This window comes from Candidatus Contubernalis alkalaceticus (assembly GCF_022558445.1).
Taxonomy (GTDB): domain Bacteria; phylum Bacillota; class Dethiobacteria; order SKNC01; family SKNC01; genus Contubernalis; species Contubernalis alkaliaceticus.
In genome coordinates this window covers 288,357-346,027 of the sequence record NZ_CP054699.1, presented here as the reverse complement: position 1 = coordinate 346,027, position 57,671 = coordinate 288,357, and the positions used below count along the sequence as shown (strand labels likewise).

55 protein-coding genes and 8 tRNA genes (2 of these 63 cut by a window edge) are annotated in these 57,671 nt (G+C 40.5%); 4 read left to right on the top strand and 59 right to left on the bottom strand.

Annotated features, from left to right (window positions below; all coding sequences use genetic code 11):
• The 24 genes from lonB to HUE98_RS01520 form a co-directional block, all read right to left on the bottom strand.
• Positions 1-301, bottom strand: the 5' portion of a protein-coding gene (gene lonB, locus HUE98_RS01635; RefSeq protein ID WP_241422153.1) for an ATP-dependent protease LonB. It extends 1,349 nt beyond the left edge of the window; 301 of the gene's 1,650 nt are visible here — the first part of the coding sequence; its start codon is at positions 299-301; its stop codon lies beyond the left edge, outside the window.
• A 231-nt stretch (positions 302-532) separates the two neighbouring features.
• Complete coding sequence (gene clpX, locus HUE98_RS01630) at positions 533-1,795, bottom strand: ATP-dependent Clp protease ATP-binding subunit ClpX (protein ID WP_241422152.1); 1,263 nt, start codon at positions 1,793-1,795, stop codon at positions 533-535.
• Positions 1,796-1,823: 28 nt separating this feature from the next.
• Positions 1,824-2,411, bottom strand: a complete 588-nt coding sequence (gene clpP / locus HUE98_RS01625) for an ATP-dependent Clp endopeptidase proteolytic subunit ClpP (RefSeq protein ID WP_241422151.1) — start codon at positions 2,409-2,411, stop codon at positions 1,824-1,826.
• Between the two features lie 50 nt (positions 2,412-2,461).
• A complete protein-coding gene (gene tig, locus HUE98_RS01620) occupies positions 2,462-3,817 on the bottom strand; it encodes a trigger factor (protein ID WP_241422150.1) in 1,356 nt (451 codons plus the stop codon).
• 173 nt (positions 3,818-3,990) lie between these two features.
• Positions 3,991-4,075 (bottom strand) — tRNA-Leu (locus HUE98_RS01615).
• Between the two features lie 9 nt (positions 4,076-4,084).
• A tRNA-Lys gene (locus HUE98_RS01610) sits at positions 4,085-4,160 on the bottom strand.
• Positions 4,161-4,171: 11 nt separating this feature from the next.
• Positions 4,172-4,246: transfer RNA gene (locus HUE98_RS01605), tRNA-Gln, on the bottom strand.
• Between the two features lie 19 nt (positions 4,247-4,265).
• A tRNA-Arg gene (locus HUE98_RS01600) sits at positions 4,266-4,342 on the bottom strand.
• A 21-nt stretch (positions 4,343-4,363) separates the two neighbouring features.
• Positions 4,364-4,440, bottom strand: a tRNA-His gene (locus HUE98_RS01595).
• Positions 4,441-4,469: 29 nt separating this feature from the next.
• A tRNA-Arg gene (locus HUE98_RS01590) sits at positions 4,470-4,545 on the bottom strand.
• Between the two features lie 176 nt (positions 4,546-4,721).
• Positions 4,722-4,795, bottom strand: a tRNA-Gly gene (locus HUE98_RS01585).
• 3 nt (positions 4,796-4,798) lie between these two features.
• Positions 4,799-4,875, bottom strand: a tRNA-Pro gene (locus HUE98_RS01580).
• A 110-nt stretch (positions 4,876-4,985) separates the two neighbouring features.
• On the bottom strand, positions 4,986-5,477 hold the full coding sequence (locus HUE98_RS01575) for a metallophosphoesterase family protein (RefSeq protein ID WP_241422149.1): 492 nt from the start codon (positions 5,475-5,477) through the stop codon (positions 4,986-4,988).
• Between the two features lie 43 nt (positions 5,478-5,520).
• The gene (locus HUE98_RS01570) at positions 5,521-6,117 is read right to left on the bottom strand and encodes an XTP/dITP diphosphatase (protein WP_241422148.1); all 597 of its coding nucleotides are present in this window, start codon (positions 6,115-6,117) and stop codon (positions 5,521-5,523) included.
• Positions 6,114-6,860, bottom strand: coding sequence for a ribonuclease PH (rph, locus tag HUE98_RS01565; RefSeq protein WP_241422147.1), 747 nt, complete (start codon positions 6,858-6,860; stop codon positions 6,114-6,116). The genes HUE98_RS01570 and rph overlap by 4 nt, the downstream gene beginning before the upstream one ends.
• Positions 6,861-7,048: 188 nt before the next feature.
• Positions 7,049-8,023, bottom strand: a complete 975-nt coding sequence (locus HUE98_RS01560; RefSeq protein WP_241422146.1) for a GerMN domain-containing protein — start codon at positions 8,021-8,023, stop codon at positions 7,049-7,051.
• A 127-nt stretch (positions 8,024-8,150) separates the two neighbouring features.
• Positions 8,151-8,957 carry a glutamate racemase gene (murI, locus tag HUE98_RS01555; RefSeq protein ID WP_241422145.1) on the bottom strand — a complete coding sequence of 269 codons (807 nt, stop codon included), beginning with the start codon at positions 8,955-8,957 and terminating at the stop codon, positions 8,151-8,153.
• A 61-nt stretch (positions 8,958-9,018) separates the two neighbouring features.
• Positions 9,019-9,552, bottom strand: coding sequence for a DUF2179 domain-containing protein (locus tag HUE98_RS01550; RefSeq protein ID WP_241422144.1), 534 nt, complete (start codon positions 9,550-9,552; stop codon positions 9,019-9,021).
• Between the two features lie 55 nt (positions 9,553-9,607).
• The gene (locus HUE98_RS01545; RefSeq protein WP_241422143.1) at positions 9,608-10,423 is read right to left on the bottom strand and encodes an IclR family transcriptional regulator; all 816 of its coding nucleotides are present in this window, start codon (positions 10,421-10,423) and stop codon (positions 9,608-9,610) included.
• A 295-nt stretch (positions 10,424-10,718) separates the two neighbouring features.
• Positions 10,719-11,378 (bottom strand): phosphate signaling complex protein PhoU, encoded by a 660-nt coding sequence (gene phoU, locus HUE98_RS01540; RefSeq protein ID WP_241422142.1) that lies wholly within the window; start codon positions 11,376-11,378, stop codon positions 10,719-10,721.
• Positions 11,379-11,457: 79 nt separating this feature from the next.
• Positions 11,458-12,237: a phosphate ABC transporter ATP-binding protein PstB gene (pstB, locus tag HUE98_RS01535; RefSeq protein ID WP_241422141.1), complete on the bottom strand. Its 780-nt coding sequence runs from the start codon at positions 12,235-12,237 to the stop codon at positions 11,458-11,460.
• A gap of 113 nt (positions 12,238-12,350) precedes the next feature.
• Positions 12,351-14,126, bottom strand: coding sequence for a two-component system histidine kinase PnpS (pnpS, locus tag HUE98_RS01530; protein ID WP_241422140.1), 1,776 nt, complete (start codon positions 14,124-14,126; stop codon positions 12,351-12,353).
• 167 nt (positions 14,127-14,293) lie between these two features.
• Positions 14,294-14,980 (bottom strand): response regulator transcription factor, encoded by a 687-nt coding sequence (locus tag HUE98_RS01525; protein ID WP_241422139.1) that lies wholly within the window; start codon positions 14,978-14,980, stop codon positions 14,294-14,296.
• Positions 14,981-15,023: 43 nt separating this feature from the next.
• Positions 15,024-15,746, bottom strand: coding sequence for a DUF5677 domain-containing protein (locus HUE98_RS01520; protein ID WP_241422138.1), 723 nt, complete (start codon positions 15,744-15,746; stop codon positions 15,024-15,026).
• A 428-nt stretch (positions 15,747-16,174) separates the two neighbouring features.
• Between HUE98_RS01520 and HUE98_RS01515 the strand changes: the two genes are divergently transcribed.
• The 3 genes from HUE98_RS01515 to HUE98_RS01505 all read left to right on the top strand — a co-directional run bounded on the left by HUE98_RS01515 (position 16,175) and on the right by HUE98_RS01505 (position 19,797).
• Positions 16,175-17,548, top strand: a complete 1,374-nt coding sequence (locus tag HUE98_RS01515; protein WP_241422137.1) for a bifunctional metallophosphatase/5'-nucleotidase — start codon at positions 16,175-16,177, stop codon at positions 17,546-17,548.
• Between the two features lie 195 nt (positions 17,549-17,743).
• Positions 17,744-18,538 carry a hypothetical protein gene (locus HUE98_RS01510; protein WP_241422136.1) on the top strand — a complete coding sequence of 265 codons (795 nt, stop codon included), beginning with the start codon at positions 17,744-17,746 and terminating at the stop codon, positions 18,536-18,538.
• Complete coding sequence (locus tag HUE98_RS01505) at positions 18,535-19,797, top strand: alkaline phosphatase family protein (RefSeq protein WP_241422135.1); 1,263 nt, start codon at positions 18,535-18,537, stop codon at positions 19,795-19,797. Before HUE98_RS01510 ends, HUE98_RS01505 begins: the two co-directional genes overlap by 4 nt.
• Before the next feature lie 683 nt (positions 19,798-20,480).
• Here HUE98_RS01505 and hepT read toward each other — a convergent pair.
• The 27 genes from hepT to HUE98_RS01370 all read right to left on the bottom strand — a co-directional run bounded on the left by hepT (position 20,481) and on the right by HUE98_RS01370 (position 47,040).
• The gene (gene hepT / locus HUE98_RS01500; protein ID WP_241422134.1) at positions 20,481-20,909 is read right to left on the bottom strand and encodes a type VII toxin-antitoxin system HepT family RNase toxin; all 429 of its coding nucleotides are present in this window, start codon (positions 20,907-20,909) and stop codon (positions 20,481-20,483) included.
• Positions 20,896-21,330, bottom strand: a complete 435-nt coding sequence (mntA, locus tag HUE98_RS01495) for a type VII toxin-antitoxin system MntA family adenylyltransferase antitoxin (RefSeq protein ID WP_241422133.1) — start codon at positions 21,328-21,330, stop codon at positions 20,896-20,898. Before mntA ends, hepT begins: the two co-directional genes overlap by 14 nt.
• Before the next feature lie 197 nt (positions 21,331-21,527).
• Entirely contained in the window at positions 21,528-22,259 is a 732-nt protein-coding gene (locus HUE98_RS01490) for a Fic family protein (RefSeq protein WP_455423874.1), read from the bottom strand.
• Positions 22,260-22,643: 384 nt separating this feature from the next.
• Entirely contained in the window at positions 22,644-23,771 is a 1,128-nt protein-coding gene (locus HUE98_RS01485; protein ID WP_241422131.1) for a double-cubane-cluster-containing anaerobic reductase, read from the bottom strand.
• Between the two features lie 61 nt (positions 23,772-23,832).
• Positions 23,833-24,897 (bottom strand): DUF362 domain-containing protein, encoded by a 1,065-nt coding sequence (locus tag HUE98_RS01480; RefSeq protein ID WP_241422130.1) that lies wholly within the window; start codon positions 24,895-24,897, stop codon positions 23,833-23,835.
• A 94-nt stretch (positions 24,898-24,991) separates the two neighbouring features.
• The gene (locus HUE98_RS01475) at positions 24,992-26,098 is read right to left on the bottom strand and encodes a sugar ABC transporter substrate-binding protein (RefSeq protein ID WP_241422129.1); all 1,107 of its coding nucleotides are present in this window, start codon (positions 26,096-26,098) and stop codon (positions 24,992-24,994) included.
• Between the two features lie 21 nt (positions 26,099-26,119).
• Positions 26,120-27,064 (bottom strand): carbohydrate kinase family protein, encoded by a 945-nt coding sequence (locus HUE98_RS01470; protein WP_241422128.1) that lies wholly within the window; start codon positions 27,062-27,064, stop codon positions 26,120-26,122.
• A 23-nt stretch (positions 27,065-27,087) separates the two neighbouring features.
• Positions 27,088-27,642, bottom strand: a complete 555-nt coding sequence (locus HUE98_RS01465) for a TIGR01440 family protein (RefSeq protein WP_241422127.1) — start codon at positions 27,640-27,642, stop codon at positions 27,088-27,090.
• Between the two features lie 20 nt (positions 27,643-27,662).
• Complete coding sequence (locus HUE98_RS01460; RefSeq protein WP_241422126.1) at positions 27,663-28,661, bottom strand: ABC transporter permease; 999 nt, start codon at positions 28,659-28,661, stop codon at positions 27,663-27,665.
• Entirely contained in the window at positions 28,603-29,421 is an 819-nt protein-coding gene (locus HUE98_RS01455) for an ATP-binding cassette domain-containing protein (protein ID WP_241422125.1), read from the bottom strand. Before HUE98_RS01455 ends, HUE98_RS01460 begins: the two co-directional genes overlap by 59 nt.
• 57 nt (positions 29,422-29,478) lie before the next feature.
• Positions 29,479-30,537 carry a uroporphyrinogen decarboxylase family protein gene (locus HUE98_RS01450; protein ID WP_241422124.1) on the bottom strand — a complete coding sequence of 353 codons (1,059 nt, stop codon included), beginning with the start codon at positions 30,535-30,537 and terminating at the stop codon, positions 29,479-29,481.
• 439 nt (positions 30,538-30,976) lie between these two features.
• Positions 30,977-31,954: an ABC transporter permease gene (locus HUE98_RS01445; protein WP_241422123.1), complete on the bottom strand. Its 978-nt coding sequence runs from the start codon at positions 31,952-31,954 to the stop codon at positions 30,977-30,979.
• Between the two features lie 70 nt (positions 31,955-32,024).
• Entirely contained in the window at positions 32,025-32,993 is a 969-nt protein-coding gene (locus HUE98_RS01440) for a sugar ABC transporter substrate-binding protein (protein WP_241422122.1), read from the bottom strand.
• A 74-nt stretch (positions 32,994-33,067) separates the two neighbouring features.
• Positions 33,068-34,063, bottom strand: a complete 996-nt coding sequence (locus HUE98_RS01435) for a uroporphyrinogen decarboxylase family protein (RefSeq protein ID WP_241422121.1) — start codon at positions 34,061-34,063, stop codon at positions 33,068-33,070.
• A gap of 27 nt (positions 34,064-34,090) precedes the next feature.
• Positions 34,091-34,882 (bottom strand): ATP-binding cassette domain-containing protein, encoded by a 792-nt coding sequence (locus tag HUE98_RS01430; protein ID WP_241422120.1) that lies wholly within the window; start codon positions 34,880-34,882, stop codon positions 34,091-34,093.
• An 82-nt stretch (positions 34,883-34,964) separates the two neighbouring features.
• A complete protein-coding gene (locus HUE98_RS01425; RefSeq protein WP_241422119.1) occupies positions 34,965-35,951 on the bottom strand; it encodes a uroporphyrinogen decarboxylase family protein in 987 nt (328 codons plus the stop codon).
• Positions 35,951-36,607: a corrinoid protein gene (locus tag HUE98_RS01420; protein ID WP_241422118.1), complete on the bottom strand. Its 657-nt coding sequence runs from the start codon at positions 36,605-36,607 to the stop codon at positions 35,951-35,953. Before HUE98_RS01420 ends, HUE98_RS01425 begins: the two co-directional genes overlap by 1 nt.
• A 27-nt stretch (positions 36,608-36,634) precedes the next feature.
• Positions 36,635-37,750 carry a double-cubane-cluster-containing anaerobic reductase gene (locus tag HUE98_RS01415; RefSeq protein ID WP_241422117.1) on the bottom strand — a complete coding sequence of 372 codons (1,116 nt, stop codon included), beginning with the start codon at positions 37,748-37,750 and terminating at the stop codon, positions 36,635-36,637.
• 270 nt (positions 37,751-38,020) lie between these two features.
• On the bottom strand, positions 38,021-39,160 hold the full coding sequence (locus HUE98_RS01410) for an ABC transporter permease subunit (RefSeq protein ID WP_241422116.1): 1,140 nt from the start codon (positions 39,158-39,160) through the stop codon (positions 38,021-38,023).
• Entirely contained in the window at positions 39,147-40,196 is a 1,050-nt protein-coding gene (locus HUE98_RS01405; protein ID WP_241422115.1) for an ABC transporter permease subunit, read from the bottom strand. The genes HUE98_RS01410 and HUE98_RS01405 overlap by 14 nt, the downstream gene beginning before the upstream one ends.
• Entirely contained in the window at positions 40,193-41,770 is a 1,578-nt protein-coding gene (locus HUE98_RS01400) for a sugar ABC transporter ATP-binding protein (protein WP_241422114.1), read from the bottom strand. Before HUE98_RS01400 ends, HUE98_RS01405 begins: the two co-directional genes overlap by 4 nt.
• A gap of 68 nt (positions 41,771-41,838) precedes the next feature.
• Positions 41,839-43,014 (bottom strand): DUF3798 domain-containing protein, encoded by a 1,176-nt coding sequence (locus HUE98_RS01395; RefSeq protein WP_241422113.1) that lies wholly within the window; start codon positions 43,012-43,014, stop codon positions 41,839-41,841.
• 438 nt (positions 43,015-43,452) lie between these two features.
• Positions 43,453-44,736, bottom strand: coding sequence for a uroporphyrinogen decarboxylase family protein (locus HUE98_RS01390; RefSeq protein ID WP_241422112.1), 1,284 nt, complete (start codon positions 44,734-44,736; stop codon positions 43,453-43,455).
• A gap of 2 nt (positions 44,737-44,738) precedes the next feature.
• Positions 44,739-45,437, bottom strand: coding sequence for a carbohydrate ABC transporter permease (locus tag HUE98_RS01385; protein ID WP_241422111.1), 699 nt, complete (start codon positions 45,435-45,437; stop codon positions 44,739-44,741).
• A complete protein-coding gene (locus HUE98_RS01380) occupies positions 45,419-45,568 on the bottom strand; it encodes a hypothetical protein (RefSeq protein WP_241422110.1) in 150 nt (49 codons plus the stop codon). Before HUE98_RS01380 ends, HUE98_RS01385 begins: the two co-directional genes overlap by 19 nt.
• A complete protein-coding gene (locus HUE98_RS01375) occupies positions 45,569-46,444 on the bottom strand; it encodes a carbohydrate ABC transporter permease (protein ID WP_241422109.1) in 876 nt (291 codons plus the stop codon). It abuts the gene before it with no gap.
• Positions 46,445-46,866: 422 nt separating this feature from the next.
• Complete coding sequence (locus HUE98_RS01370; RefSeq protein WP_241421311.1) at positions 46,867-47,040, bottom strand: hypothetical protein; 174 nt, start codon at positions 47,038-47,040, stop codon at positions 46,867-46,869.
• 32 nt (positions 47,041-47,072) lie between these two features.
• On the opposite strand from HUE98_RS01370, the gene HUE98_RS01365 reads away from it, so the two are divergent.
• Positions 47,073-48,323 (top strand): IS110 family RNA-guided transposase, encoded by a 1,251-nt coding sequence (locus HUE98_RS01365; RefSeq protein WP_241421312.1) that lies wholly within the window; start codon positions 47,073-47,075, stop codon positions 48,321-48,323.
• Between the two features lie 180 nt (positions 48,324-48,503).
• On the opposite strand, the gene HUE98_RS01360 is transcribed toward HUE98_RS01365, so the two are convergent.
• The 8 genes from HUE98_RS01360 to HUE98_RS01325 form a co-directional block, all read right to left on the bottom strand.
• A complete protein-coding gene (locus HUE98_RS01360) occupies positions 48,504-49,562 on the bottom strand; it encodes an extracellular solute-binding protein (RefSeq protein ID WP_241423478.1) in 1,059 nt (352 codons plus the stop codon).
• Positions 49,563-49,707: 145 nt separating this feature from the next.
• Complete coding sequence (locus HUE98_RS01355; protein ID WP_241422108.1) at positions 49,708-50,742, bottom strand: ABC transporter substrate-binding protein; 1,035 nt, start codon at positions 50,740-50,742, stop codon at positions 49,708-49,710.
• 98 nt (positions 50,743-50,840) lie between these two features.
• Positions 50,841-51,899, bottom strand: coding sequence for a uroporphyrinogen decarboxylase family protein (locus tag HUE98_RS01350; RefSeq protein WP_241422107.1), 1,059 nt, complete (start codon positions 51,897-51,899; stop codon positions 50,841-50,843).
• Between the two features lie 189 nt (positions 51,900-52,088).
• Positions 52,089-54,176: a molybdopterin-containing oxidoreductase family protein gene (locus tag HUE98_RS01345; protein ID WP_241422106.1), complete on the bottom strand. Its 2,088-nt coding sequence runs from the start codon at positions 54,174-54,176 to the stop codon at positions 52,089-52,091.
• Positions 54,177-54,255: 79 nt separating this feature from the next.
• Positions 54,256-55,293: an ABC transporter substrate-binding protein gene (locus tag HUE98_RS01340; RefSeq protein WP_241422105.1), complete on the bottom strand. Its 1,038-nt coding sequence runs from the start codon at positions 55,291-55,293 to the stop codon at positions 54,256-54,258.
• Between the two features lie 27 nt (positions 55,294-55,320).
• Entirely contained in the window at positions 55,321-56,100 is a 780-nt protein-coding gene (locus HUE98_RS01335; RefSeq protein WP_241422104.1) for an ABC transporter permease, read from the bottom strand.
• On the bottom strand, positions 56,081-56,926 hold the full coding sequence (locus tag HUE98_RS01330) for an ABC transporter ATP-binding protein (RefSeq protein WP_241422103.1): 846 nt from the start codon (positions 56,924-56,926) through the stop codon (positions 56,081-56,083). Before HUE98_RS01330 ends, HUE98_RS01335 begins: the two co-directional genes overlap by 20 nt.
• A gap of 540 nt (positions 56,927-57,466) precedes the next feature.
• Positions 57,467-57,671, bottom strand: the final stretch of a protein-coding gene (locus tag HUE98_RS01325) for a corrinoid protein (protein ID WP_241422102.1). 473 nt of this gene lie beyond the right edge of the window; only the last 205 of its 678 coding nucleotides appear in the window; the start codon falls outside the window, past its right edge; the stop codon is at positions 57,467-57,469.

Genomic DNA, 57,671 nt, shown 5'->3' with positions numbered 1-57,671 from the left:
CAGGGGGCCCGTATATAATTACATGCTGAGGATTTGGCCCACAAAGAGCAGCCTTTAGAGCTTTCATCCCATCCTCCTGACCAATAATCTCTGTAAAGCATGCTGGTCTGGTCTTTTCTGAAAGGGGTTCACTCAAGGAAATAGACTTCATGTGATTTAACTTATCCATTTCTTTTCTTGAAACTCTAACCACGGCTGTCTTACTGGTCTGCTGAGACCGAAGCAGATTCCAGAAATATATGCCAATTACAATAGCAAAAAATATTTGGATAATCCCGATAATACCTGCAAATTGCAACAAAGGTTATCCTCCTTCCCACTTTTTGAGAATGTTAAGAACAACCTTATTATTCCCCTGAGTAAGATGAAATATCCAGAGATAAACCATGTTAAGGCACAATATGGTAAATAATTTGCCAAATATTTTTAGTTGTCAGGATTGTCAAGGGGACAGTTCTTCTGACAACATTGAAAAACACGGCAGTTTAACTGCCGTGTTTTTTTGTTTTTTATTTTAAAGTTTGAAATTATGCTAAGCTGATTCTTCTTTTTTCTTTTTCCTCTGGTCAACCGTTACCAGGATAGGATCCTCATTGTTTTGGATTACCTCCCGGGTAATAATACACTTGCTAACATCTCCACGGGTAGGCATATCGTACATGATATTCAATAGTGCCTTTTCAATAATAGCCCTGAGACCCCGGGCTCCCGTATTCCTTTTAATGGCTTCTTCAGCGATATAGTCCAGTGTACCCTCTTTAAATTCCAGGTTTATCCCATCCAGATCAAACAGTTTCTGATACTGCTTCGCAAGAGCATTTTTAGGTTCCATTAAAATTCTGATTAGTGCTTCTCTATCCAGTGCCTCCAGAGTAGCAATTACCGGAATCCTACCTACGAATTCTGGAATTAACCCATACTTCAGAAGGTCTTGAGGCAGGACATTCTTCAGAATTTCACTGATATCGCTATCCGCCCGGCTCCGGATATTGGCTCCAAAACCTATTCCTTTACTTCCTACACGGCTTTGAATGATTTTTTCCAAACCGTCGAAAGCTCCTCCGCAGATAAACAGGATATTAGTGGTATCAATCTGCATAAACTCCTGATGGGGATGCTTGCGTCCTCCTTGAGGAGGAACACTGGCTATAGTACCCTCTAGAATTTTCAGCAGTGCCTGTTGAACACCTTCTCCGGAAACATCCCTGGTAATGGAAGGGTTATCTGTCTTTCGAGCAATTTTATCTATTTCATCAATATAGACGATACCTTTTTCTGCTTTTTCCAGATCATAATCCGCGGCCTGAATTAGCTTTAAAAGAATATTTTCAACATCTTCTCCCACATAGCCCGCTTCTGTCAAAGAAGTAGCATCGGCGATGGCAAAGGGAACATTTAAAATTCGGGCCAGAGTTTGAGCCAGCAGGGTCTTCCCCACACCAGTGGGCCCTATGAGCACAATATTACTCTTTTGAATCTCTACTTCTTCCAGTTTCTGCTCCGAATTGATCCTCTTGTAATGATTATAAACTGCTACGGATAAAGATTTTTTGGCTTCGTTCTGGCCGATCACATACTGATCTAGAATATCTTTTATTTCTCTGGGTTTCGGCAGTGAGACCAAATCAAGGTCCAGATCTTCATTCAATTCCTCTTCAATAATTTCATTGCAGAGTTCTATACATTCGTCGCATATATAGACCCCCGGACCGGCCACCAGTTTTCTAACCTGCTCCTGAGTCTTTCCACAAAATGAGCATTTCAACTGTCCTTTATCGTCGTTAAACTTAAACAATTTATCACCTCTTTTAGTCGGTTAAGTTTTAACCTTCTTTCTTCTCCAGCACACTATCAATTATACCATATTCCAAAGCCTGTTCAACTGACATAAAATAGTCCCTATCAGTATCACTTGATATTTTCTCCACCGGTTGGCCGGTATGACTTGAAAGAATTTGGTTCAAAGACTCTCTCAATCGCAGAATTTCCCTGGCATGAATTTCAATATCAACGGCTTGACCTTGGGTTCCCCCGGCAGGTTGGTGTACCATGATTCTGGAATGGGGGAGAGCAAATCTTTTACCCTTAGTACCGGCAGCCAGCAGTACTGCCGCCATACTGGCAGCCATACCAACACAGATAGTAGATACATCGGATTTAATATACTGCATAGTATCGTATATGCCTAAACCCGAATCAACACTGCCCCCCGGTGAATTGATATAAAGGTTAATATCTTTATCCGGGTCTTCGGACTCTAAGAAAAGCAGCTGAGCAATTACCAGATTGGCCACCATATCATCAATTGCGCTGCCAATAAAAATAATCCTGTCCTTTAATAAGCGGGAGTAAATATCATATGCCCGTTCTCCCCTATTGGTCTGTTCTACAACCATCGGCACCAAGTTCATAAATTATCTCCCTCCATATGGTAAATAATTGTATTCCATTTATCTCTAATTTATTCTGGTTGTTCAGAAATTTTCATTTCTTCTTCTGGTGTATCTACTTCTTCTAAAATTTTATCCACAATATTTACTTTGGCTTCATCTACTAAAAAGTCAACCGTTTTTCTAAAGGTTATCTCTTTTTTTAACACATCTATCTGTCCGCTTTTTTCAAAATACTCTTTGATATTCTCAGGCTCCTGCTGGTAGCTTTGAGCCATTTTATTAAATTTTTCCTCCAGGTCTTCCGGGGTAGCTATAAAATCCTCTTGTTTCATAATAGCTTCTAATACCAAATTAGCCCTTACTCTTTTATCAGCCTCAATACGGTTATCCTCTTTAATAGATTGCTCTGTATTTTCCGTCAGCTGACAGTACTGTTCTAGAGTTAATCCCTGTTGTTTTAACTGCTGAGAAAAATCACTGATTACCCGGTCCAACTCCCGTTCTACCAAAATCTCAGGAGTATCCACCTTTGAGTTCTCAGTAACTATACCTATAATTTTTTCCTCCAGGTCTACTCGATCTTTTTTCTCTGCATCTTTTTTTAGTTTATTCAGCACATCTTGTCTGAATTCTTCCAGTGTATCAAAATCGCTCACTTCTTTGGCAAAATCATCATCCAGGAGAGGTTTTTCTTTTTGCTTTAAACCTTTAATAGTTACTTTAAAGGTTACCTCTTTTCCCGCCAGTTCTTCTTTCTGGTAATCCTCAGGGAATGTTACCTGAATCTCTTTTTCTTCTTCCTGTTTGCACCCAATTAACTGTTCTTCAAAACCAGGAATAAAGGTGCCGGAACCAATTTCCAGGGAATAATTTTCTGCTTTTCCCCCTTCAAAGGGTTCTCCCTCCAGGTAACCTATGAAATCAATCATAACAATACTACCCTGTACTGCTTCCCCTTCTTCTACTACCACCACACGGGTATGTTTTTCCTGCATCTCTGTTAAGTACTCTTGAACTTCTTCCTCTGTTACTTTAGATTCTACATGGTCCACTTCTACACCTTTATATTGACCCAACTCAACCTCGGGTTTAACATCCACTGTTGCCTCAAAAATTAAAGGTTTGCCCGGCTCTATTTGTTTAATATTAACATCCGGCTTGTCTATGGGCTCAATTTCTAACTCCTCCAAAGCCTCTTCATAAGCTTCAGGGACCAACATTTCCAGTGCTTCTTCATATAGAATCTCGGGACCGAATTTGGCTTCCAATACCCTGCGGGGCACCTTCCCCTTCCGAAAACCGGGTACATTAATTTTCCCTACTACTTTACGGTATGCTTTGCCCATGGCTTCTTCAAGTCTTTCCACTTCTACTTCAACTTCTAACACCACTTTATTGTTGTCTAGCTTTTCCAACTTGGTCATCAAATATGCCTCCTCCTGTAATCAAGTATTCAGTAATTAGCGGTAGTTATCTGTATTTATCATAACATAACATTACTGAATAACCAAATATATATACTTTTAAAAAAAACGCCTAATACAAAAGCTTCAGGCGTTACTTCAAATACCATGAGGTCAATTTAGTTTAAAACTATTGGTGCGAGGAGGGGGACTTGAACCCCCACACCGAAAGGCACTAGATCCTAAGTCTAGCGCGTCTGCCAATTCCGCCATCCTCGCACTAATAATTGGTGAGCCATGAAGGGCTCGAACCTTCGACACCCTGATTAAAAGTCAGGTGCTCTGCCAGCTGAGCTAATGGCTCATAAAATATAATGGCTGGGGTGGGAGGATTCGAACCTCCGCGTGCAGGATCCAAAGTCCCGTGCCTTACCGCTTGGCTACACCCCAACTTAGTTATCTTTTTTAATGGTACGCCCGGCAGGATTCGAACCTGCGACTCCCAGATTCGAAGTCTGTCACTCTATCCACCTGAGCTACGGGCGCAGATATATCCTAATAATAAAATGGGGTGAGTGATGGGACTCGAACCCACGGCCCCCAGAGCCACAATCTGGTGCTCTAACCACCTGAGCTACACTCACCACAAATATAGAAATCAAATCAAGAAAAATGGCACGCCTGGGAGGAATCGAACCTCCGGCCCACGGATTAGAAGTCCGTTGCTCTATCCCCTGAGCTACAGGCGCATACCTTACTTAAACCAAAAATCATTTACTTCTATTATCCCTATTTTTCAGAATAAAATTTACGTAAAGAATTTTTTGCTTTTTCATTCTACAGTACCCACCCTGCAGAGTCAAGAGTTATATCAAAAACATAAATAAAAAATTAGAAGTCTTAACTCCTAATTTTAATTAAAAAATGGAGCGGGTAGGGGGAATCGAACCCCCGCGACTGGCTTGGAAGGCCAGGGCTCTACCATTGAGCTACACCCGCATCTGGTCGGGGCGAAGGGATTTGAACCCCCGACCCCTTGGTCCCAAACCAAGTGCGCTACCAAACTGCGCTACGCCCCGCAGAAAAAAAATCTGCATTAGCTTTCTAACAGTATACATTCTAACACATTCAAAATAATAATACAAGTTTTTAAAAAATGATTTTACTTAAGCAAAAGTAACCTTAAAGATTATCCTTTTAAACGGGGCACTTCTATGATTTCGACCTCTATAACTCCGTCATTAAGCTGGACCATGCCACAGGATGGACCGTTTCCCATACGGGGGCCGCTAATACTGCCCGGATTTAAAAAAATAATACCTTCCCGCTCAAACCTGGAAGCCAAATGAGTGTGGCCAAAAATCACCAATTGAGCCTTTACCCTTTTTCCTTCAGCAATCAGTGCATTATAAAAATCCCCTGGATCCAAACTATGACCATGGATTACATATATCCTAATTCCCTCCAGTTCCAGAATCAGTTCTTGGGGGGAAAGCCTGGGGTAATCACAATTACCCACCACTGCCTTAACGCTTAAGCTGGGAAGGCGTTGAGATAGTTTTACCGCATCCTGGTAAAAATCCCCGGCATGAATCAACAGGTCTACCGAATCCATAGTGGTAAGTATCTTTTCCATCATAATTACATTGCCGTGGGTATCGCTAAAAACGGCTATCCTCAAGTTGATACCCCCTACAGTTTACTCCCTTTCACAATGGAAGGGCTTATTCAACAAACCCCTTTAATACCTCTATCGCTTTTTTCATGGCATTACCCCTATGACTTATATTATTCTTTATTTCTGGTCCCAGTTCCGAAAATGTTTTTCCATATTCCTGGACTAAAAACAGGGGATCATAACCAAAACCCATATTTCCCCGGGGTTCCCGGGTAATTATCCCCCGGCAGCTGCCCTTAATTACTACCGTTTCCTTTTGGGGCCGGGATATCGCAATCACACAGGTAAACTGCGCCCCTCTCTGCTCCCAAGGGACATGGGACATGAGCTGCAGTAATTTTTTATTATTTTCTTCATCAGTTGCACCTTCACCGGCAAAGCGAGCTGAATAGACCCCGGGGCTCCCCTTTAAATAGTCTACCTCAAGCCCAGAATCATCGGCCAACACAATACACTCTGTAAAATCATTTAAGGCTTGGGCTTTAATAACAGCATTTTCCTGAAACGTATCACCATCTTCAATAATCTCAGGACATTGAGGAAAGTCCAACAGCGATAAAACCTCAAAAGGCAGACCTGTAAGTATCTCCTTAAATTCCTTCACCTTCCCCAGATTCCTGGTTGCAATAACTAGAGAAATCATTCCCTAATTCCCCCGATCAGAGAAACTGCCGGCCCTAAAACTTTCTTTTGATATTCAATTAATTCCGAGGTACCTTTTTGAGCTAAGATTAAAAGATTGAGCATTAAATCCTGGGAAAAAGGCTCTCCCTCAGCTGTTCCCTGTATTTCTACCAGGCTTCCGTCACCAGTCATAACCAGGTTCATATCCACCTGGGCTTTAGAATCTTCTTCAAAGTTTAAATCCAGAAGTTCTTTTTGTTCTACAATTCCTACACTCACCGCGGCCAAAAAATCTTTTACCGGAAAACGGGTTATGTGATTTTCCTTTAACAGCTTATATAGGGCATCCACCAAAGCAATATAGGCTCCGGTAATGGAAGCAGTCCTAGTTCCACCGTCCGCTTGAATTACATCACAATCAATCCAAATCGTCTTCTCTCCCAATGCTTTCAGGTCAATCACTGAGCGGAGAGACCTGCCGATGAGCCTCTGAATTTCGTGGGTCCTTCCCCCCAACCTCCCCCTGGCCGATTCCCTCACATTACGGGTTTGTGTAGCCCGGGGAAGCATAGAATATTCTGCAGTGATCCACCCTTTGCCTTCACCCTTCATAAAATAAGGTACTTTCTGCTCCACAGTGGCATTGCAGATTACCTTGGTGTCCCCTACTTCAATCAGTACCGAGCCTTCAGGATGTTTAGTAAATGATCGGGTAATTTTTACTTCTCTAATATCATCAGGCCCTCTGCCATCTTTTCGCATAAAATACCTCCATTTTTTTAAACAACTAACTTCCTATGCTTATATATTTTACCAGAATGTAAATAAAATTCCCATATATTTTATTAGAAAAGGAAGACTCTCCAGTCTTCCTTTTCCTTTAGAAACCAAATTTTTTAAAATCTGAGCCCTAATATTTTGTTATATAAAACTGCATAGCCAAATTATTACTATCGAATCTGGATAGGCATTTCCCTGGTCAGTTCCGGAACCTCTCCATCAACCAGGATAGAGACTCTATTAATTTCGGGAAATTGAGATAGAGTCAGCACAATCTGCCTTAAAATATTTTCCTCTGCAGTGGCTCCACCATGATATGCCAAAAATTCCTCTGAAAAATCTATGGTAGCCAGACCCTCTTGCACCTGCAAACCGTTGATCTCAACTCTGGAATCAATGTCGGAGAAAAGCTGACTACCAGGTTTAGGCCCCTTTAAAAGTTCCTCTAAAGCCGCTTCAATTTCATCAGCGGTTTCAGGAATTACTCGAGTAACCGGTACAATATAAGTTAGTGCTTCTTCTCCACTACCGCAGAAATAAACCAACACTTTTGAAGTATCTCTTAAGTTTTCCACATCTTCTGACACCTCCAGGTTAATCCCTCTTTCCCGGTCCAAAGGCTGCTCAATGGCTACCCCCTTTGGGAATTCCTCCAGAAGCTTTCCTTCCACCTGTATTTCTACCTGCTCAACAGTGCCAAATTCGGTTAAAGTGAATACCACTGCATCCAGCAAGGTTCTTTCTTGTCCCTCCTTAACCTCTAAAAATTCTTCGCTGAAATCAATGTGAGCCAATCCATCTCTAATGGTTAAACCCACTATTTCCGTGCCGGCAGGCAGTGGTGCATCTAGACCCGTGCCATTTAAAAATCCGTCAACCTGCTGACTGCTTACCAGCCGCGTAATAGTGGTTCTAGCAATACCATCCTCCCAGGGAATACTCCTTTCTACCGGAACAAGGTAAGCTCCCTGATACAGATAATAAAAAATAGTTTCCCTTAAGTTTTCTTCTTCAGGCAGCGCCTCCTGGTGATATTCCTCTGATTCTGTTTCTTCCTCCTGAAAAAGGCCTCCAGGCGAACAGCCGATTAACAAAAAAGCCACGACCAATAAAACAACCATTATCTTGAAATATTTTGCGACCATCTTGTAACACCTCCATATAAATATTTGTTTATTTAAATATATATACAGCACACATGAAAATAATTCCAAAATAGCCAAAAAAAAATTCCCTCTAGTGAGAGGGAACAGTCCACCAAAAACTATAGTTTTATATGCCCGGCAGAATTACCTGATAAGCTTTTACTTTTATATTAATTAAGTTTTCACCGATTCCCACAAAGTTTTCCGGAGAAGCACTCACAAAAAAACGGTGATGGCAGGAATTATCACTGGGGTTCAGCAGATTGTTCCCCTTCAATATTTCCTTTGCTTCCCGGGCAGTTTCTTCCGCAGAGCTGATTAATCTAACCTTTGGTCCCATTACCTCCTGAATGACTTCTGCCATTAATGGATAGTGAGTGCAGCCTAAAATTAAAACGTCTACACCCACCTCTTTGAGGGGCTTTAAATATTCTTCCGCTACTTTCTTTGTTTCCTTAGCTGTAATCAAATTATTTTCAACGATCAACACAAAAAGTGGACAGGCCATACTATATATTTCTACCTGGGGGTCCAGCCTTCGGATACACTCTTCATAAGCTCCGCTGTTTATAGTGCCATCGGTGCCTATGACTCCTACTTTTTTTATTGCAGTATAGGACAGAGCCGCCCTAACCCCTGGTTCAATCACACCTATTACCGGATATTTTACATTTTGCTGATAATAAGGAAGTCCGGCAGCACTGGCAGAATTACAAGCAACAATCACCAGCTTAATATCCTGGGTCTGTAAAAAATCAATAATCTGCATGGAAAATTTTCTTACTTCCTCCTGAGGCCTGGGTCCATACGGCATCCTTGCAGTATCCCCAAAATAAACAATCCTCTCATGGGGCAGTTGATCTAGAATTTCTTTTACTACTGTAAGTCCGCCAACCCCTGAATCCAAAAGAGCAATCGATTTCAAAGCTTCCATTTAATCCCTCTCCATAATGTTAATCATTTCTACATTTTCATCGTCTTATTTTTAAACTGAGTTATTTAACTTTAATTTTAGAAAAATAACCCCCCATAGTTTTTTTAGTATCAAGGACAGTCACAAAGGCATGCTCATCAATTTTTTCAATCAGGTCCATCAAAACTTTCATATCTTTTCTTTTAATCAACACATGGATAATTTTCCTGAGCTTACCCTCCCGGCCGTGTCCGTCAACCACGGTTACCCCAAAACCTTTTCCCCGCATTTCTTCAATTAAACAATCTGAATTTGTTTTAGAAATTACCTGTATATTAGCACAACCAATTGCCACTTTTTCTTCAATAAAAATACCTAAATAGTTCCCTGTAGCAAAGCCCAGAGCGTAAAAAAATAAACTGGGAAAATCGTTCAATTCATGGAGTACATAAGTTAAAACCGCAATAAATATAAGAGATTCAAAAAAACCTATGATGGCAGCATAAACTCTCTGTCCATGTAATATCATCAGTATTCGAATAGTTGCCAGCGAAATATCTAAACACCTGGCCAGAAAAACAATCAGGTATCCTATAAATAAATACAATGTAACCACCCCAATAAAAAATTAACCTTATAATAACATATTAAACAATATGTTAAATATGCCCCTAAGCTAAAGGCAGGTCCATTACCCGTTCCGAGGACATATTCTGATATCCTAAATTAATTGATATTTTCTGAGTTGTATCTGTTAAATTCTGAATAATCATATCTTTCAGGCGCTTTTCAGTCATGCGAGCTACCGGTCCGGATATGCTGACTGCAGCTATTACTCTTCCCTCGTGGTCCCTGATAGGAGCAGCAATGCACTTAACCCCTTCTTCCATCTCTTCAATATCCAAGGAATACCCCCGCTCCCGAATCAGACTCAGTTCCTCCCGTAACTGATTGGGTTCCGTAATAGTATGGGGAGTAAAACTAGCCATGCCTTTATTTTTCAAAATATTCGTCAATTCCGGTTCCTCTACATACGAAAGCAGAACTTTCCCTGCGCCGGTACAATGAGCCGGCCCTCGGCTGCCTACCCGGGCAAACATTTTTATCATATTGGTAGATTCAACCTGCTCGATATAGACTACTTCTCCCTGATCAAGGATAGCCATATTAACCGTTTCGTTACAGGTGTCCACCAGTTCTTGAAGGTCCGGCCTGGCAACCTGACGAATATCCAAACTGTATAAAGCTTTACTACCTATTTCAAATATTCTTAAACCCAAACGATATCTACCACTGTTCAAGTCCTGCTGCACAAATTGATGTGATATTAACGTGTGCAGCAGACGGTGGACCGTGCTGATATTCAGCCCTGCCTTTTCACTTATATCACTTAAGGTCATCGGGTTCCCAACCTGAGATAGTATTTCCAGGAGATACAGAGCCCTTTCCACAGATTGAACCCGCTGACCCTTTTTATCACTTTTCATTTTTAAGTACCCCTTCCTGATAATATACTTTAAACCGAACTGGGCAAATTAGTCCTACCTTTATATTCGTGTACCAGAATAAATATCCTCTTTAACCCGGAATTACATTTTATGGACGATGAAGTTCAAGCATAACTTGTAAAAAATATACTAAAAAAACAACAAACATATCGTTATGACATTTTAATCATACCACATATTAATTGAAAAATCATACAATTAGATCATGTAGTTCACTAATAACAAAACCCTGACTTATTTAGTCAGGGTTTTGTTATTCTATATTTTACTAATTTTAATCATTTAACTTTTCCTTCCTGACACCGGTCACCATGTAGATAATCCATTCTCCCAGATTTGTGGCATGATCAGCAATCCTCTCCAGATTCCGGGCAACTATAAGCAGATAAGTAGCCTGAGTGATGGTCCTGGGGTCCTCCATCATAAAAACCAAAAGTTCTCGAAAAATCTGACGATATAAATGGTCTACCTGGTGGTCCATCTCAATCATCTGCAGGGCCAGTTTTGTATCTCTACGGATAAAGGCCTGCAAACTGTCAGACACCATCTTCTGGGTCAATTGAGCCATATGAGGGATATCAATCAGCGGCTTAATGTATTCCTGCCCTTCCAACCTTTTTGTTACCTTGGCGGTATCTGTAGCATGGTCAGCCATTCTTTCAAGATCAGTAATAATTTTCAAAGCAGTACCGATGGTCCTTAAATCCCGGGCAATAGGCTGCTGCCGAGCAATCAAAGTCAGACATTTGTGCTCGATATCCAGTTCATACTGATCGATAATATCATCGTTGTCAATAACCTCTCTGGCCAGGGCAGCATTCTTTTCAACCAAAGATTTCACCGCATTAAATATCGCCTGTTCTACCAGCCCGCCCAACTTCAGTATATCCTTTTGTAGCTCATCTAACTCTGCATCAAAGGTTTTTCGTGCCACAGCAATCACCCCATTATATAAGATGGATTAAAATACTTTTTCGAAAAACCCAGCTCCCGGGTGTATATTCACCGGGATACTACCCAAATCTTCCGGTTATATAATCCTCAGTTTTTTCCTCTGCTGGATTAGTAAATATATCATCGGTTGGTCCATACTCTACGATTTTACCGTGCAGGAAAAAGGCAGTATAATCTGAAACCCTGGCGGCCTGCTGCAGGTTATGGGTTACAATCACAATGGTATACTCCTCTTTTAAGTCTTGAATCAATTCCTCAATTCTCAAAGTAGCTATAGGATCCAAAGCCGAAGTTGGCTCATCCATCAATATAATGTCCGGCTGAACTGCCAACACCCGGGCGATACACAACCTCTGCTGCTGCCCCCCTGAAAGCCCTAAAGCCGGTTTCCAGAGCCTGTCCTTTACTTCCTCCCATAATGCTGCCTGCTGAAGGCTCTGCTCAACAATTTGTCTTAACCGTTTCTTATCCTTTAGCCCATGAACTCTGGGGCCATAGGCAATATTATCAAAAATAGACTTCGGGAATGGATTGGGACTTTGAAAAACCATCCCTACCTTTTTCCTCAAATTCACCACATCTACTCCATTTGCATAAATATTTTCCTTATCAATATAAACCTTTCCCTCTACGGTTGTATCTTCTATCAGGTCGTTCATACGATTTAAGACCCGTAAAAAAGTAGACTTGCCGCAGCCGGAAGGGCCAATGAGAGCAGTAATCTTATTTTCATATAACTGAATATGCGGCACTTCTAAGGCCAAAACCTTTCCATAATTAAACCTTAAATTTTCTATATTAATTTTGACTTGTTTTTCTATGCTGACCCGGTGCTTCAACTAGAACACCCCCAATCCCCTTGTAGGTTCAATAATTCCCCTTTATGTCATTGTATCGAAAGCTTGTTAATCTATCGTCAATCCTGTGTAAAGGTTTTGTAAAGAAACATATTTCATGATGTCCTCTTGGGCAGAGTAAAATAGAATCTGCTTCCCTGGGTCAAGTTGCTTTCTACCCAGATTCGACCATGATGAGTTTCAATAATGTGTTTAACAATAGCCAACCCTAAACCGGTTCCCCCCATTTTCCTGCTGCGGGCTTTATCCACCCGGTAAAACCTTTCAAATATTCTTGAAATCTCTTCTCTGGGAATCCCAATGCCTGTATCCTCCACTACCACTAATATTTCCTTAACTTTTTCCAAAAGTGTAACTTTAATACTGCCTCCCTCTGGAGTATACTTCATGCTGTTATCCAGAAGATTTAACAGTACCTGATGTATTTTATCCTCATCCCCCAGAACATGTACAGGTGAATCCGGTAAATCCAGGCAGAGCTTTAAAGTTTTCTTTTTAATCTGCAGTTCCAACTTCTTTGAAGTTTCTTCAATTAAACCTTTAACGTCAACAGGGACAAATTTTACCAGGCCATCATACTCAATTTTTGTCAGCTCCAAAAGGTCATTAATTAACCGGTTCAGCCTCTCGGCTTCCCTTTCAATAATTTCTAAAAATTCTCTCACCAGCTGGGGATCCTCTAGGGTTTCCTGTTCCAGCAGCGTTTCTGCAAACCCTTTCACAGAAGTCACCGGGGTACGAAGTTCATGGGTGGCATTAGCGATAAACTCACTGCGAACCTTCTCAAGCCTTCTAATTTCTGTAATGTCATGAATGGCAATAACCAGGCCAATTACTTTTTCCTGCACATCCTTCACCGGAGCCAGATTTACTTCCAATATTTTTTCGTAGGGAAAGTTTAGAACAATCTCCAATCTCTGAGTTTTTCCTGTTTTCAGTACACTTTCTACTTTTTCTGACAGTTGGTAATCCCTCAACACACTGAGATGAGATTTACCCACTACTTCCTCCTGCGAAAATGAAATTATCGCTTCTGCCGCAGGGTTAGAGAGAATAATTTTCCCTTCCCGATCCAGCAGTATAATCCCAATCACCATACTGGACAAAAAACTTTCCAACTGACTTTTACTTCGCACAATTTCCTGGACTTTTTCCTTCAAGGTCTGGGCCATATGATTAAAAGCTGCCCCCAACTGACCAATTTCATCTTCCCCCTTGATATCAATGGTTTGATCAAAATTACCCCGGGCGATATTCTGAGCAGTAATGGCAATTTCCTCCAAAGGGACCGTAATATTTTTGGCATATTTAACACTGACCCAAACTGATATTATAAGTGCCAACAAGAGCGACAAAATAACTGCTGTCCATATTGTAATTCTAGCCTGGTTCAATTCAGTCATGGGAAGAGATAAACGAACAAAACCCAGGAGCTGACCATTGGAATAAACCGGTACTGCAGCATAAAAAAAATCCTGATTTGTAGTAATACTAAAACGGGAGGAAAAACCCACTCCCTCTTGAATAGCTCTTACCAATTCAGGACGGTTAATATGATTTTCCATTTCAACTGCCAATTCTTCTGAATCTCCTAAAACTACCCCCTGGTAATCTATAATAGTTACCCGGACTTTAATATCCTCAGCAATCTTCTCCGAAAGCTCCTCCATTTTTGCCACCGGGTCCGTAGAATCAAAAGAATCTTTACTTACGGCAGCAGCCAGTATACCCTGGTGATGAAGGTTATTCCTCAGGGTTTTATGGTAGTTCTGCTCAAACAAGCTTAATAGATATATACCCAACACAATAACTACTATGCTTATTAAAACCAGATAAGTTAGAATAAACTTTCCACGAAGACTTTTAAGCATTTTTTTTGCCTCCAGGCTAAATTCCGTCGTTTACTGACAACTCTTAGGCCCTATTGCGACATTTTATACACAGGTTATCCCTATTATCCACAATTAAAGAAAAAAAATGACATCCTCTTGGGTTCAGGTAGACCTCAAAGAATGTCTCTATTTTTTCTAAAAGGGTTTTACTCCCTAAATTTATATCCCACTCCCCGGACCGTTTTAATATACTCGGGCTTGCCGGAGTCAAGTTCAATCTTTTCCCGCAGATTGCTTATATGCACGTCCACAATACGAGTATCCCCGTAATAATCATATCCCCATAGTTTGTTCAACAGATATTTTCGATGCAAAACCTTACCCTTAGATCTAACCAGGACCTCTAAAAGCTCAAACTCCTTTGGAGTTAAAGTAATACTTTCACCCCTCACCATGACCTCATACCGATCTGGAAAAACCTCCAGGTCATTTACCCTGAGCCTCTCCTCACCTTTATCCCCGTATTGAAAAGAACGGCGCAGTAAAGCCTTTACCCTGGCAATCAGTTCTCTGACACTAAAAGGTTTGGTCATATAATCATCAGCCCCGATCTCCAGGCCTAAAATCTTGTCAATTTCGTCTTCTTTAGCCGTTAACATAAGAACAGGAAGATTTATGTCCTCTTTTCTCAGGCTCCGGCATACTTCAATTCCGTCAATCCCGGGCAGCATGATATCCAAAATAATTAAATCAGGCTCATTCTGTTTCACCAATTCTAAAGCCCTCAATCCATCTTCTGCAGTTACTACCTCAAACCCTGATTTCTCCAGGTTGAATTGAATCAGTTTTAAAATGGACTCCTCGTCATCCACAATTAAAACTTTCTTATTCAAAGTTCTTATACCCCCTAAAAAAATAAAATATTCTTAAAAATGGTCAATCTTCCAAGGTGCTGATATCTAACAGCCTGGCAAAAATAATTTTAAGCATATCATTTAGCTTTCTTGTAATTGAAGTCAAGTCTTTTAGTTCTTCCCGGTATTCATAGTTGATTATAAAAAGAGTAGTGGTAAGATAGATAATCAGTTCACTGAAAAGCTGTTCCAGGTAAAGCGGATTATAATAGCCTCCAAACACAATGCAGTCGGCATCCTCGTCCTCACCGCTGAAATACCTGGCGGATTCAATGTTATTATGAGTCATCTTACAATATTCGTCATAAATCAAGGAGCGCTCCTGGTCCAGTTTTAAATTTCTCCTTACCTCGCTGGGTTTTATAATCTTCCCCTGCATCCATTTGTCCACTTTATGGGGATATTTATAAAAATACTCCAACAGCCATTGGGTCTCCAGCACCTGCCTGATCACCGCAGCAGCATCAATTAACATTCCCCTTTGCAGCAGCAGATAAGCGCTGAGAGAATGGTTGAAAATCCTGGCTAACAATAAAAAGGTAACTTCATCCTTCTCACCGGTACTGGTCGGTGCTCCAAGCCTTCCCCTCAACCTCTTTACCGTAGTCAAATAAATATCCGAAAGACTCTCAAAAAGGCTATTCAGGCCTTTAAAATCTTTATCAAATCTCTCAGAAATCCCTTCTTGAAAATCCAAAATAGACTTTAGACCATCCATTTCTGTAAATATTTCTTTATAATCCACAAACTTCAGCTCCAGACTACATTTTTAGTGTAAGTTCAACACAAGCAGGAAAAAACCCTTTTAATACCAAACTATATAATCACAAATCAGTGACGATCATACCTTGTTCTGCCCGAATTTCCATAAAAATTAGTTCATTATCATTTTCCCCAAACATTAATCTTTCTTCCCTTTGGAATAATAATTTACAGCATCTTCCCCACCTGCTTACCACTCTATAGCAATTTAACAGTATAGAATGTGTATGCTGCACAATTTCTCAAAAAATATCTCCAGGGCAGATTCTTGACGGGACTGCTCTTTACAATTATGCTATTCATTGAAAGAACTAAGCCTTTTTACGGGGAAGAACCAGAGGATTATCCCAATAGAATAACGGAGATATTTAAAGATATTCTTCAAAAAAATTGAAATAGGAGACTTCTTGAATGAAGGTAAATAACTTACAAAAGATAGACATCTACTCCATAAATGATTTTCATGGAATTATTGAACCCCGAAGGCATTATAGTGCAGCCTCAGTGTTTTCTAAACTTCTATCTTTAAAAAGCAGTAATCCTGAAAATACTATCATTGTTTCCTCCGGTGATATGTTTGAAAGCCCGGCCTTGATGAACAAATCTCCCGGTTACCTTACCATCCAGCTGATGAACCTTGTGGGTACAGCCGCCATGACGGTTGGCAATCATGACTTTGACTGGTTTCCCAAAAGAAAAACATATCTTCAGGAAATCCAAAAACATCTGGACTGTCCTCTCATATCCTGTAATTTATATAACAAACAAACAGGTAAAAGGCCAAGTTTTATTAAACCTTCTATCTTGATACATGTATCTGGAGTAAATATTGCTTTCATTGGACTGACTACGGAAGAATGCTTTAAGATTTGCCTGCGAGAAGAACTAGGGGATATTCAGGTGAGCAATTCTGTCAGTTCTCTGAAAAAAGAAATAGACCGGGTTAAGAACCAGGGAGCAGATATAATTATAGGTATTGGACATATCGGAGCATTTCAGGATAACCCTGGAGATGTTATCCGAGGGGAAACGGCAGAATTGTTGAAACATTTTAATAAACAAGATCTTCATGGGTTTATTGCAGCTCATACCCATCAACACATTTCGGGAGAAATAAATGGAATCAAAGTAGTCCAGGCAGGTGCATATGGGGAAGGTATTGGACATATTGAAATAATAATAAATCCGGGCCTTAAAGAAAAATTTATTATTAATTCCAGAGAAATTAAAATAGAAAAGTCCAGGACTAAAAAAGAAATACATCCTCAAATATTACAAATAATACAGAAACAACAACAGGGAGATTCAACAAAAACTGAAAAAATTGGCTTCACAAACAAAGATCTAATTATTGATTATGAAAGAGAAACCTTTTGGGGCAGATTTGTCGCTGAGGCTATGCAAAGGAAAGTCAGCGCCGATATAGGATTTATTAATTCAGGGGCTTTCAGGGCAGCCGTAAAAGCCGGAGACCTTTTTGTATCAGATATTATTCAAAACTTACCCTTTGATAATACAGTCTTAAAAATTTTGCTCAAAGGAAAAGTAATAAAAAACATCCTCGAAAAACCAATAAATCGAAGTATGGGAAAGCTGCAGACAACAGGTATTACGAAGATTCACGACGATAAAGATTATACTACAGCGGTAAGCAGCTTTCTGGCTGTGGGCGGTGATGGTTATTCTGAGTTTGCCACGGGAGCCATTCTTGAGGACACCGGCGTCTTAGTCAGGGATGTGGTAATTGACAGGATTAAAGCAGTGGGGGATATTATGCCGGATTGATTCTTTTTATATAGTATGGATTATATTAAAAAGATGCAGTTCCTTAAGCAGCCTGTAGGCAAATATAACTATTTTGCTGCAAATGAAAGCCAAACTATAACAATTCATAATATTAAAACAAGAGGAATCTCTCTGTTTCTCGGGAATTATAGGATTATAAATTAAGTAAACTACTTTTTTAAAAAGGAGACCTTAATGCTTTTTGACAATACAGCATCCGAAATAATTCAACAAATGTTGGGTGAGCTGCCCAAAGAAACTGTTATTGGGGAATTTTCCGGCAGGGACAGCGTAGCCGCCATCATTAAAGCTTTTGAGGACAGCGGTATTGGACATATACTCCCAGTGGCTTCCTTTGCCGGAACGGAATACGGAGAAGTTGACACTTTGAAAGAAAACCATCTATACCTGAAAGAACGCATTATAGAGATTTACGGGAAAGGTAAAATACTCTATCCTCTCGTCTTTTACAGCAGCCCTGACCTTTGGAGCGTTATCAACGGCAGGTTTGCATCACTAATTATTGAGAAATTCGGATTTTATACCCCCTGTATCGGCTGTCACGCCTACTTCCATATACTTCGAGTTCCCATGGCTCTAAAATTGGGGGCAAAAATTATTTCCGGGGAAAGGGAAAGCCATGACCAGAAAATTAAAATAAATCAGCTTCCTCTCTGTTTATCCTTTTATAAAAAAATCCTGGCGGAATTTGAAGTGGAACTCCTGTTGCCTTTAAGAAATATACAAAGGGGTAAGGAAATAGAAAAACTTATCGGCTGGGAATGGAAAGAAGGTAAAAACCATCCGGAATGCTCATACAGCGGTAATTATCGAGATTTATACGGACATGCTATATATGAAGAAAGAAAAATCAAACAGTTCTTAGAAAATTTCCTGGGGCCTGTTTTGAGAAAAGTAACCCAATTATATATAGAAAACCAAGAAATCAGTCGATCAGAACTGATTAAAGAGGTGGAAAAAATAATATGAAAACCATCCTTTTGTTATTTGACGGCCTGGGCGACCGGGTCTACCCGGAGTTAGGGGATAAAACTCCCCTGGAGGCAGCCCACACTCCTCACCTGGATTCCCTTTGTAAAAGAGCAGAATCCGGCATAATGATTCCTTACCAACAGGGAGTGCCCCTGGGCACGGAAACCGCCCATTTTATTCTGTATGGATATGACTTAAAAGACTTTCCAGGAAGGGGAGCTATTGAAGCCCTGGGAGAGGGAATCCCTCTCCAGGAGGACGAAGTTTACATGCGGTGCTGCTTTTCGACGGTGGAGAAGAACGATGGATTCCGTCTGATTGACCGGTACGCCCGGGAACTGAACCTGGAAGAAATGAATATTTTGTCGGAGAGCATACCCAAAGAAATACAGGGAGTAAAAATTAGCTGGAAACACTCCTTCGACATGCACGGAATTATCACCCTGAAAGGTGACGGCATCAGCGCCGACATCTCGGACTCCGACCCTTTCTATGAGTGGAAACACATAATTCGAGTTGAACCCTTTGAAACGAAAGACACTAGAGCCGCTTTTACCGCCCAGGTAGTAAACCGTTTCCTGGTAGAAACTTATCAGAACCTAAAAATTCACCCTGTCAATAAAAAGAGAATGAAACAGGGAAAAACTCCCGCTAATTTCATCATCACCAAGTGGGCAGGGAAAAAGAAAACCCTTCCTCCTTTCTACGAAAAGCACGGCATGTCCTCCCTGGTCATGGGAGCCAACAATCTGTTAAAAGGAGTTGCCATGTTTCTAGGGATGGACTACCAAAAATGTTTGAATTTTGGCGAAGGAATCCAAAAGGCCTTAAAGGCCGATTATGACTTTATACAGGTGCACACCAAAGAAACTGATGACGCAGCCCATACTAAAAACCCATGCTTCAAAAAGGAAGTCATAGAAAAACTGGACTGTACTCTGGGCCCCCTTATAAAACTAGATTATAATAAGAAAGATATTCTCCTGGTGGTCACCGCCGACCACTCAACCCCCAGCTGTGGTAAGCTGATTCATTCCGGGGAACCGGTGCCCATCATGTTTCTGGGAAAGGGAGTCCGGGTAGACAATGTTCAGTCTTTCGGGGAGAGAAGCTGTGCCAAAGGCAGCATTCGCATGAAGGGGCGGGACCTGATGCCCATGGTTTTGAACTTTACGGACCGGGCACTGCTGTATGGAGTAAGGACTGGGGGCAGAAGGACCAGTTATGTGCCCAGGGAAATTCGGAAACTAGAGTAATATAACTAGAGGCCTAAAAAATTAAATCAATGTTATTTAAAATAAAAGAAGCTACACAGGCGAGCTTCATAGCTCGCCTTGAGCAGCATCCCCTTCTGTGTTTAGTGTTTAACCATTACTACGTTGATTGCTTTTACCAAAGCATCAATCTGATCCCCTGTTTTAAAACCAGCATCTTGTAAACTGTCTCGCGTCATCACGGACGTGAGCCTGGGGGTATTATCCCCTCATCCACCAACTCACATAGTGATTTGAGCCATTAATCCATCATATTTAATATCTTCTATTTGGCCGTGCAATTTGTTCCTTACTCCTGCTTCCAAAAGGTAACCTCCCTTGAACATTTTATATAAATATTTTTAACTTAATAAAATCATATATTCAAGGAAAATTAACCCTAGTGTCTTGGGTTATCTTCCCCTCAGCCGCCAACTCAAAGAATAACTTGGGCCATTAATCCATCAAATTTAATATCCTTAATTTCACCGTGTATTTTGCTGCTTACTTCTTTATGCATATTGTTCGTTACCTCCCTTAAATTAGGTTATTATTATTCTAATCAAACTTAAGCAATATATTCAAGGAAGGTTTACCTGGACCCTGCGCTCCAAGGCGTCGAAACCGTTTCCGGAGCAATCGCTTTAGTACTAATTTTCGATGTAGTAATAATTACTTTTTTTCAATTATGACCGGTTGATATAATCATTGATCTGCTTCATGTAAAGCAAATAGTACTTTAAAGTTTCCTGTATGGAATCATAAACTAAACTGTCATCTATTCGTTGATATTCATGAACAATAATATTCCTTAAGCCGGTGGAAGGAGCAATTTCCAGGGCAAAATCAATAGTTATAACACCTGCTTCTGCCAGCTTTATAAAGGAAGAAAAATAGTCAGGGGACATGCCTTTATCCAGGGTTTTTAACAGTACATTATTAATATCTGTTGCTGCCTCTACAATCAGTTGTATAAGCCGTTCTGCGGTTCTCTTATAAAGGTTATTACTGCAGTATTCTTTAAATGTAATACTCCCCAACTCTTTGAGTTCCTGGTAATACTGTTGTAAAGCGGCCAGCTTTTCCTGTACAACTTCCAATTCAAATTTCCCCATCCAGCAGCACCCCCAACTTCTCCTGAAAATATTCTTTTTTTAACACCCTGAATTTTTTCGTGTCATAATAATAGCGAAGGCAGTAAAGACTGTATCTTAAAAAAAACCCGTTTTTGCTTTCGTACAGCAGCCTACCCTTGTCAGCTATTTCATACTTCAAAAGTCCCGAAGTTTTCTTTAAATCAATCAAATCAATTTTACCATATTTAAAAAGAATGCTCAGATCGGTTAAAAACTGCATGCACCGGTTACCCTGTAAAGCATCACCCGCCAAAAAAGCAATATCTATATCACTTTCCCCTGATTTAAAGTTTTCGGTTCCATAGCTTCCCAGTAGAACCAGCAGGTCCAGGTTGTATTTTTGGGCCAGGCATCTTAATTCCTCTATGTTAATGTTGTTATATAATTTACTATTTTCCACAGCAGGAACCCCTTCTCCTTCAATTACTGCAGCCTCGTTAATTCAGCCGCTTCAAGTACTGCAACAAAAGATTGCTGGTTTGATATAAACCCTTTGGAAGGTTCAATCGGCTTTGGAACACCGCACAGTGCCTCAGGGAAGCCGATAATCAGCATAGGTAATCAATATAATGAAGAGTCCCACCGCTCTTCTAATTGTTAACTGCTGACACTCAACCATAGATGCAGGCTCTGCTCCACACACTGGGACAGCAGCTTAATAAACCTGCTGTATTTTCCTGTGGTATGGGCCAGATCCAATGCTTCATAATACTCCAGTTTTTTTTCGGCCTTGATAACAGCAGGAGGAAAACCGGATTTAATCAATTCAAAGTTCATCAGCAGTCTTGCTGTTCTGCCGTTTCCATCGATAAAGGGATGTATTTTTACAAATTCACCATGAAGCAGAACAGCCCTTTCTACGGGATGCAGTTTATGCCATACATTATTATAATGTTCTATCAGCTGTTCCATCTGCTGCTTAATTAAAACAGGCACCGGCGGTCTATGTTCAGCCCCGCTGATAACCACATACTCAAGACGATACATCCCTGCATTTTTATCATCAATTTTTTTCAAGACCAGCCGGTGCAGGCTTTTTATATTCCACTCGGTTAGGGATTCGCCTGACTGCACCAGTTCCTCAATATATAATATGGCCGCCTTGTGATTAATTACCTCCAAATGCTCCCTGATTGTTTTTCCGCCAACGGTTATACCCTCAAGAACTACCTTTGTTTCCGATAAAGTCAGCGTGCTGCCCTCAATGGCATTGGAATTATACGTCCACTCCAGCAGCATGTGTTTTTGCAGAGCTTTCAACGTATTTTTGGGCAGCGGCCTTATTCTGTCCAGCTGCCGCCTTTTTTTGTCTATGGCATCAAAACTAATATTCCCTGGCCGTATTTCTTTCGGTTTTAATAACTTATGGCGGGTAGTTCTGGCATCAACCGGTTTTTGGGCGTTCTCCGGTATAAACCAGACCCATCCCATTCGTGTAACACCATGGATACGACCATTCCGACACAACGTTCTCACCCGCCGCTCAGATATCTTCCACTTATCTGCCGCTTCCTGCACGGTAATATACTTCATAAGGCCTCACTCCAACAAATGTTATATAGGGATATTATACTCCGAGCTCGGAATAATATCCAGGGTGCAGGTGTGAAAAAGAGAAGTTAAATTTGATTAACTTTGATTAACTTCTTCATTTAAACCTTTCGTATTCACAGGCTGTATAGTTTTTTCTGCCTGCTTGTCAAAAAATCAAGTTTAAACAATCTCTAGTAGTGCCTGTATCCTTAATCTCAGGTACTCTTCATCAGAGGTAGAGTAATCCGTCTCAATATGCAGATAAGGGATACCTTTTCTCTTTACCAGATTTTTCACTTCATAAGCTTCTATATTATAAGCATGGCAGGCCTGCCAAGTGAGGTCAATAACAGCCTCAACTGTAAAATCCTCCATCATTTGTTCAAGCAGTTCCATACGATATAAGTTGGGAGTCATACATGAGCAGGGAATCCGGAAATATTTTTTTGCCAGTGCAGCAATGGGGTCATCCGAACTTGTATCAGAATATAAGCTTAAGTTTTTATACCCTCCGCAGCTCTCCATGGCAACAATACTCCCTCCTTCTTCTTCTGCAAGGCGGATAATTTTTTCCGAACCCCGCCCCACTGGGCAGCCGGTTAGTAATATTCGGGGACGTTTTGATTCAATGGAGGGCTGCTTGCAAAAAAGCGCAGCATTTTTTATTTGATCCAGGAGCTGTAAAACATCTCCCCGATAAAAACCGCTGGACCAGGAAACGGTCATGAGTTCCAGCCCGGTTAATAAAGGGGGATCTGCCTGGTTCAAATCACATACTTCTTTTACTCGCAGCTTTACCTTATTTACTAATTTCATATAATGTTTTATTTTATGGTCACTTATTTCCACTTCAAGCTTCTGTTCTAAGAAATTTTTTAAATCCCGTATTTCTTCCACCCACATTTTTAAAGAACTCTCATTTTGAAGATGTGGAAGCTGCATGATATATACCGGTTTTAATTCCTGCATGATTTCAAACATTTTTTTCTTGCCGTCACAAGTGGTCTCCCCTATAACCAGGTCGGCAAAACTGAAGAAGGGGCAGGTATCTGTAACCGCATAACCATAAGAAGATTTTATCAGAGGGCACAGGTTTCTAGGAAGTGCCTCCTCCGCAGCGGGAATGGGATCTGGACGGGTACCGCAAAGCCCAACAGGTACAGCTCCTGCTGCCAATATCAATTCCTGAGGGCAGTAGGTACAGTATATTCCAATTACTTTCCTGTTCTTATCTCTCGATTCTATGATCCCGGCCAGGGTTTTTTCCCGAAGGTTTTTGAACTCCTCAATAATTTCTCCCCGCTGCACCGTAACACACCTCCCGTAATTAAGGTAAGCTTCAAATAATCTACTTCTCCAGGTGGGCAAATTATAGATGAATCAGTTCATATTCACTGCTGCCCAGCCCCAATTTTTCAGCATATTCTATTTGGTATAGCCCATTTTTTCCGGTAAAATCTTTAAGACATTTATCATTATAAATTTTTCGTACCGCCGACTCTACCAGATCCAGGCTGGCTTTTTCCACAGCTACCGGATCATTCCCTGCCAGTATCCCTAGATCCCCAACCAGGGGGGTGGGGCTCCAAGAACGGCAATCACAAATAGCCGTTATGTCTACTAAAAAACTTACAAAAAATGCCCCGTTCTGCTTGTTAGACAGTACTGCCCCAAATGCATTTACCATTTTTTTTATCATTTCCAGGTCATCCCTTTCCCATTGTATGGGTATGACCCGGTTTGGACAGTTTACCAGGCATAACCCACAATTATTACATTGTTCTTGAATAATAACCGGCTTTTTTCCATCACAATTAATTGCTTTTTCAGGACAGTTTTCCCGGCAAGTCCCACAGCTTCTGCACTGCTCCTGCTCTATAGATGGCTTCACATGGGAATGAATGGTCTGCTTATAAGGCCGGGCAACAGCACCTACCCCTAAATTTTTTATGATACCGCCAAAACCGGTATCTTCGTGCCCTTTAAAATGAGTAACAGTTATTATTTTATCGGCTTCATAAATTGCTGACCCAACTTTTACTTTCTCCCCGTTAAAAGATACTATTCTGTAATCAAGGCCTCTCAACCCATCTGCGATAATCACCGGAGCCCCCACCACCGACTGGTGAAAACCATTGTATCCTGCTGTTTCCAGGTGGCAGACTCCATTATATCTATTTCTATAAAACAGCGTATTGCAGTCCGTTAAAAACGGGGCTCCTTTATAACTTTTAATTAACTCCACCAGCGAGGTGATAAATTGGGGCCTGAGCATCCTGGTATTTCCCAGTTCCCCGAAATGCATCTTAAGCGCTACCAGATCATTCTCCTTGATAATTTCTCCTAAACCTGCCCTGCCGCATAATTTTTTCAATTTATTCATGACACTGTTTCCTGGTGAACCTTCAAAATCAGTAAAATAGACTTTGCTCATTTTATTTCCTCCAATATACCAGCACCATACATTAGTAAGATTTTAAAACTGCCGGAGAAGTTGTTCTCCGGCAGCCAAGAAAAGAAAATTGCATTTATTTCCAACCCTCAAAAGTATGAACATTTTCAGCGCTAACCAAACCCAGAGGAGTCCAGTATATTTCTTCATTCAATTCATGACCTTCCAAAACTTTTAAGGCTAATATTAATCCTCCCTTACCGAATAGATAGGGTGACATGGCTACTGTAGCATCCAATTCCCCTTCAACGATAGAATCCTTGGCTTCCTCAATAAAGTCTACTCCTACCACTACCACATCATCTTTTTTCCCTGCAGCCTTTAATGCTTCAACAACTCCCAGAGCCATTACGTCATTGGCGCAGAAAATACCTTTCAATTCAGGATGAGCCTGGATGAGATTAGAGGCAATATCATATGCCGTTTTTCTATCCCAGTTTCCTGGCTGGACAGAAACCAGTTCGATATCTGAATTCGCTTCAAAGGTTTTTTTTGCTCCATTTTTTCTGGCTTCACCCTGAGCTGCTCCCGGAAGGCCTTCGATAATGGCAACCTCTCCAGAACCAATCTTTTCGATTATGAATTCCGCACCCATTGTGCCCTGTTCTTCAAAATCAGAGGTGATAAAAGCCTCCACCCGTGCATCTGCCTCTTTTGCCGCTTCTTCATCCACACTGGTGCCTACGGCCACCACAGGAATCCCCATTTTGGTTGCTTGCGCAACTCCGGGAATTAAATTGAAAGGGGTAATAGCAGATATAGCCACGGCATCATAATTTTTAGTTAAAATGTTCATCAGTGTATCCAGCTGAGAATTGACATCATCCTCCTTGGGGGCAGCCATGACATCCACCTCTACACCAAATTCCTCTGCAGCTGCTTCATAACCCTCTTGCATAACCACCCAAAAGGGATTAGCCAGGGTAATTTCTAACGCTGCAATTTTGTAATTGCTGCTAACTTCCGGAATGGGAGATAAGAATTCCAATAGCTTGGCTTCTGCACCCAGATAGGCCTCGTTACCGGACTCAGCCGGGGTTTCATCTACTGTTTCTTCATCATTTACCGGTTCAGCCTGTACATCTTCGCTGCCGCCGTTATTGTCTGTGCTGCTTTGGCACCCAACAAAGGTAAACAACAATACCGTAACTAATACCATACAGATTATTTTTTTTATATTCATTGAAATTATAACCCTCCTCTTTTAGTTAAAGCTCTTTTCTTTAATAAAGGTTTTTACTTCTTTTTCACTGGTATCCAACCTGGCACCAGGTTGGATACATTTAATGGCGGCACAAGCACTGGCAAATTTCAATGCGTCTTCAGGTTGATTATTTTTAAAATAGTATGCTGAAATTAAGCCCCCTGTAAAAGCATCCCCCGCACCAGTAGTATCTACGGCTTTCACCGGAAATGCCCTGCACTGAACTACTTGATCTTTTCTCCACCAAACTGAGCCCTCTTCGCCATGGGTTGTAATCAAACCTGAATCCGGGGAATAGCGGCTGTAAAGGACAGCCCCTGCATCCTTAGGAACATCGGTACCTGCCAACTCTTTCATTCCCTCTTTACAAACTACCAGGAGGTGACAAAGGGCAATCATTTCCTCTAGCTGTTCAGAACTGACCCCGCAGAAATTCATAAAAGAGGGTGAACACTGCAGGTTAAAAACCACCTGGATATTTCTGCGTCGGCATTCTCTGGCTAACTTTAATGCAGGTGCCGCTCCAAACATATCTGTATAAAAGACCTTTGCTCCTCTCAAAATATCTACACTCACTTCGTCTTCGGTCAATTCCAACAGGCTGTCCCCCAGGTTAGCGTAAATGGCTTTTTTCCCATTCCTGGCCACAGTGATAAAGGTATGAAGGGTTGTGCCTCCCTTCTTTGTAACCAGAAAACTGGTTTCGACTCCTGTATTAAACAGCTGCTCCTGAAACAATCTGCCGTAGTGGTCATCCCCAATTTTGGCTGTCAGGGCAGCCTTAATCCCCAGTTTTTTTAAAGCTACCATGACATTGGCACAACTTCCTCCGGGCATTATTTTTTCGCTGTGGATAAAGGCAAATCCATCTTCCCTGGGGAGCTCTTCGCATGTAAGGACGATATCCATCGCTGATGCTCCCAGACCTATTACATCGGCTGTCATTCATTCCCTCCTTTCCAAAAGAATTATTTCTTCTTATACTGAGCCCGCTCACCTCCAATCAGTTTTGGCCGGGTACGGGCAGCTATCACTCTGGCTCCTCCAATATATTCTGTATCTAAAAGTAACGGCATGACTACCGGCTTCAGGTGCATTCCAATCATGGTCAATCCAATATCAATTCCTGAATCCCCCTGGATTGTTTCTACCACTACCGGATCATTAAAAAATTCCATAGAAACAGCAGCAAATGTTCCTCCGGCTTCAGAAACAGGAACCACATTCACTTCAGACAGGTTTTTTTGAACCAGAGTTTCCCTTTCTACAATCAATGCCCGGTTGAGATGTTCACAGCACTGAACTGCTGCAGACATATCTACGGGCTTGTTATCCCATAATGCACTGCATATAGCCCGTGCCAGTTCCGGGTCTCCAGTAGTGTCTTCTCGACGGCCTTCCACCCGACTGATGCTGCAAGAAACGACCAATAATCTACCGGACACCTGGTTTTCCCCGGCCTCCAAAAGCCCTTCTAAAACAGATACAAACTGTTGATATACCACGTTTTTGTTAATTTCCATGGTAAAGCCTCCGAGAACTGTTATTTTTGAGAACGTATTTCTGAAATCACTACTGATGTCAGGATAATTATGCCAATCAGCAGCTGGTGATAGTAAGACGGAATACTAAGAATGGTCAGGCCGTTGCGCAAAACCCCCAGCAGAAAACAAGCGATCACAGTACCGGCAACGGTGCCCTTCCCGCCGTTCATACTGGTTCCTCCTAAAACAACTGCGGCAATAGCATCCAGTTCAAACATCCAACCGGCCAGGGGTTCGGCAGTATTTAAACGAGCTGTAGAAATCAGCCCGGCCAGAGCCGCTGTCAACCCACAAAGAGCATAGACCATTGTTTTATAGAAAACGGTTGAAGCCCCGGTTCTTCGAAGCGCCTCTTCATTTCCTCCCAAAGCCAGAGTATAATAACCCAGCCTGGTCATGTTTAAAACAAATGCACCGGCTGCTACCAATAAGCCTGCCATTATAATTGGTGAATTGACTGGACCAATATGGCCGCTGCCCCACCAGGTAAAGCTCCGGTCAAATCCATAAATAGGGATGCCTCCGGTTATAATCAAGGCCAGACCTCTGCTGACAGACATGGAACCCAGGGTTATAATAAATGGGTTTATCCGTAACCGGGAAATCAGAAGACCGTTCCCAGCACCAATCAAGACTCCTGTAAATAAACCCAGTAAAACAGCCGGGTAAACGGAAACCCCACTTTTCATGGCATAAGCAATAGACACCCCGCTTAATGCCGCGACGGCTCCCACTGACAAATCGATTCCCCCGGTACAAATTACAAAAGTCATTCCCAGGGCTAAAATAATATGCAGGGAAGTTTGATCCAAAATATTTCTAAAATTTGCCCAGGTCATAAAAAAGGGAGAAGATAAACTCAACCCTGTTACCAAAACCAAAAGAGCAGCCAACAGAAGCACCTGTGAAAAAGACTGTTCTATATTATTTTTTATTTGTTTATGAGCCAGTGTGACATAATCTTGAACAATCAGTGCTTTGTTCAAATTCTTTCTCATTTTTTAAATTTGCCCCCGTTATATACTGTACTATTTCGCCGGGTTCAGTTTCCTCCGTTTGGAAATCCCCCACCAGCTTTCCCTGCCTGATAACACATATGCGATCTGAAATTGCAAACACCTGGTGAAGATTATGGCTGATTACCATTACTGCAAAGCCCTGATTCCCTAACATTTGTATAAGTTCCAAGACTTTTGCCGACTCGCGAACTCCCATAGCTGCTGTTGGTTCATCAAAAATAATAACTTTCCCCCCCTGCTGGATGGCCCTGGCTACAGCAACAGCCTGCCTTTGTCCACCGGACAGGCAGCCTACCGGATTTTCCAACCGGGGAACGCTGATTTGCAAACTATCCAGCAGAATACGGGTCTGTTCAACCATTTTTCCCTTGTCAACAATAAAGCCTCCCTTTAAGGGTTCCCTGCCTAAAAACACATTACAGGCCACATCCCTGCTGTCTACCAGGGCTAAATCCTGGTAGACCGTTGATATTCCCTTTTGTATGGCCACTGAAGGAGTCATTTTGCTGAACTCTTCAGAGTTAAAAATAATCCTACCCTTATCTGGTGTTAGTGCTCCGGATAATATTTTAATCAGAGTAGTTTTCCCTGCGCCATTATCCCCTACAATAGCCAACACCTGTCCACAATTAACTTCTAAAGATATCCCGGATAAAACCTGGATATGCCCGAAAGATTTAAATATTTCTTGAACTTTTAATATAGGTTTTTCGGTAATATTTTTTTTAGCCTGATCCATTTTTACCCCCGGCTTTCACCCTTATAAATTATTAATTCTTCCTGTTTATTACGTTTACTATGCCTGTCCTGTCAAATCCCCGGCAGCTTTCACCATGGCATATACGTTTGCCGGGGGAGTCAGAGGAGAAATTGTACAGGCCGGCATCAACACAAACCCACCCGGTAAATATCCAACTTTTTTGATTATATCTTTACATTTTTCATATACCTGGTCAGGAGTGCCGGTTTGCAAAAGTGTACAGGATATATTCCCCCCAAATGCATGCTGCTCTCCCAGAGCTTTTGCTGCATGTTCCAAATTCATGTCATCTCCCATAGTAAACAAAACTTTGGGGGGCAGGGGAATAGAATTTTTCCAAATAATCAAGTTTTTCCTGTGGTCTCCACAAAGATGAATGGACCACTTTTTCATACCTAGTTTTAAAAAATGTTCATGCAGTTCTATTACATAGGGAAGGCTAAACTTTTCAAAAAAATGAGGAGAACACAAGGTGTTGGACTCCCAGGGAAATGAGCTTGCCAGCGTGCAGGACTCCAGACCCACTTCAGAAATAAATACCTCTGATATTTTATAAAGATAATCTGTAGAAATCCTCAAAAGCTGATGTATCAGTTCCGGCTTTTTAACCATCCAGCGTAACATTAGCTCTCCACCCAACAAAGAACCCACTATACCCAGGGGAGAACCACCGGGTATCGATGTAGTATAACCCATTTTTTTTGAGATTCTGGCAAAAGCAAGCTTCCTCCCTGTGGCAGGAGTATTTAAAATATCCGGTACCTGAAGGTTGTAAACATCCTCCTCCATGTTTACAGGCCGTTTTACCAGGTGTGGGAGGGAGCAGGGTGGGGTTTCCGGAAAAAACAATTCTCCCCCAAAGTCCCATCCTGCATAGTCAGGAATACTAAAGGAGGGAACTGCATCATGTTTTATTAATTCTGCCGCCCAAACCTGTGCTTTGAAAGCCTTTTCCGGGTTTAAATAATACTCCCTGGTGCTTAACCCTGAAATGGCGGCAGAAAACACCCCTCCCAAGGGTACAACCTTAACTCTGCCAAAACCGGTGTTTTTTACACCGGGCAATTTTTTTTCAGACTTATTTGTATGATTCATGGTTTTAATCCCTTTGTACTAGACCAGATGGTAATATCAATTGCCATATAAATTTGTTAAAAAATCTTGTTCCGTAATCTTAAAATAACTGACGGTTTTACTTTTTTATGCGGGTAATCACTTATATTTTTCGACATATTTTTGAATTATCCTTTATAGTTACTATTACTGTTTGTTATGCCAGGAACTCATCACTATTTCTACAGGTTATAGTTATCAATGCCAGGACAGTAGTTTTCCCTAACCTATATTAATTAAAATCCCACAAAAATACCGGCAATTTCTTCTCTCCCTTTACAGCTTCCTATATTTTGGACATAAACTCTTTTTTGGAAAACCGGAATCCAGAACTTACGATTTCCACCCAGCAGGTATAAATGTAATTAAAAAAACATGTAATTTAGGGTAATCGCTTGCATCCATAATAGAGGGGAAAAGGCTAATTCTGACCCTTTACCACTGATTCATCCTTTATTTCCATATTGCTTATATAAACGTCCGTTCCCACTGCAGCCAGCAGTACCGCTCCTTTTACGACCAGCTGGTAATATTCATTTACATTCATAAGAATCATTCCATTTGTTAAAATTCCCATGATTAAAATACCTGACAACACGCCACTTAGTCTACCTTCTCCTCCGTAAATACTTACGCCTCCCAAAACAACTGCTGTTACAATATCCAGTTCGTATCCCTGACCGGCATTGGGCTGTCCACTATTTATCCTGGATAGAAGAACAAGGCCGGCAAGAGAAGCCAGAAAACCCGAAATGGCATAAACAAAATATTTTATTTTTTTTACAGGAATGCCAGACAATTCAGAGGCTGTTTCGTTACCCCCTATGGCATGTACATACCGTCCAAATCTGGTAGTATACAATACTATAAAACCTGAAAGAAATACTGCTGCCATAACTAAAACTGGAACTGGAATAATATTTATATATCCTTGACCTAAGAAGGAAAAAGATACTGCAGAAAATCCATATACCGGTAAGCCACCTGTGATAATGTAGGCTGCACCCCTGAATATAGTCATACTCCCCAACGTGGTAATTAAGGGAGGAATCTTAACATTATTAATCATTAATCCGTTAAATAACCCTATCAATACTCCAGCAATAAGAGTTGCCAAAAAAGCAGTAGGAATATTAACCCCATTGACCATTAACGTAGCAGCTAAAACAGACGATACTCCAATAATCGAACCGACGGACAGGTCTATGCCGCCTGATATAAGAACAAAGGCCATTCCCACAGAAACAATCCCCATAATAGAAACTTGCCTCAAAATATTAATGAAATTTGGCAGAGTTAAAAAAACTTCGGTTCTATTGGAAAAAAACATAACCAGCAAAACCAAAACCACTAGAAGGCCATATTTAGTTATAATTTCCCTCATATAATAGCGATCCATCTAAAACTCCTTAAGGTTAAGAATTAAAAAGGAGAAGCCTGTTAAAACAAGGCCTCCCCAATTAACAATTTTAATAATCGCCAATGTTGTCTTTTGTAACAGGTGACATAGGAAATTTAATCATTTCTTCTATTCTATTGCCATTCTTAATAATTTCTAAAGTAGTTTCAATAATTAACCGCCCCGTTTCATACGGCTCAATGTCCACAGTGCCTTTATAAATACCATTTTCTTTAATCTTATCAATGGCTTCAGGAGTAGCGTCTAAACCTACTAAACAAAAATCTTCGGTATCTTTACCCGCTGCCTTAACTGCTTCGTACGCTCCTAAAATACCTACATCACTGATGCCTGCAATAACTTTAACATTTGGGTGAGCCTGTAGAATAGATTCAGTCACATTCATTCCCATTTCGGTAGTATATGCTTCTTGTTCAGAAACAATTTTTGCATTTGGTGCGATAGAATGAATTCCGTCTTTAATCCCTTCAGATCTTTCAATAACCAATGGAATAGATGGGTAGCCCAACACTGCCACCTCTGCTTCTCCTCCCAAATTATCTTTAATCCATTGACCTGCAATTTGACCTCCCATAAAACCATAATCATATTGAACTAAATCAAAATGTGCATAAGTGTCTTCCAAGGGCACATTGGCACTGATAACTGGGATACCTGCCTCTTCTCCCTTATACACCATGGGCTGCAGGGCAGACTGATCATTAGCGCTAATTATAATAGCGTCTACCTTTTGTACTATAAAATTCTCCACAGCATCCACCTGTATTATAGGATCATTTTTCCCATCGTGAACTGTCAACTTAATACCAAGTTCATCAGCTTTGTCTTCCATACCTTTAACAACTTGTATAAAATACGGATTCCCCAGGTCCATGGTAGTATACGCAATGTGTATTTCTTCCTCACCATTACCGGGTGAAGCATCATCATTACCTGGCAGCGCCTGATCATTACCACATCCCATCAATGTTACAAACATGAAAACTAAAACTGTTAGAAAAACGATTATTTTTTTCAATTTGTTTTATCCCCCTTTTAATAAATTATAAAACTAATATTTATTGCGACCTTTTTATACACCCCCTTCAAAACTTACAAATCAACATTGTTCGTACGCCCAGCCTCCATAAAAGCACAGATATTATCTATGGGCGTATCAGGTGCACAGGTACACCCAAAGGATAGTATATAGTTAGAAAAACTTTTCATTTTTCTCAATAAATTTAAGGTAGTTTCTCTTACTTCCTCAGGTTTCATTAACATCAAAACTTCAATGGGGTCAACATTACCAATTAAAACTATGTTTTCAGGTACCTTAGCAGCAATAGTTGGTAAATCCATTAACTGGTCCAGGCTTATACCCTCAACCTCCGTAGTTAGCATTTTATCTAGTAAATGATTGGTATTCCCGCATACATGGAGCACCTTCCACGCATTAAGGGAATGATATAGCTTTTTTAAGTTAAAACAAACTAATTGCTCATATACATGGGGAGAAAGAATAACGCCCGAAGGTTCACTAAAACTTACCAGCTGCACTCCGGCATCTACACAAGCCTGGGCATACCTGTTTACTGTTTGATAAGTAAACTTAAGCACTTCTTCTATAAAACTCGGCTGCTTAATTATACTCCTACATATATCCATTGCCCCGACCATTTCCACAGCTAAAGTAAATGGCCCCTGCAATATGACCCCTAATGGTTTAGTAAAATGACTTGCTAACAGCTTAAGTGATTTTAAATTTGTAACCATTCTCTTATTATGGTAAGGATCAGGGACCACCATTCTTAATAGTTGTTCTCTGGACTTAACAGGATTATCTATAACACTGGGAAAGTCATAATTGTGTTTAAGTAAAGGTAATTTCATAGCTTCGCAAAACAAAAGCCCATCATCCATAGGATAAATGAAGTCTGCCTGAAATTTTTCATCCATGGCTATTGCTACTTCCAACTGCTTTTTAGGAGAATTGTAGACATCATATAACCTATACCCTGTTAACCTTAACCCGATAGTGCCCATCCAAGGAAAAATTAATCTTCTATTTTGTTTTTTGACATATTGTATAAGACTTATTCTACTCATTTTCATCTCCTGAAAAATAATCGTTTTTCAAAAATTGCTTGGCACTTCTCCGTTTCTTTTTAAATAGTACTGGTCTGACCCAGTAATCACATGGATTATTTCATCAGGATGAGTATTCCTGGTTATAAAATCCTCCACAACTTGTCCCTGTCTCAGCACACATATCCTATCAGATATTTCAAATACCTGGTGAAGGTTATGGCTTATTACGATTACAGCAAATCCCTTTTCTCCCAGTTTTTTTATAAGCTTTAGAATCCTGGCAGATTCCCTTATGCCCATTGCAGCAGTAGGTTCATCAAATATTATTATTTTGCCCCCCTGGTTGATAGCCCGGGATACTGCAATAGCCTGCCTTTGTCCCCCGGAAAGATATGATACCGGCAATTTTAAAAGAGGAATATCAATTTGCAAGCTATCTAATAATTTGCTGGCTTCCTTTTTCATTTTCTTCTTATTTAAAAAAAATTTACCTGAAATTTCTTCCCTCCCTAAAAATATGTTGCTGACAATGTCCAGACTGTTTACAAGAGCCAAGTCTTGATACACTGTGGAAATCCCCAATTGAATTGCCTTGGAAGGAGACAACCTTTTAAATACTTCTGACCTTACTATTATTTCTCCCCCATCAGGAACCATGGCTCCCGACAACAGCTTTATTAGAGTGGTCTTTCCAGCTCCGTTATCCCCTACAATAGCTAATACCTGGCCTTCAAATATCTTTAAGTCTACACCATTTAAGGCTTTCACATGTCCGAATGACTTGTATAAACCCCTGGTTTCTAGTAAAGGAGGATTGTCTTCTTTTCCTTTATTCATATAACAAAACAACCTCTTCCTAAATTTATATTGGTGTTCATACCACTATTATGGCCGCCTAAAGATTAGCCAGCGAAGGAGACTATAACTTTGAAAATGGAGTATGCCCTGCCTCCATAACCGCCTTCAAATTTTCCACTGGTGTACCAGGAACACAGTCACAGCCGAAAGATAGCATGAAATTTGAATGGTTTTTCATCTTTTTTAAGAGCTTCAATGTTTCAACCTTAACTTCCTGAGGAGCCATGTCGAAAAGGACGTGTATAGGGTCAATATTTCCCATAACTACCATTTCCTTCGGTACCCTTGAAGCAGCCGTGGGCATGTCCATTACCTGGTCCAGGCTCAAAGCCTCTGCTCCACAGTTTATTAGGCTGTCTATTAAATGTGAAGTGTCTCCGCATACATGGACCACCTTCCAAACATCCATGTCCGCAAAGAAATTTCTTAATCTTGAAGCTACCAGTTCCTCAAAACGTGATGGAGATAAAATTACTCCGGTAGGTTCACTGATACACATAAATTTAACTCCTGCTTTAATAGTCTCCCGGGCATAACCCTTAACTACTTCATTAGTAAATTCCAATATCTCATTAATAAAATCAGGATTTAGTATAACCGCCCTAACGAAATCTGAAGCGCCTACCAGTTCTACAGCCAGGGTAAAGGGGCCCATCAAAGAAATAGCCAGGGGTTTATCAAAATGATCCCCAATCTTTTTTAATGCCTCCAGGTTTGTGGACATCCTGAGGTTTTTGTATGGTTGGGGAACTTTTAGCTTTCGCAAATCCTCAATATTTTTAATGGGGTTTTCTAAGACACTGGGGAAATCATAGTCAGGTTTCAAAAGAGGGAGCCCCAAAGTCTCACAGAATATGATCCCGTCATCTTGAGGATAAACAAAATCTGCACTGAACTCTTTATCCATTAACCGGGCCAATTCCAGCTGTTTTTCCGGTGATTTGTATACATCGTAAAGGGTATAGGAGGTCAGCTGTAATCCAGCACACCCCATCCATGGGAAAATTATGGGCCTGTCATGTTTCTTCATATAATCTATGAGGCGCATCAATCAACACCTCCTGCACCAAGATTTAAAAGCTCTCTCACCGTATGCACTGCTTCATAAGCATTGGGAGCATAACCGTCCGCATTGATTAACTTTGCATAATCTGCAGATACCGGGGCTCCACCTATTAATACATATCTTTTCCGTTCAGGACTCCGTTTTTTTACCTCCTCAATTACCCTTTTCATTCCCCTCATGGTCGTGGTCAGCAGTGAAGACAAGGCAATAACATCTGCATCCACTTCCAGGGTTTTATCCACAAAATAGGTAAGAGGCACATTTCTACCCAAATCATATATGTCAAAACCCGCGGCTTCCAGCATCATAGCCACGATGTTTTTCCCAATATCATGAGTGTCTCCCTCCACCGTACCTATGACCACTTTCCCCACTTTTTTTGCCCCGGTTTTACAATGTGGCTTCAGCACTTCCAGCCCTACATACATGGTATCTGCGCACACTACCACCTCTGGAACAAAATACTCTCCCTCAGCATAAAGCCTATTCACTTCTTCCATTCCCTTAAAAAGACCGTTTATTATTGCATCTTCACCGCTTATACCTTTTTCCAGTGTCTCGTGACAAAGCGGAACAATAATATCCAGCTCCATATTTACTACTGCTTCAACCAGTTTATTTAAATAATCGTCCACCATGGATATTTATCCTTCCCTTCTCAACGATTAAAGCATTTCCAAAAAAGCTTCAACCCTAACTTTGATCCACCCCGCATCGGATTCGGAGTAATCAGTTTCAATCTGTAAGAAAGGTACGCCCAGCCTGTCACGGATAAATTCCCCTACGGAAAAGGACTCTACGTTATAGGTGTGACAGGCCTGCCAGGTAAGGTCAATAACCCCATCAATGTGGTAATCTTTTACAATCTCCTCCAGCAGCCCATATCTTCCCAGGTTGGGGGACATGCAGGAACAAGATATATTTAAATACTTACGGGCCAGGGCTTCTAGACGGTCTCCCTCCTCTTCCACCAGCTGCCCCACTGTCTTTAATCCCCCACAGTTTTCCATAGCTGTCACATACGCTGTCTCCTCAATAATATTTAAAACCTTTTTACAGGTTGTAGGGGACCCGGTTAAAAGAATTCTGGAGCGAGGTTCCAGCCCACCCCGTTTTTTAGCCCATTGAATCACTTTTTCCATCCTGGTAATATGGCTGGAAAGGTCCACCTGAAAGCCTCCGTCATCGGTAGCAGTACTGATTTCCTTTCCGGTGAGAAAAGTCTGTCCTCCTTTGTTCAACTCAAATATCTTACTGGTTACCTGGCGGCAGCGGTTATATAATTTCACAGCTTCCAGAAGCTTTTCATCAGTTATTTCTATTGCCAGCCAGTTTTCTAAAACCGTTTTTAACTGCCGTATTTCACTCAACCAGTATTGGAAAGCACTTTCAGTATCAGCCCTTTGGGGGAGCTGCAAAAGATGCAGGGGTTTCATCCGGCCCAAGAGTTCGTACATTTTTTTCTTGCCATCACAGGTAGCATCCGCCACCAGGAAATCGGAAAAATGAAAGTTGGGGCAGGTATCCGTAAGAGCAAATCCATAGCTGGACTTAACCAGGGGACAAATATTTCGAGGAAGATGCTGTTCAGCGGCGGGAATGGGTTCATCGGAAGAGCCGCAGAGGGACACCGGAATTCCTCCGGCAGCAGCAATCAGCTCCTTGGGAGTAAAGGCACAATAGACTCCAACTACCTTGTCCCCTTTGGCTTTTCTAGCGCGGGTCAAATCCAAATTATGTTCTTCTACGTCAGTCAGGTAATCTTCACTAAGATTTATCATTTATTCCTTCCTTTTCTCAATAATCTTATTTAATAGTCTTAAATACTTTTCTTTTTCGGGGTCTCTTATAGAAAACTAAAAGAGCAAATAATATAATTGCTAATTTCGACAATTTTTTTAAATTATCCTTTATAAATGATATTACGTTTTGTTATGTTTTATTTTAGCAGATGCCTCTATTTGTTATGCAACTTTAAGAAAAACTTACTTAACATAAATACTATTACACAACGCTATGGCCTAATGATACAAATATTTCTTTTGTAAGTTCTATATCGGTGTTTTCCCATAAATACGGTGGACTACTTTTGTATAAGTTAATTTCAAACCTTCGCAAATAGAATTGCTATTTACAAAGTTACCCGTTGCTGAATTTTTCTTTTCTTTCCAAAGGTCTCTTTTGATATTTATAATCAAAGCTGCGGCAATAGTGCCGTAAGCCAAAAAACTGCGGAAATATTCTCCCAGGGCAGGATTTCCCAATATTTTTTGTCCAGCATGGGGAGAAACCACAATTAGGGAATGAAACAGGAATATTCCAAAAATAACATTCCAGACACTGGCTTTCTTGATAGTGGCTCCACCGGCCAGTAATGCAGCACAGGAAAAAATTTCTGAATTTTTATGGGCCGAGTAAACACCAAGCATACCTATATTTTGGACGTAAAATATCTGTCCCAGACAGGCAATTACTGTGGATATTATCATAGCCTTAATTCGAAGAGCATTTACATTTAAGCCCAGCATCTCCGCCCTGTCACTATCTTCTCCCACCGCTTTAAACTGCTGCCCCAGCCGGGTGTTCATAAGATAAGATATTAACATACAGAATAATAATATAAAAAGAATCATAAATACAGATATTTTAATCATCCCAATTTCTAACAGCCATATATCCTCCATAATATTTCGGAAAGGGGCAAGATCCACCATATCCCTGACCCCTATACCTCTAGTCAAGATAATATCTGGATTCCCGGGTGTTATGAAAGTTCCAAAACCTACCATGAATATCAATTGATACAAACTGACCCCTAAAAAACCTATTATAATGGTAGTTATCATTTCCCTGCCCCGAACCCGGTTTAATCCCAACCCGATAAAATAACCCATAACAAGGGACAGCAACGTTGATACCATTACCGCTAATAACAGTCCGGGCATACCATAAACCTGCCAGTTGATAACCAATATAAATCCCACCTGGGCGCAGAGAGCCCCTATAACCACAGCAAAATTTAACCCCATCCCTGCAGCAATGGGAAGAAGCAGCGCCAGCACAATTAGTCCATTTCTAATAAAACGGGTTAGAATTTCATTCATCAAAAAATTCAAGCTCAAACCGGAATAACACCAGCCTATAACAGCTAAAACCAAAAATATAAGGGATACAGTATTAATTTTTTTCAATTTTTGCTCTCCCCCCTTCATACAGCAGGGCGTATAGGATTACCATGTTAGTAATCATTACCCTCATTATTTCTGAAGCCTCCGGCACCATCAGCCTGTTGGCCAGGGGCGTGGAGAACACATATATAGACTGAAATAGAAAAGCGCCTGCCACCACCTGCAAGACAGTAGTTCTCCCTCTCCGGGCTCCTCCGATGAGGACAGCGGAGGCGGCAGGAAAAGCCATCATAAGCGGAGCATTGTACAGTTCCAGGAAACCGTAACTTTGAGCATATACACAAATTCCCGCTGCTCCCAGTACTGTAGAAATAATTACCGCCAGAGTCCTCATTTTTCGAATATCAATTCCGGACAAACGGGCAAAGGTTTCATTTTCCCCTACGGCTGTAATGGCCATCCCTACTTTGGTCTTAAAAAATAAATAAACCAATAGACAAAGAAGAACAAAAAAAATCAACATTCCCAAGGGAAGAGTTAAACTTCTAATATTGAGAAGCCACAGCTCATTCAATGATTTTCCAAAAAAGTTACTCAGGCCAATGGTAGGTCGCATACCCTGACCACCTATGGGATACAGCATCTGAGGGTTCGTAAAGGGCGCTACAGCCCAAAAGAAACTCATCAAATAAATCAACGAAAAGCCAATAAAAATGCCGGCTATTTCTTCCCTTCCCTTAACTGCTTCTAAAATTTTTGCATATAACATACCAAATAATACAGCAATAGGCAGTGATATAATAATGGACCCCAAAAACCCGAAAATACCAAAAAAATTAAAATTAACTGCGATGCTCATTCCTAAGAGACCGGCAACAATACCCACCGGCAAACCATAGTTAATGCCCAGTCCGGCATTAAGCATGGGTACCATAGACAGCACCAGCACTCCGTTCATTACCAGCCGAACTAACGAATCACTGATTAAACCACCAACGGGGATATCTATAAATCCCGCAACAATCACCATCACCACCAGAAAAGTACTTATAAATAGTTGGGGAATATTATTTAACAAATTTGTTCTCATATTATTCATCCGGGAACCACCTTCTCTCCGGAAAAAGCCAATGCAAATTGGACCTCGTCCTGATCAGGGGAAAAGATATTAGACACCCGACCCTCATACATGACTACAATTCTGTCACAAATACGCTTAAGTTCCCCCAGTTCACTAGAGGCGATTACAATGGTAGCACCCGTTTCTTTATTTATATTTAAAATGGTTTCCAAAATAATTTCTTTCGCCCCTACATCAACCCCCCGAGTAGGTTCTGATATAAATAATATTTGAGGTTCCATGGATAACGCCCTGGCCAGGCATACCTTCTGTTGATTACCTCCACTTAATAATTTTACTTTCTGATCAACACTTCTACAGCGAATATCCAAATAGTTTACCATTTCTACAGCAAATTTAGAGCTTTCTTTTTTGTCCAAAAGACTTAAAGAATTGAAGATAAAGGACTTAAGAAAACGTTCTTTCAAATGAACGCTGGTAAAAATAATATTTTCCAGAACGGAATGTTCCAGAAGCAGCCCGGCATGCCTGCGGTCATCAGGAAGGTAAAATATTCCCTTTCTCATTACCTCCCGATTATCCAGAAGGTTCAGGGGTATTCCATTCATCATTACTCTACCAGAGAAGGGATATAAACCCATTATTCCACTTCCTATAGCCAGCTTGCCATGTCCGGAAAGCCCTGCAAGCCCCAGGATTTCCCCCTGGAAAATTTCCAGATTTACCCCTTTTAAGTTTTCTCCCGGCATATCCACAAAAAAGTTTTCCAGCTCCATAACTACCTGGCTGCCAATTCCCCTGTGCTTCTTTCTTTTTCTGGCCTTTTTTATGTTTTTCCCCACCATGTCCAGGGCAATTTTCTGTATGTTGAATTCATTTTTTTTGTACACTGCCACTATTTCCCCATCTCTCATCACCGTAATATTTTCACAGAGGTAGGTTACTTCCTCCAGCCTATGAGATACAAACATTACTGCCGTACCCCTGGCTGCCAGTTCTTTCACTACATCAAAAAAAATCCTGGTTTCTTCCTCCGTAAGTGCTGACGTAGGCTCGTCCAGGACCAGGACTTTTAAGTCTTCTTTATTAATTTCTCTGGCAATCTCTACAAACTGCCTGAGATTAACTGATAAGTCTACGGCCTTCAATCCCGTATCAATTTTTATCCCCAACTTCATAAAAACCTTTTCTGCCGAACGGTGGTTCTCCCTGCGGTCAATATAGGCCAGGCTCTCACCCATCAATTTTCTGCTGAAAGGCACAACCTTCTCCCGTGCCATATTTACATTTTCCACCACAGTCATGTAAGGAATCAAAGCAAATTCCTGGTGCACCATTCCAATACCCTGCAATACAGCCTGGCTTGAATTTTTTATAAATGCCTGGCGCCCTGAAATAAATATTCTGCCAGAATAACCCCCGGTTCCGGTAATGTTTGCGCTTCCGAATAATATACCTAAAAGAGTACTTTTCCCGGCACCATTTTCTCCTACCAGCCCATGGATTTCCCCGGCTTTGACTTCAAAATTTACAGATTTTAAAACTTCATGATTACCAAATTTTTTAGAGACATTATGAAGTTTAAGGACCATGATGCTTCTCCTTTTTACGCCGGGCACATATGCTGTGCCCGGCGTATTGATGTTTCATTCTCTAGAGATTAATAGAAAATCGAATCCATAATCATTAGAAAATAGTTGTCCAGTTCCGGTTTCATTTTATTAAAATATACACTTACACCTGCCACTTCTTCCCCAATCTCCTCCAAAAGCTCCTGAGAAAGATCTGCCACTTCCACTTCCCCTTCTACCATTCTAATAGCTACTTCCACGGCAAATTCCGGTAGGAAGTAACCCACGGCTATAGGCCAGGTGGAAAGCCTTCCCGTTGCTCCTGCTTCTGCTGCTTTCTGTTTAATCATTTCATTGATTACATCAAAATCTCCGGCTTCCTCGGGCCCAATTTCCAAACCCATTGCAGCAGGGAAACCTTGAGTGGGAGTAGGACAGCACTGCTCTGCCATAATATAGCCCAATTCTAAGGCTTTGGCAATAATTACATCCTGCATGGAACAGTTGGTACCAAAAATGTTGGTATCCTCCCCGTACTTATCAATCTGCCGGGGGATATCTTCATTAAGAAACTGAACCATAGCAGAATAACTGTCACCACCATGGGGGTCAGGAGTCATCAATTCCACAAATTCCATTCCCAGGCGCTCTGCTGTTTCTTTCATCTTACCATGTCGATTGGCAATTAATTCTTTGGACATATGAGTAGGAAAGGAATAGTGAATATAGGTTTTGGCTCCCATATCATAAGCTTTTTGAGCAATAGTATCTCCTCTCCTCAGCCAGTCGGTATCCAGGCAGAGGTCAATATAGTTGGCCATTGCATCAGGATCATCCCAAATAGGTGCAGTAATAACGATCATATCCGGCCTGACCTCTTTAACCTTTTGAACAGCCGGAAGAATCCCCGAGTATCCAGTGGCGATAACAATGGCCTTTACTGACTCATCATCCGCCAGGCTGGTAATTTGAGCAATGGCTGTCTCCTGCTCTGCCGTAAAGTTTTCAGGCAGCACCAGATGTTTGACTATATCAGGGTACTTTTCAACCACTCTCTCTCCACCCCTGAATTCATCCTCACTGACGGATATGGCCGGGGTTACTAATCCAATTTTATAATCCTTTACATCCTCCACTTCTTCTTCTGCTGCTGCAGCATTTTCCTCCGTTTCTGTCTCTGCCGGCGCATCAGTATCATTACTACAGGCTGCAAAAGAAAAAACCATTATACAAACTAAAAATAATATTAAAGCTTTTTTGTACATTCTTGTTTGCTCCCTTCTTAATATAAGTATAATCATACTATGTTCAACTTTTTTATATTAACTTCTTAACACCCCCTTAATTCTTTTTTTATTTCGTCTAAATTTACAACGATAGTTAGCAAATGTTTAAAATCCAGATTATCAGACTTTTTTGGCTTCTTTCTGTTTTTTAGGAAGTATTCAATAAGGCTTGTACATTTTTTCTTTATTACTAAATCACATCAATCAATTAACATCATATCACATAATAAGTTATACTAATATTTCCGTTTTGTTATCCACATCCCTTGCTCTCATGCTTTTTGGTTATCGGCGTTTAACTTCTGGACACAAAAAATCCCTTACAAATGTTTTTGAACTCCACCTTTGCCACTGCTGCTTTCCTCCTGCATACTCCGATATTTTTTAGTATTTGTTTACAAAATGTTAATATGATGCCTAAAATCCATATTTTATGTGTTTAAGCCGATATGTTTTGTCTTCAATGGTAATTGATGAGTTTATATCGATATGTTCAGTTCCCATCAGCTTATTAATTTCATTCATTCTTTTTTGATATTCATCAATACTAACTTCCCTTTTTTTCAACCTTCTACTCAAATATATACACGCTTCCTGGATGCTGCTGAGTATAAGCTCCCGGGACCAATTATTTAGAGATATTAATTGATTGACCTCTTCAAAACTTTTATCTGCCATGGTTCGCCATAACAACTGGATATGGCTGTAATCCTCCCTGTTCCGAACAGGAAACCTCCGGGTTATGTTAAATAATGCTTTCAAATTATTTTCCGGGGTGTCAGGTGAAAGGCCCCCTCCTGAACTTACAATAAAGTTCGGAAAATTTTTAATTTCTTTATTTAATCTCAATACCTGTTTTTCAATTTCATCAGCGCTGTCCTGAAGCAGGGAAATAGAATTAATATTACCTAAAACCACTATATCCTGGGACAGTTTATGCCCCATATCCCGCATATCCACATGAGAATCAAGGCTCAAACACTGGGCACCTGTTTTTATAAATGCATCTATCAAATAATTGGTGCTGCCTGGCACATGCAAAAAGCCCGGAATTGATATACTGTCATAAATATGTTTTAAAAACATACCTGAAAAACTCTCAAAATGTTCTTTTGAAACCAAAACCGCAGAGGGTTCTGCCAACCAAAAAAAATCTGCCCCTTCTCTTTCACATTCCTGAGCCATTTCAATTATCCAATTGGTTATTCTCCCCAGGATTTTATGGAGAAAAGCAGGTTCTTTAATACAGCTTTTACATAATCTTTCTGTACCCAACAGCAACCCTGCCACTGTAAAAGGTCCAAAACAAGCGCCCCCAACCAGTTTGTTTGATATTTGTTTAAAGGTACTTATACAAGAAATATAGGGCTTATATAGTTCATCCTTAAGAATTCCTGCTGTTTTTATCTTTTTGAAATCTTTTTCATCCCTAAGCTGATTTTCAACAACATACTCTACTCCATTTTTTGTATGAGAAGTTTTAAAACCTAAATACTTCACTATATTTTGCATGGGCATGGTTGAAAAAACTAAATCGTGTCCATATTCAGTAGATTGAAAATACATCCACCGGGCAAGGGTTTCTTCAGGATTCAAACAGTATTTTTCAACTGATTTATTAAACTTTTCCCTGCTGCCACCCCCTACAGGTGAAACTAATCTTCTGTCAAAGCTCTGAACATATTCTATTAGTTTTCCCATATCTAACCGTTACCTTTCTTTGGAACCCCGGTTAAAACCATGCTGTTAATAAACTTCTTTTGTAATATGAAATATACAATAATGATGGGTAGTGAAGCAAAAGCTGCCGCTACAAAAATTTCATTATATGCTTTGGAGTAAATATCCTGCATCATCACAATACCTAAGGGAAGGGTAAATTTTGCATCACTTCTTAAAACAACCAGGGGCCACAAAAAATTATTCCAATTAAACATAAAGCTAAATATTCCTAAAGCTGCTAATGCTGGTTTAGCCATGGGCAGTATTATTTTAAAAAATATCTGAAGCTCTGTTGCTCCATCAACTCTTGCCGCCTCAATCATATCGTCAGGAACGGATAAAAAAAACTGCCTCATGAGAAATATTGCAAAGGGAGAGGTAACATAAGGTAATATTATAGCCAGTGTAGAATCTACCAGATTCATAGAAGATATTATCATATATAAAGGGACAATAAGGGCCTGCCTTGGCAGCAATAGAGTAACAACTATTAATAAAAAGAGTATATTTCTCCCTTTAAAATGAAACTTGGCTAAACCATACCCCGCTAAAGATGACAAAAGTAAATTTGCCAAGGTTGCTGTAACCGCGATGATAAGACTGTTAAGAAAGTAAAGTGCAAATGAATATTTTTCAAAAATAATCTTGTAATTATCCCATTTTATGGGTCTGGTATCCACTGTACCGGAAGGGCAAAAACATCCTGCTGATATTTTAAAGATGTTACTACCATGAGGAGGACCGGCATAACCATTAAAAAAGATAATAGTATCAGCATTAAATATTTAACAAAAAGAGAAATACTTTTCATTTAGTGCTCCCTCCCAAGGCGAAACAACATAATGCTGAAAATACTAACAATTAGCAGCAAGACCACAGATAATGCAGAGGCTTTTCCCATCTGCAAAAACTGAAAACCGGTACGGTAAATTAATAACGATAATACCTCAGAGCTGTTGACCGGCCCCCCGCGGGTCATAACATAAAAGGGAGTAAAGGTGTTAAAAATATTAATCAACACAACTATACCGGCAAATAGAACTGTAGGCTTTAATAGAGGAAGTGTGATAAAAAAAAATCTTTGCCAGATTGATACACCATCTATTGCTGCAGCTTCATAATACTGTTTAGGTATATTCTGTAATCCCGTTAAAAATATTACCATAAAATAACCTACATTTTTCCAAAGAGCAAAAATTATAAAACCGACTATTACATAATCAGGGTCTGTCAACCAGGATATGTATGTATTTATAATCCCTATTTTTAATAAACCCTCGTTAAATACCCCATAGGGATGTAATAAAAACTTCCATATCACTGCCGCAACAACTTCCGAAAGAACCACCGGTAGAAATATTAATAACTTAATTGTGTCTGAACCTTTAAACTGATTGTTTAAAACTACAGCAAGAACTAATGACAGCACTATTATAGGGATAATTGACCCGGCTGCAAACTGCAGAGTAACCCATAACGAGTTATAAAAATTACTGCTGGTAAAGATATTGACATAATTACTTAATCCCACCCACTCAGGAGGATTTAACATATCATATTTGGTAAAGCTTGTAATAAAAGCTATTACAACAGGATATCCTAAAAAAACGGTTAAGAAGAACAATGCCGGAGCCACAAAAAAGACTCCGGCTTTATTTTGTTTTTTCTTTAAGTTACCTTTTTTCATCCTCAAATCTCCTTGTATACTATGAGCAGCAGACGATTTGGACGTAAATTTCCAGTTCGGATGGTGCTCATTTGTTCTTTGAAAACTTTATACAGAATCAAATCTTGTTATCTAACTTACTTATGATCTTTTTAAAAAAAGATTAAAAAAATTAGCAGCAGGGGTTGTGAATATGTGGTCAACGCGAAGCGTTGTCCAAGCAGTTCGTGGGGTCTGTGGGTAACTCGAAGAGTTATCCATCAGAATCCACAACTGCGGCATATTCACAAGCCTATCAAACAATACGTTTCCGCGTATCATGTCAAATTAATTGAAAAAAGGGTTTACAGTTCTGGGATGTCTTTGGGAAAATATAGCCATAGGTGTCTACCAAGGGAATGTTCAATTTTCTCCCGTTGCCCCGTTATCGGGTGTCTTCCTTTTTAAGAGTGTTCCCCTGGCCCCATGTTATAGACCAACACGCTGACTGTTTCCCGGTTGCCCCTCTCTCCTGCCAGCAGAGGGAGACCAGTGCACCGAGGGGAACCGGTGTATTCCAATAGCTCGCAAGGCTGTCGTTCATGGGTTTCCCAGGGACATCCCAGGACTGTAGACATCACATCCTTTTTCTAAGGAGGTGAAAACGACGATGACTATCCCTTTGTTTGTCGGTATTGATGTAAGCAGCAAGGAAAATGTAGTATGCTGTTTAACCGATGAAGAAGAGAAACGAGCTTTATGCCGCTTTACTGTTCTAAATAACCGACCCGGTATCATGGAGCTGCAGAAACGGATTAATCAGCTGGTAGATAAGCATAGTTTTGATGAAATTCGTTTTGGACTGGAACATACCGGCTGCTACTCGACTCACGCCGCCATATACTTACATCGGCATTTAGATTTTGGGTGCTCTAATGTTAAAGTCTATATGTTTAACCCGAGCCTAATTAAGGAGTATAAAAAGTCTCATTTCCTTTCCCCCCCTAAAAATGACCGGGTGGATGCCTGGTATATTGCCGCCAAGGTTCGGTCCGGCCACTTACCTCATCCCTTCACCTGGAGTGAACCGATGATGGCACTGCAGCGGCTGACCCGGACCAGGTACCATCTCATGAAGGCACTGGTAAGAGAAAGTAATTTCCTTATGACCAACCTGTATTTAAAATGCAGCGATTACACGCTTGTTTTTGAAAACAAGCTGTCGGCAACTTCTTTGGCCGTCATGGAGGAGTTTGAATCCACAGAAGCTTTAGCAGAAATCTCTGTGGACCAGCTGGTGGAATTTTTAATCCAGCATGGTAAAAATCGATTTGATGATCCTCAATCTGTGGCTAAGGAGTTACAGAAAGCAGCTCGTTCTTCTTACCGATTATCTAAGGCTATGGCTGATTCTGTTAACCTAGCTATGGCCTCCAGTATTCGGGTCATTCGGACAATTCAGGAACAGATTAAGTCTATAAAAAAGGCTATTGAAGACCATTTAAAAACGATTCCTCAAACTCTAGATTCTGTCCCGGGTATCGGTCCTATCTTTTCTTCTGGTATCTTGGCTGAAATTGGTGACATCCACCAGTTTGCCAGCCATAAGCAGTTGGCTAAGCATGCGGGCATTGCCTGGACTGAGAATCAATCGGGAAACTTTACGGCCAGCCAAACACGGCTAATTCACTCTGGGAACCGCTATTTACGATATTACTTAATGGAGGCGGCTAACAGTGTTCGGGTGCACGACCCTGTTTTTGCAGAGTATTATGCCAAGAAAAAGGCAGAGCCGAAACAGTTCGCCCATAAACGGGCCCTTGCTCTTACAGCACGTAAACTGGTACGGTTGGTCTTTCATCTGCTAAAGACGAACCAACTCTACCAACAGAGAGGAGGAAACCAACAAGAAATATTATAAAGATTAGCTGCGATTCCATCCACCCATAATTTACCGTTAATGTAATTTTAGTACTGTTAATTTGGGTGGCTTAGTTAAGTGATGCCTTTTTTGGGCAAGCACCCCCTTAACAGCAGCGAATTTCTTAAATAATTTCCAGTTAACTACTTGACATCACACCGCTGCTCTAATTAAAAGCAATTATTCCTGCAGCGCTCTATTAATCTCCTCAGCAGCAATATCTAAAGACTCTTGAGGATCCATATCTCCTATCAGACTTCTTTCCATGGCATCTGCTACCGCCTTTTCAATTTCTGGATAGACAGGCGAACTCTCAGGCCATATGCCCGCTTCTAAATCAATGGAAAATACTTCGCTAAAGGGAAACTCCTTCCATGATTCCGATTCTAACAGTCCTGGCTTCGGCATAAGTAAACCGGTTCTTTCAAACTGTTCCCCCGGGTCTGATGTTAAATATTGTAGAAATTTCCAGCCTTCTTTTTGCATTTCACTGTCTACTTTATTTGACACAAACCACCAGTAACCGCCCATAAAGGTAAGTCTGTTATCTAAATCCACCTGTGGAAGGGGAGCTACCATGTATTTATCAACAATATCCCTACCTTCAAAATTACTTCTTGCCCAAGGACCGGCAATCCACATGGAACTAAGGCCTGTCATAAAGTCTTCTATTGCCTCCCCTGTGGTAATTCCCGGTTCAGTAACCTTATGCTTGTGAACCAAGTCATAAAAATCCTGTAAGGCTTTTACCCCGGGTTCTTCATTTATGGTAGCCCTGGAACCATCTTCACTTAAAATACTTCCTCCATGCTGGGCAAGGAGAGGCCCCCACACAAACATCCACCAGTGTGCTCCTGGTATATAAGGTAAGTCGTAACCTTTCTTTACTAGTTTTCCATCTTCCCGAACAGTCAATTGTTCCGCAACTATTTTCAGCTCTTCCCAGGTCTTTGGAGCATCATTAACAGGGTCTAAGCCTGCTTCTTCAAAATGTTCTCTATTGATATATAAACTCCAGGTATTACCAATAAAGGGAAGTGAATAAAAATTGCCATCACTCTCTCTAACACCCTCAATAGCACCTTCAAACCATTCACCAGCAAACTCTTCCTGAGAGTTATGGCCCATGGTTTCCCAGTCCACCGGTGCTATAATATCCAAATCTATGAGGCTTTCATAGTATAAGCATAAAAAATCAAATACTACGGGCCCGTCCCCTCCAGCAAAAGCTGTATATATTTTGTTGCCTCTTTTTTATGTTCGGTAAGTAGTCATCTGATATTTTTAAATTTAACAGGACACGAAGTCATTTGAGATATGTTTAGCAATATTTTTTATGCCCCTTTTTTTTATTAATATTAATTAATCATACTTATTCGCATAGCTATCTCCCAATTTCCTCCCAGGCTTTGTCCAGAAACGATTCATCGTATATTTTGTCTACAGGGATATCACTGGAGATAGCCCCAACACTCTTTGCCAGTTTCAATGCCGCTTGATAACCTGATTCCGTATGCTTTCCATCCACAGTAAATTGCTCATATTTTTTCGCTTCCTCTATATCAATTAACAGGGTTTCTTCATCCATGAAAAATGGAGCAAGCGCTTCTGCTATTTCTTCAATCGTATGCTCATCAATCCATTTTATTCCTTTTGCTACAGCAGTTACAACTTTCTGTACCGTTTCAGGGTTTTCTGCAATGTATTCATCGGTGGCAAACATTATATACATTTCATACGTTTCCGAACCCATCATTTCTTTAAATACCGTAGTATCACGGCCATCAACTAAAATTACTCCATCATTTTCAAGTATCATTTGAATAATACTTCCATTCCATCCACAGCCTGCGACAACGTCTCCAGTCTTCAAAGCAGAAATGATGCCAGGACCAGGTACCATGGTAAGATCTACATCTTGGTCAGGGTCTAAGCCATAATATGCCAAACAAGCCTTCACCCATGCAGTAGGAGAGCCGCTGGGTGTTGACCCTGCTACCACTTGTCCCTTTAAGGATTCCACAGTTGTAAATTCCGGCCCCTGCCCTATCATTGCATAGGGAAACCGCTGAGAAGTAGATACTAGTATTTTTACATTCTGGCCGGCTTCTGTTGCCATCATGGGCATTTCAACCCCCCTGAAACCAAACTGTGCATCTCCAGAAAATACTGCAGCTGCGGGATCCCCGCCGCTTATTGTTTGAATATCAGCAGTTAGCCCCGCCTCCTCGAAAAAACCTAGCGTCTGGGCTACATATATAGGCCCCCATAGTACTCCTCTGGCAGGTTCAGTAATCACAATTTCCTGTAGCTGGGCAGGCTTCTGGTCATTATTCGTTGACGCCGTTTCATCTGCACACCCAACCAACATAATCATTAGAACGCCTGCAATCAATAAAAGAAATAATAACTTTTTCATTTTTTTCTACCCTCTTTCTTGTTTTTTCCTACTGTTTAACAGCAGGTTTCCAGCGCATAGCTCTGTGCTCCACTACTTTATAGATACTGTAAAAAGTATTATTCATAACTACCAAACTCTCTCGCTGCTTTTACCATAGCATGTAAATTGGCAGAAGGGGTAGTTGGAGGAAGAGCGCAGGATGGCATTATAATAAAACCTCCAGGATGATTTTTCATCTTTTGTATAATATGCCTGCTTTCTTCAAATACTTGCTTCGGTATTCCTGACTGCATCAATATGGTTGAAACATTGCCTCCAATAATGTAATCCTCACCTAACACTTTTGCTGTTTTAAAGATATCCATCTCATGCCCCACTGTAAAAATCGTTCTAGAAACAAGAGGAATTTCTTTAAGCCATAAGTGCAAATTGCGAGTGTGGTCTCCACACAAATGTATGACCCACCTCCTCAAACCTTTATCAATTAACCTTTCGTGTATCTGCTTTACATATGGGAGAGTAAAATGCTCAAATACTTTTGGTGAAACCACTGCATGACATTCCCAAGGAAATGTAGAAAAAACAGAACACGCTTCCGGCCCGAATTCTTCTATGAAAATATCTGCTATTTGTAAAAGATAGTCGGTACACAGCCTTAGAATTTCATGAACTAGTTCAGGCCTCGTACATATCCAGCGAAGCAAAAGAGCAGGTTCCACAACAGAGCCAGCTAATCCCATAGGGGATCCCCCGGGAATTATTGCTGGATATCCTTTTTCCCTGGCAAGCCTGGCAAAACGTATCATTCTCTTCCCGGCAGGAGCGCTGATAAATACAGGCACTTTAAGATGCTGAACATCTTTTTCGCTGATTACAGGACGCTTAGAAAGATTGGGCAGCGCGTAATTTGGTGATTTTGGAAAACTTAACTCCCCTCCAAAATCCCATCCTCCCCACTCAGGAATATTATATGTAGGGTTTCCATCGTATTGATGAAGATCAGAAGCCCAAAGCTGGGCATCCAAAGCTTTTTCAGGATTAAGATAGAAATCTTCCAGCGTCAAGCCGGAAACCACAGCAGAATAAGCAATAGCTAAAGAAAAAACAGGAATTCTATCCAAATCCCCTTTTTGAACCAATGCTTTCATTCTTTCAAATGATGTAAGCCTGTCCATAAGTACCTCCAAACTATTTACCATATTTAATTAGGCTCATTTAATAGGAACGACTCATCTATATTTTTCATAAAACAGTTTTATTATCGGTTCTGCTTTATCTTAATCCAATATACTCGTGACTGACATAAAGGTTAATATGGAATCCTTTTTATCAATAGAATAATGCTTTGTTCTTTTTTGCGTTATTTATTTTTTTAATATCCTGGCCAAAAAGGAGCGATCCGGGGGGAAACCTGAAACCGGGTCCAAAGCTTCATCATCCGTTAAATTATTAGCATTAGATTCATCCCAGCCATGGGGAATGGATATTACTCCCGGAAGAATATTGTCAGTAATCTTGACCCTTATTTGTATTCTTCCCCGGGGAGACTCTACAAATATCAGCTCTCTGTCCTCAATTCCAAGGCTGTTAGCAGTATCCCCATGCACCTCTAATTCCGGTTCCGGTTCTAACTGCCTAAGAGATGGAATGTTATGAAAACGGGAATGCATATACGCCATGGTCCTGGCTCCGGAAGTTAGTATCAAGGGGTATTCACCGTACAATTGTGGTGTTGATACAGGGCTTTCTGCCGGTTCGTTATAAAAAGGGAGAGGATCATAGCCATATTCTTTCAATTCTTCTGAATATATTTCAACCTTACCTGATGAAGTACTAAAACCAGACTTTAAGTATTTTTTTTCCTCCTTGACTTTATATTCATAACCCTCGTCTAAACGCTGCTTTAATTTTTCAACGCTGATTCCTAGCGGTTTCAACCTGTAATTTAATGCTTCCACTTCATTTTCCCAGGTAAAATATTTTCCAAGACCCATTTCTACTGCAAGTTTTTTACATAATTCCCAGTCAGTCATTACTGGCTCCTCTTTTATCTTTGGTGAAAGACAAAGTCTAGGCATCCCTTTTAAGCTGGCAAAATCACATAACTCATCTCTGCTTAAAAAAGTGTTAACAGGAAAAACCACATCTGCAAGCTTTGCAGTTTCTGTCATGAAATTTTCTACAACCACTAAAAACTCCAGACTAGAAAATGCCCTCTTAACCCTTTCTGCATTAGGCCAGGTCAGAACTGAATTGCTTCCTGCTACCATCATAGCCTTTAACGGATAAGGCTTTCCCTCCAGTATTGCCCTGGCAAAAATATTTGCCTGGGCATTGTTATTATATTTATAAAACAAAGGATACTCCTCCTGGCCTATAGCAGGCTTGGAAACAGCTTCATCCTTTTCTATCTTTAAAGAATTAAGTACAGCCGGTGGAGCAAATAGAACCCCGCCTGCTACGTCGAGATTTCCACAGATAGCCTGCAAAATAGAGATAGCCCTGGCGGTTTGAAAACCATTTGACTGCAGCTCCAGCGCTATGCCCACAGAAATACAAGCTGGGGTGTTTTTTGCATAGAGGTAAGCAGCTTCAATTATTTTTTCAGAAGGCACCCATGTTATTGATTCTACCTTTTCAGGAGTGTAATTAACAACTAGGTCAACCAACTGATTAAAACCAATAGTCCAATCTTTTACAAAGTCTTTATTATATAGCTCATTCTTTATTATTACGTGCAGCATTGCCAAAGCCAGAGCACCATCTGTCCCCGGCCGGATTTGCAGGTGAAGATCGGATTTCAACGTAGTTGAAGTATTCCTGGGATCGATTACAAGCAACCTCGAACCTTTTTGCATAGCTTTATTAATATCTCTCATCAACAATGGAGAAGACTTAGCCGGATTGCTACCCCACAGCACTATGCAGCTGCTATTTTTAAAATCAGGAATTGGAAGAATGCCATAAGTCATTTCGTTGGCCATTTTTTTAGACAGGTGGCAGTGACTTCCCGCCGTTGAAAAATTCGGTGAGCCAAAGGCAGCACTAAACCTTTTTAGATAATGTGTAAACTCCTTCCTTACTCCAGCTCTCCCCACATGGACCGCCAATGCTTCTGCTCCATATTTTTCTTTAATTGTATTAAGCCTTTCAGCAATATATGTTAAAGCATCAGTTGGAGACACTGCCTGCCATTCTTCTCCACTCTTTTTTATCAAAGGCGTTTTTATTCTGTCGGGCGCATTTATTATCTCATCAACAGCCATGCCCTTAGGGCAAATGTATCCCCTGCTGACACTATGTTCCTTCCGGCCACTGACTCTAACAATCTCTTCCCCTCTTATCAAAACATTCAGTGAACATAGACCATTGCATATTTCACAAGAAGTTATGAAGGACTCACCAGGGATACTTTCTGATAGAACCGCTTTCTTTTCGATGTTTTTACTCATTCCAAAACCTCCGTTTATAGTAAAATTCTCTTTGTTCAATAACATCTTCAAAGATACGTCAAGAGGTTATTGGCAATGTTTATTTTTCAAGTTCTTCCCAAGCTTTTTCCAAGAATGATTCATCATATATCTTAGCTGCAGATATATCGCTAGAAATAGCACCAACACCTTTTGCAAGTTTTAGCGCTGCTTGATATCCTGATTCCGTATGCCTTCCATCCACTGTGAATTGATCATATTCTTTTGCGCTTTCTATCTCAATTAATAGTTGTTCCTCTCTGTCTGGGAAAAGCGGAGCTAGTGCTTCTACAATTTCTTCAGTTGTATGCCCATTAATCCATTGAATGCCCTTGGCTACTGCAGTTACAACTTTCTGTACTGTTTCAGGGTTTTCTGCAATGTAATCATCTGTTGCAAACATTATAAACATTTCATATGTTTCAGATCCCATCATTTCTTTGAATATGGATATATCACGACCATCAACTAAAATTACTCCGTCATTTTCAATTAGCGTATGAATAGTATATCCATTGTTTCCGTTACATGCGACAACGTCCCCAGTTTTCATGGCAGCAATTAATCCACTGCTACTTGTCATCACAAGATCTACATCCTTATCTGGATCTAATCCATAATGTATTAGACAAGCCTTAACCCACGCTGTAGGTGAGCCACTGGGCGTTGAACCAGCTACCACTTGTCCCCTTAAAGATTCCACAGTAGTAAAATCCGGTCCTTGCCCCATCAATACATAGGGAAAACGCTGTGTAGTAGATACCAGAATTTTTACATTCTGACCGGCTTCTGTGGCCATTAAGGGCATTTCAACCCCTCTAAAACCAAATTGTGCATCACCAGAAAATACTGCTGCCGCTGGATCGCCTCCACTTATCGTTTGAAAATCAACACTAATTCCTGCCTCCTCAAAAAAACCTAAAGTCTGAGCTAAATATACAGGTGCCCAGAGTATTCCTCTAGCAGGTTCAGTAATCACAATTTCCTGTAACGAGGCTGTTTGCTGGTCATTATTCGGTGCAGTGGTATCATTTCCACACCCAACCAACATTGTCAATAAAACGCTTAGAATCACTAAGACATATAATAACTTTCTCATTTTTCTACCTACTTTCTTATTTAATTCCTACTGTTTTTCAGCAGGTTTCCAGCGCATAACTCTGTGTTCAACAACTTTATAAACACTGTCAAAACTAGCCATCACAACAATAAGGATAAAAATACAGGATAAAACCCGTGTAATATTGTATGTACCACCAGCATCTTGAATCATCCATCCAAGTCCTCTGTTAGATCCAATATATTCTCCCACAATTGCGCCAAGAATTGACATTCCCAGTCCTGTTCGTATACTAACCATCAACCACGGCATACAGGCAGGCCAAATCACTTTGGTAATGATTTGAAATGTAGTTCCACCCATCATTCTAACTGTATTAATCAGCGAGATATCTACATCTCTGTACCCGGCATATATATTAAATAAAAAGGGGAAAAAAACCATTACAGCTGACATGACAATTTTGGATTCAATTCCGATTCCAAACCAGAAAATTAAAAGGGGGCCTAAAGCAAGCTTGGGCAAGCCATTTAGACCAACCATAATTGGCAAAAACATCTTGCTGATTCTTTTACTAGCACCAAAAATAAAACCTGACACTGTTCCCAAAACTCCGCCATAAAATAGTCCCCACATGGCCTCTTTTAGCGTAACAAATAGATGCTTAGTAATGTCACCATTCTCCTGCATTCGTATAAGGTCAGATACAATTATTGAGGGACTACTGAAAAAAAACGGATCAACTCTCCCACTTTGAACGGAAAACTCCCAAAAAAACAAAAAGGTGGCTACAAACAATGCTGTCCCTAATAAAGATGATACCGAATTAGTGAACCTTTCTTTCATTTTCCGCTCCTTCCCTGGCTTTAACAATTTCTTTTTCTAATCTTTTCCATATATCTTCTTCAGTTTTAATAAAAGCTGTATTAAATTTTATCTCCATAGTCTTTCTGGGACGGGGTAATAATATTGGATACTCAGCAATAACTTCTCCCGGCCTTGCTCCGATTAATAAAATCCGATCTGCTAAAGTAATAGCTTCCGATAGGTCATGGGTAACATAAATTATTGTTTTCTTTGTTTTTTCCCAGATTCTTAAAATATCATCCTGCAGCACTGCTTTGGTGAATGCATCTAATGGTCCAAATGGTTCATCCATAAATAGCACCTCTGGGTCGATCGCTAGTATCCTGGCAATCATGACCCTCTTTCTCATTCCACCAGAAAGCTCGTGCGGGTAACTATTTTCAAATCCATTAAGCCCCATCTGGCTAATCAAATCTGATGCTAATTCAAACCGATTTTTCTTGGGTATTTTTTTTAATTCCAGACCTAATGCTACATTTTCGATTACAGTGCGCCATGGCAATAAAGTATCCATTTGAGATATATAACCAATTTTCGAGTTTATACTGTTAACATCTTCACCATCAATAGTTATATTACCAGTATCTGGTGAAAAAAGCCCGGCCATTACGTTAAGTACAGTGCTCTTGCCACATCCACTAGGACCTATCAATGCAAGAAACTCTTTGTCATAAACACACAACGAAAGATTTTTAAGCGCCAACACATCATGCCCTTTTGCAGAAGAAAAACTAACAGTAATATTCTCAACACAAAGTTTTATGACTCTTTCTTCTACCACATTTATATCCAATGCTTTATTCATAACATTTAACCCCCTTACCAACGATTTTTATTTAGCTCATACCTAAACCCCTGACTCTTCACCTTCCTTCATGAACTGTTATTTTTCTAGGGTTCACTTTTTTAGTTTCTGCAATTATAATCTAAAGTGGCCACTTTCCAACACCTGGCAGGATCTAAGAAACAAACAAATTCGCTCTCTTCATAGAAACATTCACCCAATAGTTTCAGATTTAACGAGGTCAGTGTAAATGCTATAATAGCCACGTGTTCAATTTACTATTTTTACTAACACCTGTCTCCGCTCCATATAATTTCGACAATTTTTTGCATTTTCCTTTATACCTTTTATTACTGTTTGTTATAATGGTTAGCCCTCTGTATAACAATTAATATATAAAAGTTACGTTAGACCTCCCTATAAAGCTTATTAATTAATGAGCAGCAGCATAGATTCATCTTTCTCTTACAGTCTTTTGATACAACAGCTTATATAAGCGATTTTCTTTAAAATAAAATGATGCTTCATTGAACAGATGAAAAGCACCATTTAACTTGCCACTTATTTATTACCATGTTTTTCCCGCTGTATTTCTTTTAACGTACTTAATATACTTATGGCTGTTTTTAAAGCATTATGGGCATCATCGGAATAACCATCAGCTCCAAAGCGAACAGCTATTTCTTCTGTCACAGGTGCACCGCCAATTAATATTTTGGCATTTGGACTTTTCTCCTTTATCATTTGAATAATATCCTTCATCCCA

Bases quoted from the DNA above. Each gene is read 5' to 3' on its own strand.
- clpP (WP_241422151.1), bottom strand. From the start codon at position 2,411: ATGAACTTGGTGCCGATGGTTGTAGAACAGACCAATAGGGGAGAACGG.
- tig (WP_241422150.1), bottom strand. From the start codon at position 3,817: ATGACCAAGTTGGAAAAGCTAGACAACAATAAAGTGGTGTTAGAAGTT.
- HUE98_RS01570 (WP_241422148.1), bottom strand. From the start codon at position 6,117: ATGATTTCTCTAGTTATTGCAACCAGGAATCTGGGGAAGGTGAAGGAA.
- rph (WP_241422147.1), bottom strand. From the start codon at position 6,860: ATGCGAAAAGATGGCAGAGGGCCTGATGATATTAGAGAAGTAAAAATT.
- HUE98_RS01560 (WP_241422146.1), bottom strand. From the start codon at position 8,023: ATGGTCGCAAAATATTTCAAGATAATGGTTGTTTTATTGGTCGTGGCT.
- murI (WP_241422145.1), bottom strand. From the start codon at position 8,957: ATGGAAGCTTTGAAATCGATTGCTCTTTTGGATTCAGGGGTTGGCGGA.
- HUE98_RS01545 (WP_241422143.1), bottom strand. From the start codon at position 10,423: ATGAAAAGTGATAAAAAGGGTCAGCGGGTTCAATCTGTGGAAAGGGCT.
- pnpS (WP_241422140.1), bottom strand. From the start codon at position 14,126: ATGCTTAAAAGTCTTCGTGGAAAGTTTATTCTAACTTATCTGGTTTTA.
- HUE98_RS01515 (WP_241422137.1), top strand. From the start codon at position 16,175: ATGAAGGTAAATAACTTACAAAAGATAGACATCTACTCCATAAATGAT.
- HUE98_RS01510 (WP_241422136.1), top strand. From the start codon at position 17,744: ATGCTTTTTGACAATACAGCATCCGAAATAATTCAACAAATGTTGGGT.
- HUE98_RS01505 (WP_241422135.1), top strand. From the start codon at position 18,535: ATGAAAACCATCCTTTTGTTATTTGACGGCCTGGGCGACCGGGTCTAC.
- hepT (WP_241422134.1), bottom strand. From the start codon at position 20,909: ATGGGGAAATTTGAATTGGAAGTTGTACAGGAAAAGCTGGCCGCTTTA.
- HUE98_RS01480 (WP_241422130.1), bottom strand. From the start codon at position 24,897: ATGAGCAAAGTCTATTTTACTGATTTTGAAGGTTCACCAGGAAACAGT.
- HUE98_RS01475 (WP_241422129.1), bottom strand. From the start codon at position 26,098: ATGAATATAAAAAAAATAATCTGTATGGTATTAGTTACGGTATTGTTG.
- HUE98_RS01470 (WP_241422128.1), bottom strand. From the start codon at position 27,064: ATGACAGCCGATGTAATAGGTCTGGGAGCATCAGCGATGGATATCGTC.
- HUE98_RS01465 (WP_241422127.1), bottom strand. From the start codon at position 27,642: ATGGAAATTAACAAAAACGTGGTATATCAACAGTTTGTATCTGTTTTA.
- HUE98_RS01460 (WP_241422126.1), bottom strand. From the start codon at position 28,661: ATGAGAAAGAATTTGAACAAAGCACTGATTGTTCAAGATTATGTCACA.
- HUE98_RS01455 (WP_241422125.1), bottom strand. From the start codon at position 29,421: ATGGATCAGGCTAAAAAAAATATTACCGAAAAACCTATATTAAAAGTT.
- HUE98_RS01450 (WP_241422124.1), bottom strand. From the start codon at position 30,537: ATGAATCATACAAATAAGTCTGAAAAAAAATTGCCCGGTGTAAAAAAC.
- HUE98_RS01445 (WP_241422123.1), bottom strand. From the start codon at position 31,954: ATGGATCGCTATTATATGAGGGAAATTATAACTAAATATGGCCTTCTA.
- HUE98_RS01435 (WP_241422121.1), bottom strand. From the start codon at position 34,063: ATGAGTAGAATAAGTCTTATACAATATGTCAAAAAACAAAATAGAAGA.
- HUE98_RS01430 (WP_241422120.1), bottom strand. From the start codon at position 34,882: ATGAATAAAGGAAAAGAAGACAATCCTCCTTTACTAGAAACCAGGGGT.
- HUE98_RS01425 (WP_241422119.1), bottom strand. From the start codon at position 35,951: ATGCGCCTCATAGATTATATGAAGAAACATGACAGGCCCATAATTTTC.
- HUE98_RS01420 (WP_241422118.1), bottom strand. From the start codon at position 36,607: ATGGTGGACGATTATTTAAATAAACTGGTTGAAGCAGTAGTAAATATG.
- HUE98_RS01415 (WP_241422117.1), bottom strand. From the start codon at position 37,750: ATGATAAATCTTAGTGAAGATTACCTGACTGACGTAGAAGAACATAAT.
- HUE98_RS01405 (WP_241422115.1), bottom strand. From the start codon at position 40,196: ATGAATAATATGAGAACAAATTTGTTAAATAATATTCCCCAACTATTT.
- HUE98_RS01400 (WP_241422114.1), bottom strand. From the start codon at position 41,770: ATGGTCCTTAAACTTCATAATGTCTCTAAAAAATTTGGTAATCATGAA.
- HUE98_RS01395 (WP_241422113.1), bottom strand. From the start codon at position 43,014: ATGTACAAAAAAGCTTTAATATTATTTTTAGTTTGTATAATGGTTTTT.
- HUE98_RS01390 (WP_241422112.1), bottom strand. From the start codon at position 44,736: ATGGGAAAACTAATAGAATATGTTCAGAGCTTTGACAGAAGATTAGTT.
- HUE98_RS01380 (WP_241422110.1), bottom strand. From the start codon at position 45,568: ATGAAAAGTATTTCTCTTTTTGTTAAATATTTAATGCTGATACTATTA.
- HUE98_RS01375 (WP_241422109.1), bottom strand. From the start codon at position 46,444: ATGAAAAAAGGTAACTTAAAGAAAAAACAAAATAAAGCCGGAGTCTTT.
- HUE98_RS01370 (WP_241421311.1), bottom strand. From the start codon at position 47,040: ATGTCTACAGTCCTGGGATGTCCCTGGGAAACCCATGAACGACAGCCT.
- HUE98_RS01365 (WP_241421312.1), top strand. From the start codon at position 47,073: ATGACTATCCCTTTGTTTGTCGGTATTGATGTAAGCAGCAAGGAAAAT.
- HUE98_RS01355 (WP_241422108.1), bottom strand. From the start codon at position 50,742: ATGAAAAAGTTATTATTTCTTTTATTGATTGCAGGCGTTCTAATGATT.
- HUE98_RS01350 (WP_241422107.1), bottom strand. From the start codon at position 51,899: ATGGACAGGCTTACATCATTTGAAAGAATGAAAGCATTGGTTCAAAAA.
- HUE98_RS01345 (WP_241422106.1), bottom strand. From the start codon at position 54,176: ATGAGTAAAAACATCGAAAAGAAAGCGGTTCTATCAGAAAGTATCCCT.
- HUE98_RS01340 (WP_241422105.1), bottom strand. From the start codon at position 55,293: ATGAGAAAGTTATTATATGTCTTAGTGATTCTAAGCGTTTTATTGACA.
- HUE98_RS01335 (WP_241422104.1), bottom strand. From the start codon at position 56,100: ATGAAAGAAAGGTTCACTAATTCGGTATCATCTTTATTAGGGACAGCA.
- HUE98_RS01330 (WP_241422103.1), bottom strand. From the start codon at position 56,926: ATGAATAAAGCATTGGATATAAATGTGGTAGAAGAAAGAGTCATAAAA.